51 protein-coding genes, 2 tRNA genes, 2 pseudogenes and 1 riboswitch (1 of these 56 cut by a window edge) are annotated in these 56,278 nt (G+C 72.6%); of the genes and pseudogenes, 23 read left to right on the plus strand and 32 right to left on the minus strand.

Going from position 1 to position 56,278, the window contains the following annotated elements:
- Positions 1–128: 128 nt before the first annotated feature.
- Complete coding sequence (locus tag ACGFZ2_RS25135; RefSeq protein WP_393259672.1) at positions 129–329, plus strand: hypothetical protein; 201 nt, start codon at positions 129–131, stop codon at positions 327–329.
- A 221-nt stretch (positions 330–550) separates the two neighbouring features.
- Here ACGFZ2_RS25135 and ACGFZ2_RS25140 read toward each other — a convergent pair whose 3' ends face one another.
- Positions 551–871, minus strand: coding sequence for a hypothetical protein (locus tag ACGFZ2_RS25140; RefSeq protein WP_393259670.1), 321 nt, complete (start codon positions 869–871; stop codon positions 551–553).
- Positions 872–1,166: 295 nt separating this feature from the next.
- On the opposite strand from ACGFZ2_RS25140, the gene ACGFZ2_RS25145 reads away from it, so the two are divergent.
- The 3 genes from ACGFZ2_RS25145 to ACGFZ2_RS25155 all read left to right on the plus strand — a co-directional run bounded on the left by ACGFZ2_RS25145 (position 1,167) and on the right by ACGFZ2_RS25155 (position 2,315).
- Positions 1,167–1,403, plus strand: coding sequence for a tyrosine-type recombinase/integrase (locus ACGFZ2_RS25145; protein WP_393260653.1), 237 nt, complete (start codon positions 1,167–1,169; stop codon positions 1,401–1,403).
- Positions 1,404–1,714: 311 nt separating this feature from the next.
- Positions 1,715–1,987, plus strand: a complete 273-nt coding sequence (locus tag ACGFZ2_RS25150; RefSeq protein ID WP_393259669.1) for a hypothetical protein — start codon at positions 1,715–1,717, stop codon at positions 1,985–1,987.
- Between the two features lie 10 nt (positions 1,988–1,997).
- Positions 1,998–2,315: an integrase gene (locus ACGFZ2_RS25155; protein ID WP_393457478.1), complete on the plus strand. Its 318-nt coding sequence runs from the start codon at positions 1,998–2,000 to the stop codon at positions 2,313–2,315.
- A 90-nt stretch (positions 2,316–2,405) separates the two neighbouring features.
- Here the strand turns inward: ACGFZ2_RS25155 and ACGFZ2_RS25160 are convergent.
- Positions 2,406–2,479 (minus strand) — tRNA-Gly (locus ACGFZ2_RS25160).
- A 400-nt stretch (positions 2,480–2,879) separates the two neighbouring features.
- Between ACGFZ2_RS25160 and ACGFZ2_RS25165 the strand changes: the two genes are divergently transcribed.
- The gene (locus ACGFZ2_RS25165) at positions 2,880–3,863 is read left to right on the plus strand and encodes a zinc metalloprotease (protein WP_393259666.1); all 984 of its coding nucleotides are present in this window, start codon (positions 2,880–2,882) and stop codon (positions 3,861–3,863) included.
- A gap of 117 nt (positions 3,864–3,980) precedes the next feature.
- On the opposite strand, the gene ACGFZ2_RS25170 is transcribed toward ACGFZ2_RS25165, so the two are convergent.
- Entirely contained in the window at positions 3,981–4,532 is a 552-nt protein-coding gene (locus ACGFZ2_RS25170; RefSeq protein WP_393259665.1) for a pyridoxamine 5'-phosphate oxidase family protein, read from the minus strand.
- Positions 4,533–4,610: 78 nt separating this feature from the next.
- Here ACGFZ2_RS25170 and dcd point away from each other — a divergent pair, with 78 nt between their 5' ends.
- Entirely contained in the window at positions 4,611–5,189 is a 579-nt protein-coding gene (gene dcd / locus ACGFZ2_RS25175) for a dCTP deaminase (protein ID WP_350683119.1), read from the plus strand.
- Positions 5,190–5,260: 71 nt separating this feature from the next.
- Here the strand turns inward: dcd and ACGFZ2_RS25180 are convergent, their stop codons facing one another.
- Positions 5,261–6,193: an NlpC/P60 family protein gene (locus tag ACGFZ2_RS25180; RefSeq protein ID WP_393457480.1), complete on the minus strand. Its 933-nt coding sequence runs from the start codon at positions 6,191–6,193 to the stop codon at positions 5,261–5,263.
- Positions 6,194–6,313: 120 nt separating this feature from the next.
- A riboswitch (cyclic di-AMP (ydaO/yuaA leader) is annotated at positions 6,314–6,450 on the minus strand.
- Between the two features lie 239 nt (positions 6,451–6,689).
- Between ACGFZ2_RS25180 and ACGFZ2_RS25185 the strand changes: the two genes are divergently transcribed.
- Positions 6,690–8,711: an N-acetylmuramoyl-L-alanine amidase gene (locus tag ACGFZ2_RS25185; RefSeq protein ID WP_393457483.1), complete on the plus strand. Its 2,022-nt coding sequence runs from the start codon at positions 6,690–6,692 to the stop codon at positions 8,709–8,711.
- Between the two features lie 97 nt (positions 8,712–8,808).
- Here the strand turns inward: ACGFZ2_RS25185 and ACGFZ2_RS25190 are convergent, their stop codons facing one another.
- The 5 genes from ACGFZ2_RS25190 to ACGFZ2_RS25210 all read right to left on the minus strand — a co-directional run bounded on the left by ACGFZ2_RS25190 (position 8,809) and on the right by ACGFZ2_RS25210 (position 15,242).
- Positions 8,809–9,822 (minus strand): NlpC/P60 family protein, encoded by a 1,014-nt coding sequence (locus ACGFZ2_RS25190; protein ID WP_393457486.1) that lies wholly within the window; start codon positions 9,820–9,822, stop codon positions 8,809–8,811.
- Positions 9,823–9,951: 129 nt separating this feature from the next.
- Positions 9,952–10,995 (minus strand): hemolysin family protein, encoded by a 1,044-nt coding sequence (locus ACGFZ2_RS25195; RefSeq protein WP_393457489.1) that lies wholly within the window; start codon positions 10,993–10,995, stop codon positions 9,952–9,954.
- Positions 10,988–12,319: a hemolysin family protein gene (locus ACGFZ2_RS25200; RefSeq protein WP_393457492.1), complete on the minus strand. Its 1,332-nt coding sequence runs from the start codon at positions 12,317–12,319 to the stop codon at positions 10,988–10,990. Before ACGFZ2_RS25200 ends, ACGFZ2_RS25195 begins: the two co-directional genes overlap by 8 nt.
- A gap of 138 nt (positions 12,320–12,457) precedes the next feature.
- A complete protein-coding gene (locus tag ACGFZ2_RS25205; RefSeq protein WP_393259657.1) occupies positions 12,458–14,656 on the minus strand; it encodes a (Fe-S)-binding protein in 2,199 nt (732 codons plus the stop codon).
- 322 nt (positions 14,657–14,978) lie between these two features.
- Positions 14,979–15,242, minus strand: a complete 264-nt coding sequence (locus ACGFZ2_RS25210; protein ID WP_350702307.1) for a cell division protein CrgA — start codon at positions 15,240–15,242, stop codon at positions 14,979–14,981.
- A gap of 228 nt (positions 15,243–15,470) precedes the next feature.
- Between ACGFZ2_RS25210 and ACGFZ2_RS25215 the strand changes: the two genes are divergently transcribed.
- From ACGFZ2_RS25215 to ACGFZ2_RS25230, 4 genes are read left to right on the plus strand one after another with little or no spacing between them, the layout of a single operon-like run.
- Entirely contained in the window at positions 15,471–16,277 is an 807-nt protein-coding gene (locus ACGFZ2_RS25215) for a DUF881 domain-containing protein (protein WP_393457495.1), read from the plus strand.
- A complete protein-coding gene (locus tag ACGFZ2_RS25220; RefSeq protein ID WP_393457498.1) occupies positions 16,274–18,127 on the plus strand; it encodes a class E sortase in 1,854 nt (617 codons plus the stop codon). The genes ACGFZ2_RS25215 and ACGFZ2_RS25220 overlap by 4 nt, the downstream gene beginning before the upstream one ends.
- Before the next feature lie 3 nt (positions 18,128–18,130).
- Positions 18,131–18,412: a hypothetical protein gene (locus ACGFZ2_RS25225; RefSeq protein WP_350702311.1), complete on the plus strand. Its 282-nt coding sequence runs from the start codon at positions 18,131–18,133 to the stop codon at positions 18,410–18,412.
- 8 nt (positions 18,413–18,420) lie between these two features.
- On the plus strand, positions 18,421–19,071 hold the full coding sequence (locus ACGFZ2_RS25230; protein WP_393457501.1) for an aminodeoxychorismate/anthranilate synthase component II: 651 nt from the start codon (positions 18,421–18,423) through the stop codon (positions 19,069–19,071).
- A gap of 58 nt (positions 19,072–19,129) precedes the next feature.
- On the opposite strand, the gene ACGFZ2_RS25235 is transcribed toward ACGFZ2_RS25230, so the two are convergent.
- From ACGFZ2_RS25235 to ACGFZ2_RS25270, 8 genes are all read right to left on the minus strand, one after another.
- Positions 19,130–19,825: a vancomycin high temperature exclusion protein gene (locus ACGFZ2_RS25235; protein ID WP_393457504.1), complete on the minus strand. Its 696-nt coding sequence runs from the start codon at positions 19,823–19,825 to the stop codon at positions 19,130–19,132.
- Positions 19,826–19,975: 150 nt separating this feature from the next.
- Positions 19,976–21,769 (minus strand): Stk1 family PASTA domain-containing Ser/Thr kinase, encoded by a 1,794-nt coding sequence (gene pknB, locus ACGFZ2_RS25240; RefSeq protein WP_393457507.1) that lies wholly within the window; start codon positions 21,767–21,769, stop codon positions 19,976–19,978.
- Positions 21,766–23,169 carry a protein kinase gene (locus ACGFZ2_RS25245; protein ID WP_393457510.1) on the minus strand — a complete coding sequence of 468 codons (1,404 nt, stop codon included), beginning with the start codon at positions 23,167–23,169 and terminating at the stop codon, positions 21,766–21,768. Before ACGFZ2_RS25245 ends, pknB begins: the two co-directional genes overlap by 4 nt.
- A gap of 1 nt (position 23,170) precedes the next feature.
- Positions 23,171–24,676 (minus strand): peptidoglycan D,D-transpeptidase FtsI family protein, encoded by a 1,506-nt coding sequence (locus ACGFZ2_RS25250; RefSeq protein WP_393457513.1) that lies wholly within the window; start codon positions 24,674–24,676, stop codon positions 23,171–23,173.
- Positions 24,673–26,109, minus strand: coding sequence for an FtsW/RodA/SpoVE family cell cycle protein (locus ACGFZ2_RS25255; RefSeq protein WP_393260650.1), 1,437 nt, complete (start codon positions 26,107–26,109; stop codon positions 24,673–24,675). Before ACGFZ2_RS25255 ends, ACGFZ2_RS25250 begins: the two co-directional genes overlap by 4 nt.
- An 84-nt stretch (positions 26,110–26,193) precedes the next feature.
- Positions 26,194–27,618 (minus strand): PP2C family protein-serine/threonine phosphatase, encoded by a 1,425-nt coding sequence (locus tag ACGFZ2_RS25260; RefSeq protein ID WP_393259642.1) that lies wholly within the window; start codon positions 27,616–27,618, stop codon positions 26,194–26,196.
- Positions 27,615–28,100: an FHA domain-containing protein gene (locus ACGFZ2_RS25265; RefSeq protein ID WP_111134465.1), complete on the minus strand. Its 486-nt coding sequence runs from the start codon at positions 28,098–28,100 to the stop codon at positions 27,615–27,617. The genes ACGFZ2_RS25260 and ACGFZ2_RS25265 overlap by 4 nt, the downstream gene beginning before the upstream one ends.
- Before the next feature lie 6 nt (positions 28,101–28,106).
- A complete protein-coding gene (locus tag ACGFZ2_RS25270; RefSeq protein WP_091100240.1) occupies positions 28,107–28,895 on the minus strand; it encodes a DUF3662 and FHA domain-containing protein in 789 nt (262 codons plus the stop codon).
- 226 nt (positions 28,896–29,121) lie between these two features.
- Between ACGFZ2_RS25270 and ACGFZ2_RS25275 the strand changes: the two genes are divergently transcribed.
- From ACGFZ2_RS25275 to ACGFZ2_RS25285, 3 genes are all read left to right on the plus strand, one after another.
- A tRNA-Leu gene (locus tag ACGFZ2_RS25275) sits at positions 29,122–29,204 on the plus strand.
- Positions 29,205–29,314: 110 nt separating this feature from the next.
- Positions 29,315–30,388: an NAD-dependent epimerase/dehydratase family protein gene (locus ACGFZ2_RS25280; RefSeq protein WP_393457516.1), complete on the plus strand. Its 1,074-nt coding sequence runs from the start codon at positions 29,315–29,317 to the stop codon at positions 30,386–30,388.
- Positions 30,385–31,191, plus strand: coding sequence for a WecB/TagA/CpsF family glycosyltransferase (locus ACGFZ2_RS25285; RefSeq protein WP_393259638.1), 807 nt, complete (start codon positions 30,385–30,387; stop codon positions 31,189–31,191). The genes ACGFZ2_RS25280 and ACGFZ2_RS25285 overlap by 4 nt, the downstream gene beginning before the upstream one ends.
- Before the next feature lie 78 nt (positions 31,192–31,269).
- Here ACGFZ2_RS25285 and ACGFZ2_RS25290 read toward each other — a convergent pair whose 3' ends face one another.
- Positions 31,270–33,129, minus strand: coding sequence for a S8 family serine peptidase (locus ACGFZ2_RS25290; RefSeq protein ID WP_393457519.1), 1,860 nt, complete (start codon positions 33,127–33,129; stop codon positions 31,270–31,272).
- A gap of 214 nt (positions 33,130–33,343) precedes the next feature.
- On the opposite strand from ACGFZ2_RS25290, the gene ACGFZ2_RS25295 reads away from it, so the two are divergent.
- Positions 33,344–33,943 (plus strand): hypothetical protein, encoded by a 600-nt coding sequence (locus ACGFZ2_RS25295; protein ID WP_393457522.1) that lies wholly within the window; start codon positions 33,344–33,346, stop codon positions 33,941–33,943.
- Here the strand turns inward: ACGFZ2_RS25295 and ACGFZ2_RS25300 are convergent.
- The 3 genes from ACGFZ2_RS25300 to ACGFZ2_RS25310 form a co-directional block, all read right to left on the minus strand.
- Positions 33,911–34,315 (minus strand): hypothetical protein, encoded by a 405-nt coding sequence (locus ACGFZ2_RS25300; RefSeq protein WP_393259633.1) that lies wholly within the window; start codon positions 34,313–34,315, stop codon positions 33,911–33,913. The genes ACGFZ2_RS25295 and ACGFZ2_RS25300 overlap by 33 nt on opposite strands.
- A gap of 196 nt (positions 34,316–34,511) precedes the next feature.
- A complete protein-coding gene (locus ACGFZ2_RS25305) occupies positions 34,512–34,733 on the minus strand; it encodes a DUF397 domain-containing protein (RefSeq protein WP_357700003.1) in 222 nt (73 codons plus the stop codon).
- Entirely contained in the window at positions 34,703–35,584 is an 882-nt protein-coding gene (locus ACGFZ2_RS25310; RefSeq protein ID WP_350702337.1) for a helix-turn-helix transcriptional regulator, read from the minus strand. Before ACGFZ2_RS25310 ends, ACGFZ2_RS25305 begins: the two co-directional genes overlap by 31 nt.
- Positions 35,585–36,216: 632 nt before the next feature.
- On the opposite strand from ACGFZ2_RS25310, the gene ACGFZ2_RS25315 reads away from it, so the two are divergent.
- Positions 36,217–36,504 (plus strand): hypothetical protein, encoded by a 288-nt coding sequence (locus tag ACGFZ2_RS25315; RefSeq protein WP_393457525.1) that lies wholly within the window; start codon positions 36,217–36,219, stop codon positions 36,502–36,504.
- A gap of 98 nt (positions 36,505–36,602) precedes the next feature.
- Positions 36,603–37,037 (plus strand): hypothetical protein, encoded by a 435-nt coding sequence (locus tag ACGFZ2_RS25320; RefSeq protein ID WP_393457528.1) that lies wholly within the window; start codon positions 36,603–36,605, stop codon positions 37,035–37,037.
- A gap of 72 nt (positions 37,038–37,109) precedes the next feature.
- Here ACGFZ2_RS25320 and ACGFZ2_RS25325 read toward each other — a convergent pair whose 3' ends face one another.
- Both ACGFZ2_RS25325 and ACGFZ2_RS25330 read right to left on the minus strand, forming a co-directional pair.
- Positions 37,110–37,916, minus strand: coding sequence for a PASTA domain-containing protein (locus tag ACGFZ2_RS25325; RefSeq protein ID WP_393457531.1), 807 nt, complete (start codon positions 37,914–37,916; stop codon positions 37,110–37,112).
- A 180-nt stretch (positions 37,917–38,096) separates the two neighbouring features.
- Positions 38,097–38,777: a PASTA domain-containing protein gene (locus ACGFZ2_RS25330; protein WP_393457534.1), complete on the minus strand. Its 681-nt coding sequence runs from the start codon at positions 38,775–38,777 to the stop codon at positions 38,097–38,099.
- A gap of 123 nt (positions 38,778–38,900) precedes the next feature.
- On the opposite strand from ACGFZ2_RS25330, the gene ACGFZ2_RS25335 reads away from it, so the two are divergent.
- Positions 38,901–40,160, plus strand: a complete 1,260-nt coding sequence (locus ACGFZ2_RS25335) for a hypothetical protein (protein ID WP_393457537.1) — start codon at positions 38,901–38,903, stop codon at positions 40,158–40,160.
- A gap of 69 nt (positions 40,161–40,229) precedes the next feature.
- Here ACGFZ2_RS25335 and ACGFZ2_RS25340 read toward each other — a convergent pair whose 3' ends face one another.
- Both ACGFZ2_RS25340 and ACGFZ2_RS25345 read right to left on the minus strand, forming a co-directional pair.
- Positions 40,230–41,708, minus strand: a complete 1,479-nt coding sequence (locus ACGFZ2_RS25340) for a glutamate--cysteine ligase (protein WP_393259623.1) — start codon at positions 41,706–41,708, stop codon at positions 40,230–40,232.
- 305 nt (positions 41,709–42,013) lie between these two features.
- Positions 42,014–42,595, minus strand: a complete 582-nt coding sequence (locus ACGFZ2_RS25345; protein ID WP_393259621.1) for a YceI family protein — start codon at positions 42,593–42,595, stop codon at positions 42,014–42,016.
- A gap of 102 nt (positions 42,596–42,697) precedes the next feature.
- Between ACGFZ2_RS25345 and ACGFZ2_RS25350 the strand changes: the two genes are divergently transcribed.
- Positions 42,698–43,207 (plus strand): MarR family winged helix-turn-helix transcriptional regulator, encoded by a 510-nt coding sequence (locus ACGFZ2_RS25350; protein ID WP_393259619.1) that lies wholly within the window; start codon positions 42,698–42,700, stop codon positions 43,205–43,207.
- Positions 43,208–43,835: 628 nt separating this feature from the next.
- Here the strand turns inward: ACGFZ2_RS25350 and ACGFZ2_RS25355 are convergent.
- From ACGFZ2_RS25355 to ACGFZ2_RS25370, 4 genes and pseudogenes are all read right to left on the minus strand, one after another.
- Positions 43,836–46,128: pseudogene (locus ACGFZ2_RS25355) on the minus strand (ATP-binding protein); the annotation flags it as partial.
- Positions 46,129–46,336: 208 nt separating this feature from the next.
- The gene (locus ACGFZ2_RS25360; RefSeq protein WP_393457540.1) at positions 46,337–47,491 is read right to left on the minus strand and encodes an acyl-CoA dehydrogenase family protein; all 1,155 of its coding nucleotides are present in this window, start codon (positions 47,489–47,491) and stop codon (positions 46,337–46,339) included.
- 100 nt (positions 47,492–47,591) lie between these two features.
- A complete protein-coding gene (locus ACGFZ2_RS25365; RefSeq protein WP_393457543.1) occupies positions 47,592–49,124 on the minus strand; it encodes an acyl-CoA carboxylase subunit beta in 1,533 nt (510 codons plus the stop codon).
- A gap of 233 nt (positions 49,125–49,357) precedes the next feature.
- The gene (locus tag ACGFZ2_RS25370; RefSeq protein WP_393457546.1) at positions 49,358–50,278 is read right to left on the minus strand and encodes a hydroxymethylglutaryl-CoA lyase; all 921 of its coding nucleotides are present in this window, start codon (positions 50,276–50,278) and stop codon (positions 49,358–49,360) included.
- 165 nt (positions 50,279–50,443) lie between these two features.
- Between ACGFZ2_RS25370 and ACGFZ2_RS25375 the strand changes: the two are divergent.
- The 4 genes and pseudogenes from ACGFZ2_RS25375 to ACGFZ2_RS25390 form a co-directional block, all read left to right on the plus strand.
- Positions 50,444–50,812 (plus strand): annotated as a pseudogene (locus ACGFZ2_RS25375) (ABC transporter permease); the annotation flags it as partial.
- 173 nt (positions 50,813–50,985) lie between these two features.
- Positions 50,986–51,918: a hypothetical protein gene (locus ACGFZ2_RS25380; protein WP_393457549.1), complete on the plus strand. Its 933-nt coding sequence runs from the start codon at positions 50,986–50,988 to the stop codon at positions 51,916–51,918.
- A 9-nt stretch (positions 51,919–51,927) separates the two neighbouring features.
- Positions 51,928–53,166, plus strand: coding sequence for a sensor histidine kinase (locus ACGFZ2_RS25385; RefSeq protein ID WP_393457552.1), 1,239 nt, complete (start codon positions 51,928–51,930; stop codon positions 53,164–53,166).
- Positions 53,163–53,825, plus strand: coding sequence for a response regulator (locus ACGFZ2_RS25390; protein WP_393259609.1), 663 nt, complete (start codon positions 53,163–53,165; stop codon positions 53,823–53,825). The genes ACGFZ2_RS25385 and ACGFZ2_RS25390 overlap by 4 nt, the downstream gene beginning before the upstream one ends.
- A gap of 25 nt (positions 53,826–53,850) precedes the next feature.
- On the opposite strand, the gene ACGFZ2_RS25395 is transcribed toward ACGFZ2_RS25390, so the two are convergent.
- From ACGFZ2_RS25395 to ACGFZ2_RS25405, 3 genes are all read right to left on the minus strand, one after another.
- Positions 53,851–55,218 (minus strand): acetyl/propionyl/methylcrotonyl-CoA carboxylase subunit alpha, encoded by a 1,368-nt coding sequence (locus ACGFZ2_RS25395; protein WP_393457555.1) that lies wholly within the window; start codon positions 55,216–55,218, stop codon positions 53,851–53,853.
- Positions 55,219–55,305: 87 nt separating this feature from the next.
- Positions 55,306–55,929: a TetR/AcrR family transcriptional regulator gene (locus ACGFZ2_RS25400; RefSeq protein WP_393259606.1), complete on the minus strand. Its 624-nt coding sequence runs from the start codon at positions 55,927–55,929 to the stop codon at positions 55,306–55,308.
- A 106-nt stretch (positions 55,930–56,035) separates the two neighbouring features.
- On the minus strand, positions 56,036–56,278 hold the final stretch of the coding sequence (locus tag ACGFZ2_RS25405) for a hypothetical protein (protein WP_393457558.1). The gene runs 2,625 nt beyond the window's last position; only the last 243 of its 2,868 coding nucleotides appear in the window; the start codon falls outside the window, past its right edge — the gene reads right to left on this strand; it ends in the stop codon at positions 56,036–56,038.

Raw genomic sequence — 56,278 nt, forward strand, 5'->3', positions numbered from 1 at the left:
CCGGCATCGCCAACCTCCACAACATCATCCTCGCCGGCTGACCGCCGACCCCGTCCCAGGCAACGCCTTCACCCGGTTACGAGACGTCCCTTAGCCGGAGCAACGTTCGGCCCGCCGCGCAGCCGGCGGTGCCTGATGACCTCGACGGCCAGCGCTACAGCAAGCGCCGCAAGCATCAAGATCCCTGTGAATACGTCAGCGGTGATGCTGGAAGGGCCGGGCAGCAGGCGGTCTACGCCTATTGCGCCGAAGACCACGGCTACACAGAGGTGCGTGGAAGCACGCAGCTTTGCGTCACCGACCTGCCGACCACGCCACTCGACCACTGATGACCTTCGCGCGAGAACCAGCAAAACTAGGAATACTCCGGCATTGAGCACCGCAACGACGCAATTGCCTACGCCGACAAGGATGTGCATGATTCTCATGAACGGAGCCTAACGGGAGTTGCAATAGGCCTGACCGGGTGAAACCTGCATGCCAATCTCGCCATCCCGCCTGCCGCCGACCCGCCCCCCTGGCACATCACCATGCGCGGCTAGTTGCTGGGTCACTCCCGCGATACGACGGACCAAGCCAGCGCAGCTACGGCAACCAGCATTGCTACCGCCGACAAGATGCCCGAGATCAGAAAGGGCATGGGTATGAGCGACGCGCCTTCCAGGATCAGCAGAATCGCGGCAACCAACATGACGCCGACACCAACGCGGACCTGTCGGGATTGCTGGCTCTCCGTCGGATGCGCGGGCCGAGCCCAGGTAACGGGGAACCGTCGCGACACGGCGAGACGGACGCCGAATACGAACAGGAGAAGGAAGAAGATCACGAGCACCAGGCGGAAGGCGACAAAAACGGAGTTCGCGTCTCTCATGCGGCCATCATTCCCTGGGGCGTCAAAGGTCTTTGCACGAGCCATCGCACGACGAGTTGCGGCGGCTGCCTGACCTGCGGAAATGCGGGTGCCTGGGGAGCCGGCCGCCTACCGGTCCGCCACGTCAAGCGGACCGTGACGCACGGACGCCGCCGGAACAGCCTGAGTCGGCTCTCGTGTCACGGACCGCGCCCCCGACGGACACCGCCACAGTGGCGCAGTTGACCCAACCTCGCCCCGGCACCGACCCGGCTCCCGGGGTCGGAGTTGGCCACCGGCGGTCACCCTCCCCGGCCTGCCCGGCTTCCACTTCCACGACCTGCGGCACACGGGTAACACCCTGGCGTCACGTACCGGAGCGAGCCTGGCCGACCTGATGGCCCGGATGGGCCACGCCTCGACCCGCGCCGCGATGATCTATCAGCACACCACCCGCGAGCGTGACGAGCACATCGCTGACGCGCTCAGCTCGCAGATCAAGCAGAGCAGGGATCGGGCACGTAGCGGGCACGGCCAGCGTAAGAAGTGGTAGCAATGATTGAGGCCCCAGTCAGGAAATCTGTTTTGACTGGGGCCTCATGCTGGAGTGGGTGACGGGAATCGAACCCGCACTGTCAGCTTGGGAATTGCCGATGTGGTGCTGGCTACCGGGTTGGCGGCCTGGTCCCGGGGGTCTCTCGTGGCCCCGACTGGCCCCGCCTGGCCCCGGTCAATGGCACGCTAATGGCATGGTGGGCTGCTTCCCTCGACCGATGCGCGCAGTCGAGGTGGTCGGCCTAGAACCGGTCTCGTGAATACCGACCGTGGCGCTCTCGATGGGGTGGCCGAGGAGAGGGAGCAGGCATGTCGACCGAACCGGAGCCGGGCCCCGCGCCCGAGCACGCGGGACCCCGCTATACCAACGATGATCCGATCATGATGACGGTCGACGGGCAGGAGTTTCGCATTCGTGAGCGTGCTGAGAAGCCTGTTGCATACGACTTCGACTGGCTCAGTGGGCCGCACAATTACGGCTTCACAGCTTCCGGCCCCGCAATGACCCTGCCTGAGATGGAGGAAACCATCCGCAACTTCCTCGCTGGGATCGACCCCGCCACCGGATACCTGAAGGAGTAACTGAGCGGGCATGATCGCTGCGGAACACGATCTGCGGCACACCGGAAACACTCTCGCCGCACGAACCGGGGCGAGCACCCGCGACCTGATGGCGCGGATGGGGCACGACTCATCCCAGGCCGCGTTGATCTACCAGCACGCCACGGCTGAGGCGGATCGGGCCATCGCCCAGGCGCTGCACGAGGCGATGCGAGTCGACCGGAAGAAGGCCAAGAAGTCGGCCGACGGCTCGGGCAAGGCCAAGGACACGACCGGCAAGAAGTCGGGCGGCAAGAAGGGCAAGAAGCGGTCGGCGAACCCGGACGGGGCCGGGGATGACCGGGGCTAATGGCACGTCAATGGCACACGACATGATCGTTTACCTTGGAACATCGAAGGCCCTGGCTGGGACTCGCGTCCTGGCCAGGGCCTTCGATCGTGGAGCGGGTGACGGGAATCGAACCCGCACTGTCAGCTTGGGAAGCTGATGTTCTGCCATTGAACTACACCCGCAGGCGGCACCACTGTACCTGAGACGTCCCGTCGGCGCACCCAGGTACCCCTCCGACGCCGCACCGTGTCGCCCGGCGGACTCCCGGGTGACTTGCGGCCACCACCCGGAAGCTGGCCCTGCCACGGCGGCCATGATCCGTTCTGTGCCGTGCCCGCACCGGCCGGCGGACCGGTACACCCGAAGATCGGCGCCACCGAGCATCGGGCAGCGCGAGTCGCTACCGAGAATCACCGTTTCATCGCCAATTGTCGATCACCGGTCGGCGTCGATCAGGAAAAAGTTTCACCCCTGCAACATATGGCCGTTCTCAAATCCGTCGATCGGTTGTAACGTCTGCCCAACGTTCTCAGCCACGGCGTGACATACCCCCTGTCGCGCCGGCCAGAAAGAGGTGGGCCCATGGGACTCCGTCCCAACCTGCTGACCCGGCGTACGGCCGGCGTCGCGTCGACGACCCTCGCGCTGCTGCTCAGCACCGCCGCCGTGGGCGTCGTACCGGCCGCGTCGGCCTTCTCCGCCGCCCCGAGCGAGGTCTGCGTCGAGCCGGCCGACGTCCACTCGGACTCCCGTATCAAGGCGGGCGGCGCGGCCAAGCACGAGCCGAACGAGCTGACCCTGGCGGAGACCCGCGAGCGCGAGGCCGACCTGGCCGCCGCCCTGCGCGAGCGCGCCCGGTTCCGCACCGGCGCCGGCGCCTCCATCACGGCCACCGTCACCGTCCCGGTCGTGGTGCACGTGATCCAGCGGGACGGCACCCGGGCCGGCGGCAACATCCCGGACTCGATGATCACCTCGCAGATCGACGTGCTGAACCAGTCCTACAGTGGGGCGACCGGTGGCGCGGCCACCGCGTTCAGCTTCCAGCTGCAGAAGATCAACCGGGTGACGAACCCCTCGTGGTACCCGATCGTGCAGGGCTCCTCGGCCGAGCGGCAGATGAAGACCTCGCTGCGCGAGGGCGGCAAGAACACCCTCAACGTCTACCTGGGCGAGCTGAGCAACGACCTGCTCGGCTGGGCGACCTTCCCGACCCGGAAGCTGAGCAGCATGGACGGCGTCGTCGTGCTGAGCGAGTCGCTGCCGGGCGGCACGGCCACCAACTACAACCAGGGCGACACCGGCACCCACGAGGTCGGCCACTGGCTGAACCTCTACCACACCTTCCAGGGCGGCTGCTCCGGCTCGGGTGACAGCGTCAGCGACACCGCACCCGAGGCATCCCCGGCGTTCCAGTGCCCGACCGGCCGGGACACCTGCACCGCCCCGGGCGTCGACCCGATCACCAACTTCATGGACTACACCTACGACTCCTGCATGCACCAGTTCACCGCCGGGCAGGCCAGCCGCATGCTGACCGCCTGGAACGCGTACCGCGCGGCGTAGTTCCCCCGCACGACCGGTGCCGGCTCCGCTCGACGGGGCCGGCGCCGTCGTCTTCGGGGCGGGGTGGGGGCGGTGCGGCGCCCCGGACGGGGACGGCCCGGGGCGCCGCACCGCGTCTCAGGCGGCCGGGCGGGCGGCGAGGCTGCCACCACTCCCGGACCGCGTCTCGGGCACCGCGGCGGTGCCGGCGGCGGCCGCACCGGGGTCGAGCCAGACCTGGACGGCGGGCCGGCCGTGCCCCTCGCCGGCGCCGCCCGCGACGCCCGGCTCCCGACGGGCGAGCATCGCCACGTCGACGGTGAACTCGAACAGCCGCCAGTCGACCTGCGGCGCGGCCCGGTGGCTGCGGGCCAGCCGGGCGACCCGGGCCGGGTCGGTGACCGGCCGGGCGTGGCCGGCGACGTAGGCCTCGTCGTCACTCTCCTCGGGCGGGAAGGAGTGCAGGGCGTAGCGGCCGTCGCGCTCCAGGTCGCGCCGCTTCGGCGAGTCGACCACGAAGCAGAAGAGCCCCTCGTCGGTGATCACTGGAGAGACGGGGTGGACCCGGGGCCCGCCGTCGGCGCGGACGGTGGCCAGGTAGCCGAAGCCCGGCCCGTACTGCTGCATGAGGGAGCGGATCCCGTCGGCGAGGCGGGGCTCGTCGGCGGCGAATTCGGACCAGGAAGCCATGCCGACATTCTATCGAACACGTGTACGAACAGGTAGTCCGACACGCAGGCCACGCACATCGCTCGCTAAGGTGGTGCGATGCTGCTCTCCGACCGCGACCTGGTCTCCGAGATCAAGGCGGGCACGCTCGCGCTGGAGCCGTTCGAGCCCACGCTGGTGCAACCGTCCAGCATCGACGTACGCCTGGACAAGCTCTTCCGGGTCTTCAACAACCACCTCTACACCCACATCGACCCGGCGATGCAGCAGGACGACCTGACGTCGATGGTCGAGGTGCCCGAGGGCGAGCCGTTCGTGCTGCACCCGGGCGAGTTCGTGCTCGCCTCGACGCTGGAGGTGATCTCCCTCGGCGACCAGCTCGCCGGGCGGCTGGAGGGCAAGTCGAGCCTGGGACGGCTCGGCCTGCTCACCCACTCCACCGCGGGCTTCATCGACCCGGGCTTCTCCGGCCACGTGACGCTGGAGCTGTCCAACGTGGCCAACCTGCCCATCACCCTCTGGCCGGGCATGAAGATCGGTCAGCTCTGCATCTTCCGGCTCTCGTCGCCGGCCGAGCACCCGTACGGCTCGGCCGTCTACGGCTCGCGCTACCAGGGGCAGCGCGGCCCGACCCCGAGCCGCTCCTGGCAGCACTGGCGCACCTGGCCGACCCGCTGACCCGACGGCCGCCTGTTAGGAAGGGGCCCTTCCTCTACCGAATGCGTTAGGAAGGGCCCCTTCCTTACACCTCAGCCGGGGCGGCCGTAACTGTGGATCGGGCCGTCGTCGACCTTCTTCATCTTGACCGGCACCCCGGCTCGGGAGGCGTGCACCACCCAGCCCCCGCCGACGTACATGCCGACGTGGTGCAGGTCGCTGTAGTAGAAGACCAGGTCTCCCGGGCGCAGCTCGCCCCGGGTGACGGTCGCGGTGACCCGGCGCTGCTGCGCGGCGTTGTGCGGGAGCGATACCCCGGCCTTCGCCCAGGCGGCGAGCATCAGGCCCGAGCAGTCGTACGCGTTCGGGCCCTCGGCGCCCCAGACGTAGGGCTTGCCGATCTGGGCGCAGGCGAACTTGACCGCGGTGCCGGCACCGCCACCCGGGTAGCTGGCCGGGCAGGGGGCGGGGCGCAGCGAACCGCCGCCGCCGCTGCCGTAGATCCGCAGCCGCCGCTTCTGCAGCCGGTCGATCTCGGCGTTGATCTGTTTCTTCTTCGCGGCGAGCTGGGCCTCCGTCCGGCCGAGTTGGACGACCATCTCGTCGAGCGGGGCCTTCTTCTCGGCCAGCCGGTCGCGCAGCTCGGCGACCTGCCGCACGTCCTGCTGCTGGTGCTGGGCGAACCGGTCGAGCAGTTCGAGCTGGCCGACCATCTGGTCGGGCGAGCGGCTGCCCAGCAGGGCGTTGACGGCGGAGACGTTCTCGCCCTTGTAGGCGCGGACGGCCAGCGCGCTGACCTCCTCCATCGCCTGCTCGACCTGCCGTTCCAAGGGCTCGATCTGCTTGGCGAGGGCGTCGGCCTGCCTGCGCTTGGCGGCCAGGTCCTGGCGGGTGGCGTTGTGCCGTTCGATGATCGGTTCGAGCTTGTTCCAGTCCTCGTCGATCTGGCGCTCGATCTCGGCGACCGTCGGTTCGGCGTGGGCCGCCGTGGCGCCGCCGGTCAGGACGACGGCGAACGCGGCCAAGGCGGCGAGGGCGGTGGTGCAGCGGTACCAGCGTGGGCGCGGCGCAGCCGTCGTCGGGCCGGCGGGTGCCGACCGTGCCGACGGTGGCCGCGGGGCATGGTGTGCCACCGGGCTCCGTACTCCTTCTTCCCGTACCGCCTACCGGGTTAGCTGACGGGTTCGGGCGGGAAGGGGACGCCCTACCGCAGGTGCTGCGGATTCACCCCGGGGTACCTGGGTCCCCGGCTCGCTCGGGAGCGACTCGGCGGTGTCGGACCGTTACCGCCCCGGATGGACGGACTGTCGCCGGCCGACGAATGACCAGAGTAGAGATGGTCGTTATCGATCCGCAACCCATCGCGCCGTGACACACCGTACTCATGCGGGCCGGTGGAGCGTGTCACTCGGGGCGACGAAATTTTCCTTCTTCGGTAAGTGACGCATGGAAAGGTATTGACCGGAGGTGGCGCCCGGGGCGAAGGTGGCCCCACATTCGCCCGTCCGACCTGGGGGTCTGATGCACCTGTCAGCGACATCGAGGAGCAGACGCGTCCTGCTGGCCGCCGCCGTGGCGGCCGCCCTGGCCGCGACGCCACTCACCGCCGCCGGAACCGCCGCCGCCGCGCCGACGACCGACCGGCAGCAGCAGTACGCCGCCGCGGCGGCGGAGTACGGCGTGCCGGAGAGCGTCCTGCTCGGAGTCTCCTACCTGCAGTCCCGCTGGGACACCAACGCCGGAACGCCGAGCACCAGCGGCGGCTTCGGACCGATGCACCTCACCGACGCGGAGTACGTCGCCGCCCTGCCCGGGGGCACCCACCACGACGACGGCACCGAGGACCCGCGGGGCGACGACTCCCGCCCGTCCCTGGCCGAGGCGCACGAGCCGCCGGACACCCCGCCGCCCGCCGAGGCCTCGCTGCGGACGCTCGACGCCGCCGCCGAGCTGACCGGCGCCAGCGAGGAGGCGCTGCGGACGGACGTCACGGCGAACATCCGGGGCGGCGCGGCGCTGCTGGCCGCGTACCAGAAGCAGATCGGCGCCCCGGTCGGCGCCGACACCGACCCGGCGGCCTGGTACGGCGCGGTGGCCCGCTACTCCGGCGCGGACAGCGCCGACGCCGCGGCGGCCTTCGCCAACGAGGTGTACGCCACCATCGGCGCCGGCGACAGCCGGCTGACCGACGACGGGCAGCGGGTCACCCTCGCCGCCCGCGCGGTGCAGCCGGAACGCTCCTGGCTCGACCGGCTGGGCCTGCGCAAGGTCGCCCGGCCCGACGGGCTGGAGTGCCCCGACACGATCTCCTGCGAGTGGATCCCGGCGCCCTACGTGCAGTACGGCCCGACCGTGGGTGACTACGGCAACCACGACCTCGCCGACCGGCCGGCCCAGCAGAAGATCGAGTACATCGTCATCCACGACACCGAGGGCTACTTCGGGCCCAGCGTCAACCTCGTCAAGGACCCGCGGCGGGTGGGCTGGCACTACACCCTGCGCTCGGTGGACGGCCACATCGCCCAGCACATCAAGACCAAGAACGTCGGCTGGCACGCCGGCAACTGGTACGTGAACGCCAAGTCCATCGGCCTGGAGCACGAGGGCTTCGCGGGGCACGGCACCTGGTACACCGAGGCGATGTACCGCACCTCCGCCAAGCTGGTCCGCCACCTGGCGCTGCGGTACAACATCCCGCTGGACCGGCAGCACATCGTCGGTCACGACAACGTCCCCGGCACCGTCGCCTCGACCGTGCGCGGCATGCACTGGGACCCGGGCCCGTACTGGGACTGGTCGCACTACTTCGACCTGCTCAAGGCGCCGTTCACGTCGACCGCCACGCCGCAGACGGGGCTCGTCACCATCGACCCCGACTTCGCCACCAACCAGCCGCAGTTCACCGGCTGCAACCGGCAGCCGCCGGGCGTGCCGAACCCGCCCCCGCCGGTGGCTCCCTGCCCGCTGCGCGGCTCGTCCGCGGTGATCCTGCACAGCGCGCCGAGCCACGACGCGCCGCTGGTCAACGACATCGCGCTGCGGCCCGACGGCACCCCGAACACCATGTACATCTCCGACCACGGCGCCCGGGCCTCCGCCGGGCAGACGTACGCCCTGGCCGAGGTGCGGGGGGACTGGACCGCGATCTGGTACCTCGGCCAGAAGGCGTGGTTCCACAACCCCGCCTCGAAGCCGACCGCGAAGTGGTCCGTGGGCTTCGTGGTGACCCCGAAGGCCGGCAAGGCCACCATCCCGGTCTACGGCCGGGCCTACCCGGAGCAGGCCGCCTACCCGGCCGGCGTGCCCTACCAGCCGATCTCCCCGCTCCAGTACACCCTCTCGGCCGGCCAGCGGTACGCCGTCGGCACGGTGCTCCCCGGCGAGTACTACCGGGCCGTCACGTTCGACGGGTCGTCGCCGGGTGACTGGACGGTGATCCGCGGCGAGAACAGGTACGTGCAGATCCAGTTCGGCCACCGGGTCATGTACGTCAACCTGGACGACGTGAACCTGCTGCCCTCCGCGCTGGACGCGCCCCGCTGACCCACCGCTCGCCCGGGCTGGCGCAGGCCGTCCCCGAGCACGACGAGGGCCCCCGGTCTACTCGACCGGGGGCCCTCTCCGTTCAGGTGGCGCGGGATCAGCCGGGTCTGCGGAAACCGGCCACCGGCATCGTGTTGATGCTGGAGACGTTGACCGGCTTGCCGGCCCGGGGCGCGTGCACCATCTTGTCGTTACCGAGGTAGAGGCCGACGTGGTGCAGGTCGCTGAAGAAGAACACCAGGTCACCCGGGCGCGCCTCGGAGCGCGGGATGGCCTTGCCCTCGTTCCACTGCGCGCCGGTGAAGTGTGTCAGGTGGATGCCCGCCGCCTTGTAGGCGTACTGGGTCAGACCCGAGCAGTCGAACGAGTTGGGGCCGGTGGCGCCCCAGACGTACGGGTCGCCGACCTGGGCGCAGGCGGTCTTGATGGCGGTCCGGGCCGCCTCGCTGACCACGCCGTTGATGGTCGGGCACTTCTCCGTCTTGACCGTGGTCACCGGCAGCGACGCCTCGAGCTTCTTGATGTCGGCGTCGATCTGCTTCTTCTTCGCCGCCAGGTCGTTCTGCTGCTTCGTCTGCGCGACGATCAGGGCGTCGAGCTTCTGCTTCTCCGCGTCGAACTTGTCGCGGACCTTGGTGACGCCCTCGAGCTGCTTGCGTTCCTGGGCGGCCAGCCGGTCCAGGAGGGTCAGTTGCTCGGTGAGCGTGTCCGGCTTGGCGCTGACCAGCAGCGCGCCGATCTCCTGCGACGGGCCGGAGATGTAGTAACGGGCGGCGAGGTCACCGACCCGGTCCATCGCCAGCTCGGTCTCCAGCGCCAACGGCTGGATCTTCTTCTCCAGGTCCGCCGACTTCTTGCGGTTGACCTTCAGCTGCGCCCGCACCTTGTTGTACTGCTCGATGGTGGGTTCGAGCTGCTCCCACTTCTTGTCGATCGCGGCCTCGATCTCGTCGACCGAGGGCTCGGCGTACGCGGGCGCGGCGAGCGCACCGACGCCGACGACCGCGGCGGCGAGGAGGGTGAGCAGACGGTGGGCGGCCCGGCGCAGGCCACCCGGACGAGCAGACCGTCCCGGTGCGTGACGATGAGGGGGCATGGTTGCCACCGGCACCGACTCCTTTTGCAACCCGACCGCCGGGCGCCTCGCACGAGGAAAGAGGGGCGAGACAGACGACCCACAGCGGCCGGTGCCCAACACTAGGGAAGGCGCCGAGCGGAATCAAGGCGACCATCGTTCACATCACGCCTGCGCGACCGTTTGCGTACCAAGGGTGTCGGCCCGACGACCGACGATGGCGGTCAGTACGTCGTCCAACGTCACCACGCCGAGCGGGCGGCGGCCGTCGCTGACCAGCACCATGTGCCGCCGCTCGCGGCGCATCGACAGCAGCAGGTCGGCGAGCGTACGGTCCGGCGGCACCACCGCCAGCGGCCGGTAGACCTCCGCCGGCACCGGGGCGCGCCGGCTCACCCCGGCGTACCCGAGGACATCCTTGACGTGTACGAAGCCGAGCACCCGGCGGGTGGACCGCTGCACCACGGGGAAGCGGGACCGGCCTGTCCGGGTGGCCAGCACCTCCAGCGAGGCGGGCGAGACGTCCTCGGCGACGGTGGTCACCGTCGACCAGGGTTGCAGGGCGTCGGCGGCGGTCCGGCTGTGCAGGGCCAACGCGCCGGTGATCCGGGCGTGCTCCTGGGCGTCGAGCAGCCCCTCCGTACGCGCCTGCGCCACCAGCCCGGCCAGCTCCTCCGCCGTGAAGACCGTCTTCACCGCCTCGGTGGCCTCGATCCGCCACAGCCCCAGCACCCGGCGGGCCGCCCACTTCATCGCCAGCAGCAGCGGCTTGGTGGCCAGGCAGAACGCCAGCATCGCCGGCCCCAGCCAGAGCGCCGACGGCTCCGGCCCGGCCAGCGTGATGTTCTTCGGCACCATCTCGCCGACCACCGTGTGCAGGAAGACCACCACGCCGAGGGCGAGCACGAAGGCCACCGGGTGGACCGCCCGGTCGGGCAGCCCGGCGGCGTGGAACGCCGGTTCCAGCAGGTGCGCCAGGGCCGGCTCGGCGATCGCGCCCAGCCCCAGCGAGCAGACGGTGATGCCGAGCTGCGCCCCGGCGATCATCAGCGGGATCTGGTTCATCGCCGACAGCGCCCAGCGGGCCCGCTTCGAGGTGGCCGCCAACGGCTCGACCACCGTGCGCCGGGACGCTATCAGCGCGAACTCACTGCCCACGAAGAACGCGTTGCCGAGCAGCAGCGTCACCGTGACCAGCAGCTCAGGCATCGTCGCCCGGCTCCTCGGGGCGAACAACCCGGACCTGCTCGATCCGGTGCCGTTCGACCTCGACGACGGTGAACTCGTAGCCGGAGTCCTCGACCGTCTCGCCGGCCACCGGGATGTGCCCCAGCCGGGCCATCAGGAACCCGGCGAGCGTCTCGTACGGCCCCTCGGAGAGCCGGAAACCGGTCTGCTCGGCCAGCTCGTCGGAGCGCAGCACCCCGTCGACGAGGACGGTCCGCTCCCCGCCCGGCACGGTCAGCTCGACCGGGCCGGCGTCGTCCACCGCGTCCGGGTCGAACTCGTCGGCGATCTCGCCGACCAGTTCCTCCACCAGGTCCTCGGTGGTGACCACCCCGTCGGTGCCGCCGTACTCGTCGACGACGATGGCGAGGTCGGCGCCGGCCACCCGGAGCGCGGCGAGCACCCCGTCGAGGTCCAGGCTCTCCGGGACGTACACCGGCTCGCGGGCCACCGACCCGACCGTGGTCGAGCCCCGCCTGGCCGGCGGCACACCCAGCGCGTCGGGCACCCCGGCGACGCCGGTCACGAGGTCGAGGGTCTCCTCGTACACCGGGAAGCGGGTGCGCCCGGTCTGCCGGGACAGCGCCAGCAGCTCGGCCACCGTGGCGGTGGCGCGTAGCGCGACGACGTCCACCCGCGGGGTCATCGCCTCGGCGGCCCGCTTGTCGCCGAAGCGGATGGTCCGGCGCAGCAGCATCGCGGTGTCCGGCGGCAGCGCGCCGGCCCGTGCCGAGATGGCTGCCAGCAGGCCCAGTTCCTCCGGCGAGCGGGCGCTGGCCAGCTCCTCCTGCGGCTCCACCCCCAGCACGCGGACCATGCGGTTCGCCGAGTCGTTGAGCGCCCTGATCAGCCAGCCGAAGGTGCGGGAGAACGTGCGCATCGGGCCGGCGGTGGCCAGCGCGGTGGGCATCGGCCGGGCCAGCGCGAGGTTCTTCGGGACCAGCTCGCCGAAGAGCATGGAGAGCAGGGTGGCCAGGGCCAGGGCGAGGAGCGGGGTGAACCGGTCGGCGGCGTCCCCGGCGACCGGCCGCAGCAGCGGGGTGAACAGCCGGGCCAGCGCCGGCTCGGCCAGGTAGCCGGTGAGCAGGGCGGTGAGGGTGATGCCGAGCTGTGCCCCGGAGAGCTGGAAGGAGAGCTCCCGCAGCGCCCGGCGTACGGTCGCGGCCCGACCCTCGCCCGAGGTCGCGCGGCGCTCGATCTCGGGCCGGTCCACGGTGACCAGGGCGAATTCGGCCGCGACGAAGAACGCGTTGCCGCCGGTCAGCAGCACGAACCCGACCAGGGGCAGCAGCGTGGTCAGCAGCATGGCATCGATGCTCGTCTCACCTCGGCGCGATTCTCGCACGTCGAGCGCCGGCTGGCCGAGATCGCCGCCGTCTCCTGAACGACGTCGGCGGCGGCACCGCGAGGTGCCACCGCCGACGGGCGTTCCAGGACGTACGCGTCAGCCGGCGACCGGCGCGGTCTCCCTGTCGCCCGGCGCCTGCTCGGGCTTCACCGAGCGGAGCAGCACGCTGGCCACGTCGACGACCTCGACCTGCTCGCCGGCGCCCTTGCCGTTCACCCCGTCGTTGAGCATCGTCGAGCAGAACGGGCAGCCGACCGCGACCGTCCGCGCCCCGGTGGACATGGCCTCCTCGACCCGGTCCACGTTGATCCGCTTGCCGATCTTCTCCTCCATCCACATCCGGGCGCCGCCGGCGCCGCAGCAGAAGGAGCGCTCGCTGTTGCGCGGCATCTCGGTGAGCTCCCCGGCGATGGCGGTGCCCAGCACCTCACGCGGCGGGGCGAACACCCGGTTGTGCCGGCCCAGGTAGCAGGGGTCGTGGTAGGTCACGCCGCCGTCGACCGGCTGCACCGGGGTGAGCTTGCCGGTGGCGACCAGGTGCGCCAGGAGCTGGGTGTGGTGGACCACCTCGAACTCGCCGCCGAGCTGGCCGTACTCGTTGCCCAGCGTGTTGAAGCAGTGCGGGCAGGTGGCGACGATCTTGCGCTTGCTCTTCTCCCGGCCCTCGAACGCCTCGTTGAGGGTCTCGACGTTCTGCTGGGCGAGCATCTGGAAGACGAACTCGTTGCCGATCCGGCGGGCCGGGTCGCCGGAGCACGTCTCGCCCTCGCCGAGGATCGCGAACGTGACGCCCGCCTCGTTGAGCAGCGTGGCGACCGCCCGGGTGGTCTTCTTGGCCCGGTCCTCGAACGCGCCGGCGCAGCCGACCCAGAAGAGGTACTCGAAGTCGTCGACCTCGCCGACCCGCGGCACCTCGAAGTCCAGGCCCTTGGTCCAGTCCTCGCGGGTGTTCTGCGGGGCGCCCCACGGGTTGCCCTTGTTCTCCAGGTTGCGCAGCATCACGCCGGCCTCCGACGGGAAGCTCGACTCGATGAGCACCTGGTAGCGGCGCATGTCAACGATGTGGTCGACGTGCTCGATGTCGACCGGGCACTGCTCGACGCAGGCGCCGCAGGTGGTGCAGGACCAGAGCACGTCCGGGTCGATGACGCCGCCTTCCTCGGCCGTGCCGATCAGCGGTTTGTCGCCCTCGGCCAGGGCGAGCACGTCGACGTGGGCGAGCTGCGCGGCGGTGGCCTTCTCCTCGCCGGTCAGGTCCTTGCCGCCGCCGGCCAGCAGGTACGGCGCCTTGGCGTACGCGTGGTCGCGCAGGCTCAGCACCAGCAGCTTCGGCGACAGCGGCTTGCCCGTGTTCCAGGCGGGGCACTGCGACTGGCAGCGGCCGCACTCGGTGCAGGTGCTGAAGTCCAGCAGGCCCTTCCAGCTGAACTGCTCGACCTGGGCGACGCCGAACTGGTCGGACTCCGGGTCGGCCTCCTCGAAGTCGAGCGGCTTCCCCTGGCTCGTCATCGGGCGCAGCGCGCCGAGGCCGGAACCGGCCGGCTTGGCCGGCTCGCGCTTGAAGAAGATGTTGGGGAACGCCAGGAAGCGGTGCCAGGCGACGCCCATGGTGACGTTCAGCGAGATGACGATCAGCCACGTCATCGAGATGACGATCTTGATGAGCGCCGCGACGCTGGCCCCGTCCTGCCAGTCGGGCAGCACGGCGCCGACAGCGTGGCTGACCGGGGTGGCCCAGAGCGAGTACTCGAAGTGGTCGGTGGCGACCTTGAAGCCGCGGATCACGAACCCGAAGATCAGGACCAGCAGCACGATCCACTCGACGAAGTAGCCCTGCCACATCGTCGAACCGGTGAACCGCGAGCGACCACCCGGACGGGTCGGACGGTTGCGCAGGCGGATCGCCATCAGCACCATGATGCCGACCACGCCCAGCACGCCGATGATCTCGGTGCCCAGGCCGAAGATCGTCCAGTGCCCGATGATCGGCAGACCACCGGTCGGGGTGACCACCTCGAAGTACGCCTCGAGCACCAGCAGCGACAGCACGATGAAGCCGACCATCACGAACCAGTGCGCGGCACCCACCACGCTCCACTTCAGCATGCGGGTGTGACCGAGGGTCTCCACCAGCATCTTCCGGGTGCGGGCGCCCTTGTCGCTGAACCGCTCCGGAGCGGGTTGCCCGAGCCGGATGACGGCCGTCATCTTCATGACCGCGCGTACCGCAAGCCACACCGCCACGGCGGTGATGGCGAACGCGAGGATCGTGGTGACGATCTGGACGCTGCCCATCGAGTTGGCCTCCCGGTCTGCTGCCTGTCGAGCGGCTCGGCGACCGGGGCCGGATCAGGGGGCGGTCGGCGAGCCGCCGCCACCGCACCCTCGACCGGACCGGTCGATGACCTCGCTCCGCTCGGTCATGCAGTGCAGCCTACGCGCAAGGTTACCCAGCGGTAACGTGAGTCATCTCGCACTCCGGCCGCGCCGCCCTGCGCACACCATAGGTGGCCCGACCCGAAACCGCCGGTCAGGGTCTCCGCCGAGTGACACACGTGCGGCGCCGCCCCAGGCGGCGCGGGTGGCCCGGCGCCAAGCGGTCGCCGGGCGGGGCCGCTCAGCGCCAGCGGGAGAGCAGAATCAGGGAGGCGACCATCGCGCCGAAGCCCACCGCGAGGTTCCAGTAACCCCACGACATGACCGGGTACTCCTGCTCGGAGAGGTAGTAGACCACCAGCCAGCCGATGCCGAAGACGATGAGGCTGACCGCCGAGATCGGCAGCCACACCGGGCTAGGCTTGCGCGTCGCCGCCGTCGCCGTCGGACGGACGTCCGTCGGCGGGGTGTACACCTTCTTCTTGCGGACCTGAGACTTGGGCACGACGCTCTCCAGAGGGGGTGACGACCTCGTCCGGCCTGACAACCGGGCGCGGGGGCGACGGTCCATGGCCAATAATGTTCGACAGCTAGCGTAGTCCCGAAGACCCGTCCAAGCCACGAATGGGGTCAGGCCGGTGCTCGGAGTGACCGAAAAAGGCGGGACTGTTCGGGTCGCCGCCCCGGCCCGCCGCCTCGCGGGCTGAACCAGACGACGGGGAAGGAACGCTCGGTGGAGTACACATCCGGCGCGGCATCCTGGCAGAAGGTGCTCCGGCGGGTGGTCGCCGGCCTCCTGCCACGGCGACCGCGGCAGCGCCGACCGGGCTGGTCGATCGGGGTGCCGCTGATCGCCGCCGCGGCCGGGCTGCTCTTCACCACCACGGCGACCACCGCCGGCGGCACCGCCCTACGCGAGGACCGGCGCCCCCAGCTCAACCAGCTCATCGAGGACCGCCGCGCGGAGGTGGCGGCCAGCGAGCAACGCGCCGCCACGCTGCGCGGGGAGGTCGAGGACCGCACCACGGCGTTGGCCAGCTCGGACGGCCCCATCAAGGAGCAGCAGGACCGGGCGGCCGCCAGCCGGGAGGCCGCCGGATTCACCGCGCTCAGCGGCCCCGGGGTGACGGTGGAACTCAACGACGCGCCCCGCCGCAACGACGGGACCCTGCCCGCCGGGGCCACCAACGACGACCTGGTCGTCCACCAGGGGGACGTGCAGGCCGTGGTGAACGCCCTCTGGGCGGGTGGTGCCGAGGCCATGTCCATCATGAACGTCCGCGTGCTGTCGACCAGCGCGGTACGCTGCGTCGGTAACACCCTGCTGCTGCACGGCCGGGTGTACTCCCCTCCATTCAAGATCGTAGCAATCGGCGATCCCGCTACCCTTCAGCGGGCCCTCGCCGAGTCCGAGGGAGTCCGGTTGTTCAGGGACCTGGTCGACGTCTACAAGCTCGGCTACAAGGAGTCCGTCTCCACCGTCGCCGTGCCGGCGTTCGAGGATTCGACAACGCTCCGGTCGGCGACGGTGCCACGGTGACCCGCGACGACTGGCCGGAGGAGCCCGACGGCCGGCACCGCGACCACGGTGACGGCCCGACGGAGTTCCTGCCCAAGGTCAATCGCCCCGCCCCGGCCGGAGCCTGGCCGGAGCCGGCGCTGCCGCCCCGCTCCCCGGCGTCGCGCCCGCACGGTCCCGGCCCGTCGGTCGGCGACGGCCGCCCGACCGGCGGCCAACCCGGCGAATGGGCGCGCGCCGTGTCCGACCCCGCCCGCCCCGCCGATTCCGCCCAGCCCGGCGACCAGGCGCGCCCGGGCGGCCCCGCGTGGGAGCCCGGTCGTCCCGCGAACCCCGGCCGGTTCGCCCCCGGCGCCGACCAGGCCCGCACCACCGTCAACCCGGCCCGGCCCGCCGATCCGGACCGCCTCGGGCCCGATCGCCCCGGCCCTGCCGGCTTCGGCCGCCCCGGCCCCACCGACCACGGCCGCCCCGGCCCTGCCGGCTTCGACCGCCCCGGCCCCACCGACTTCGGCCGCCCCGGCCCTGCCGACCCCGACCACGGCCGCCCCGGCCCTGCCGACCACGGCCGCCCCGGTCTCGGCGACTTCGGCCCACCCGCCGGCCGCTCAGACGTCGGCTCGCCGGCCCGTCCCGTGGACTTCGGCCCGCCCACCGGCACCGCCGGCCGGGGTGCCCCCGTCCCACCACCATGGTCGGGCGCCGGCCAGCTCCGGCCGGCCGCCCCGCCGCACCCGGCGCCGCCGGCCGGCCCCGTCGGGCAGCCGGACGCCACCCGGGCGGCCGGGCAGGGCGGCGAACGGTCGCTCCGTCCGCCCGTGGACCGCGCCGCCGCCCAGGGCGACCGGCCGGCCACCGACGGGCCGACCGCCTTCATCCCGAAGAGCGGCGCGGCCGTCGGGGGGCCGTCCACCCCGGCTTCGCCGACCGTCCCCGACCGCTCCGCCGACCCCGGAGCCACCGCCGTGATCCCGGCCGTCCCCGGGCGTACGCCGGCCGGCTCGGCGGCCCTGTTCGAGTCGACCGCCCTGATGGGAGCCGTGCCGCGCCCCCCGAAGACGGACGAACCCGACATCCCCGAGGCCGGCACGGAGCAGCCCCGGCCACGCCGGGGCGAACGGGTCGTCCAGCTCCGGCCGGAGCAGACCGGCGAGGGCTACAAGAGCGTCTACTCGGAGCTGACCCGGCCGTCGCTGGGCTCCCGGCTGCGCGCCGGCATCCGGATCACCGGCGAGGTGCTGATCACCTTCGGCATGGTGGTGCTGCTCTTCGCCGGCTACGAGGTGTGGGGCAAGTCGGCGATCGTCGACGCCCACCAGAACGACCTCAGCCAGCAGTTGGCGCAGGCGTGGGGGCCGGACGGCGACCCGACCGTGGCGCCGTCGGCCAGCGCGCCCACCAAGCCGAAGCCGCCGGTGCAGGGCAAGCCGATGGCGGGGCTCTACATCCCCAAGCTGGACAAGAACTGGGTCGTGGTCGAGGGCGTGACCCAGAAGGACATCCGGTACGCGCCCGGCCACTACCCGTCCAGCGCCCTGCCGGGCCAGGTGGGCAACTTCTCCGTCGCCGGGCATCGCAACCGCGCCACCTTCTGGCGACTTGACGAGCTGAACGACGGCGACGCCATCGTGGTGGAGAGCAAGACCGACTGGTACGTCTACAAGGTGAGCCAGAGCCGGATCGTCCGGCCCACCCAGGTCGAGGTGGTGGCGCCCGTGCCGGGCAAGCCCGGGGTGAAGCCGACCAAGTCGATGCTCACCCTGACCACGTGCAACCCGAAGTTCGACAACTACCAGCGCCTGATCATCCACGCCGAGTTGGCGCGTACCCAGCCGAAGTCGGCGGGTCGCCCGGCGGAACTGGGAGGCTAGGCGGTGTACGGCTGGATCTGGCGCAAGCTCCCCTTCGGTCTGCCCGGCAAGCTCGTCGGCAGCCTGCTGATCGCCAGCGCGATGGTGGCCCTGCTCTGGTACGTGGTCTTCCCCTGGGCCGAGCCCCTGCTGCCCTTCGACGACGTGCAGGTCACGCAGGAGTCCGGCGAACCCGGCGACGTCGGCGTGGTGCCCGGCGACGGGGAGGCGACGCCCGGCGACGGGCACGACCTGCCGTACGACACCGAACGGAACAACACCCCGCCCCCCTCCCCGGACGAGTGAGCCCCCTGATGCGTGTCCTGGTGATCGACAACTACGACTCGTTCGTGTTCAACATCGTGCAGTATCTTGGCCAGCTCGGCGTGGACTGCGAGGTCCGGCGCAACGACGAGATCGAGGTCGCCGAGGTGGGCAGGGCCGGCGCGGCAGGCGTCCTGTTGTCGCCCGGTCCGGGCAGCCCCGACCGGGCCGGCATCTGCCTCGACGTCATCCGCCGGTACGCGGGCGAGCTGCCGATCTTCGGCGTCTGCCTGGGGCACCAGGCGATCGGCGAGGCATTCGGCGCCACGGTGACCCGCGCCCCCGAGCTGCTGCACGGCAAGACCTCCGAGGTCCGCCACCAGGGCGTCGGAGTGCTCGCCGGTCTGCCGGACCCGTTCACCGCCACCCGCTACCACTCGCTCGCGGTGCTGCCCGAGACGCTGCCCGAGGAGCTGGAGGTCACCGGCTGGACCGGCTCCGGGGTGGTGATGGCGATGCGCCACCGGACGCTGCCGATCGAGGGCGTCCAGTTCCACCCCGAGTCCGTACTCACCGAGGGCGGGCACCTCATGTTGGCGAACTGGCTCGCCGCCTGCGGTCACCCCGAGGCGCTGGAGCGGGCCCCGGAGCTGGCCGCCGAGGTGGACGCGCGCCGCCGCGCCGCCTTCGCCGCCGGCTGAGCGGCAGGACTGCCCACGCCGAGCCCCCGACCCTCGACGGAACCCGCGAAAGGCGTGGTCAGCCCTTCAGCGCGTCCTGCACCGCCGGGTCGGTCGGTGAGCGGACCGCGGGCGGCCTGCGTCGCACCGCGTCCCATGCCGCCTTGCCGCTGGCGAAGTAGTCCCGGACCGCTTTCCCCACGAGCAGGGCGGGCCCGCAGCCGGGACAGCGAGCGGTCACTCCGTCGGCGTCGAGGCCGAGGTGTCGGCACAGCGTGACCGCCCGGGACAGGTGGTAGGACTGGGTCACGACCAGGGCCCGCTCGATCCCGTACACGTCGCGCGCCCGGGCACAGCTGTCGTACGTGTCCAGGCCGAACGGGTCGGCCACGACGCGACGCGGATCGACACCCAGCCGCTCGGTCAGGTAGGAGGTCATCACCGCCGGCTCGTCACCGGAGGTGCCACCCCCGTCGCCCGACACGAGGATCACCCGCGCCCGCCCGCTGTGCACCAGCTCGGCGGCGGTTTCGAGGCGGCCGGTGAGCCGGTCGCCCGGTTGGCGTCGATCCGCCGCCACCGCGGTGCCCAGGACGATCACGACGTCGGCGGCCGGCGCCCCGGCCTCGTCGTACACGTGGCCGCGGGCGGCGACGGTGGTCCACAGCCAGGGAAGACTGGCGAGCAGCAGCGCGGCCAGAGCGAGAACCGCCGCGCGGGTCAGGCGTCGCCGCCACCGGTTCGCCCGACCCGCCGGGCCCGTCGCCCCTCTCACGAGTGACGCCCGGCGGCAACCCTCGCATCCACCCCGTTCGTCCTCTCTGTGCACAGCACCGCCCGAACCGGGCGAGCATCCGCCCGGCCGACGGACCTGGCCGGCAAACGCCCGGCCTACGGATCCCGGCGGGGCGTCGCCCGCCGGAGGTCACTGCTCGGAGAGCCGGGCCGGTGGGGTGGTCGGGAACAGCGGGAAGCCGCCGCCACCGCCGGAGGGTGTGCCGCTGGGCGTGGGGCTCGGCGTGTCGGACGGCGTCGGCTCGGCCTGCGGCACGCTGACCACGATCGTCACCGTCTTGCCCTTCGCGAGGTTGCGCCCGGGTTGTGGGTCCTGCGAGAGGACGCGCCCGGCCTCGGCCGCCGGCACCTCCCGGCCCTGCTCGACGTCGACGTCGTAGCCGGCGGCCTTCAGCTCGTCCTTGGCATCCTTCTCGGTGGAGCCGACCACGTTCGGCACTCGGCCGACGTTGCCCTTGGAGACGGTGACGGTGACCGTGGTTCCCTCCGCCACCCGCGTGCCCGAGGTCGGCGACACCTCCAGGACGATGCCCTCCGGCTGCGCGCTGTCCTTCTCTTCCTTCTTGACCTTGAAGCCCTCGTTCTTCAGCCGCTCCTCCACGTTCTCGAAGGTGGAGCCGACGAGGGCGGGCGGGATGGCCTTCGTGGCGGGGCCGCCGCAGACCTGTACGACGACTTCCTGGTTGGGTTCCAGGGCCGAGTTGGCGGCCGGCGTCTGGTTGACCACCTGGCCCTTCTTGCAGTTGGCGTCGAAGTGCTGCTCGCCCTCCCTGGGCACCAGGTTGGCCTGCTGGATCCGGGTGAACGCCTCCTGCTGCGTCAGGCCGGTCACGGTGGGAACGGTGACCTTGTCGTCGCCCTGGTTCAGCAGGGCGGCGACGAGGGCGATCACCGCGAGCACGCCGACCGCGGCGAAGGTCGCGATGAGCCAGGACGACGCCCTACGCCGGCGGGGGTCGCCGACCCGGGCCGGGATCTGCCGGGTCTGCGGTGCGCCGGGCGCGGCCGGGTAGCCGGCACCGGCCGGGACGACCCGCGTCGTCTCGTCCTGCGGCAGCACGGGGGTGGCCAGCACCGGGCGGCCGGCGGCGGCGCGGAGCAGGTCGGCCCGCATCTCGCCGGCGCTCTGGTAGCGGTTGAGCGGGTTCTTCGACAGCGCCTTGAGCACGATCGCGTCGACGGCCGGGTTGACGTCCGGGTTGATGTCGCTCGGCGTCGGCGGGGCCTCCCGCACGTGCTGGTAGGCCACGCTGACCGGGCTGTCGCCGACGAACGGCGGGTGCCCGCAGACCAGTTCGAAGAGCACGCAGCCGGCGGCGTAGACGTCGGACCGGGCGTCGACCGCCTCGCCCCGCGCCTGCTCGGGCGACAGGTACTGTGCGGTGCCGATCACCGCGCTGGTCTGGGTCATCGTGGTGGCGCCGCTGGCCAGCGCCCGCGCGATGCCAAAGTCCATCACCTTGACCTGGCCGGTCTGGGTGAGCATCACGTTGCCGGGCTTGATGTCCCGGTGGATGATGCCGTGCCGGTGGCTGAACTCCAGCGCCGCGCACATGTCGGCGCAGATCTCCAGCGCCCGGCGCGGCTGGAGCCGCCCCTCGACGCCGAGGACCTCCTTGAGGGTCCGCCCGTTGACGAACTCCATCACGATGAACGGCAGCGTCTCGCCGGTCGGCGCGGTCTCCTCGCCGGTGTCGTAGACGGCCACGATCGCCGGGTGGTTGAGGGACGCCGCGTTCTGCGCCTCGCGGCGGAACCGCATCTGGAAGGTGGCGTCCCGGGCGAGGTCGGTCCGGAGCATCTTGATCGCGACGTCCCGACCGAGCCGGAGATCGCGACCGCGGTGCACCTCGGCCATGCCGCCGTAGCCGAGCAGCTCGCCGACCTGGTACCTGCCACCGAGCAGGCGGGCCTGCGCTGTCATCGCGTCTGTCGTCCTTCGCTCGTCGTCTCGTCGCCGCCCGGCCGGGGCAGTTCCTGTCGACGGTACGACGTCCGGGCCGGATCGTCGCGTCCGTCGGGCCGCAGCACGCCGAACGTCACCGTCTGCGGGGTGACCGCGCCGGACTGCTGCGACTTCTCCCGCAACGTGTAGGAAATCACGCCGGAGCAGACGAGGACCAGTACGGCCAGGAGGATGGCGAGTAACACCATCCCGGGCCGGGACCGTCGCCCGCCGGGCTGGGGTGCCAGCGGGGCGGCCTGCCCCGCGTACGCCATCGGGCGGGCCGGCGGCACGGTCGCCGCGCCGCGCGGGTAGCCGGGCGGGGCCACGGGTGGGCGGGGCACCGACGCGGCGGGCGCGACGGTCGTGGGGCGGTGCGGCACGACGGCCGGGCGGGGTGCCGCCACGGGCGGGCGCTGCGGCTGCGGGGCGGCGGTCGGCGGCCGGTGCGGGGCGACCCGCGGGTGCGCCGCCGGTGCCGGCACCTGGGCGCGGCCGGGCGGGGCGGCGGGCGACGCCGGGGCCGCGGAGATCGGCCGGCCACCGGCGCGGGCCTGCTGGGAGAGCTGGGCCTTCAACTGCCGGGCCACCCCGGCCAGCGCGGCGGCGCTGGGCCAGCGGGCCGCCGGGTCCTTCGCCAGGGCCCGCTCCACCACGGCCCGGACCTGCGGCGGGATGTCGGCGGGCAGCGGGCGGGGGGCCTCCCGGACGTGCCGCATGGCGATCTCGAGGGGATTGTCGCCCTCGAACGGCCGCCGGCCGGCCAGGCACTGGTACGCGACCACGCCGAGCGCGTAGACGTCGGACGCGGACGTGGCGACGCCGCCGGTGGCCTGCTCGGGGGAGATGTACGAGGCGGTGCCGAGCACCGAGCCGGCCGCGGTGAGCTGGGCGACCAGGTCCGACCGGGCGATGCCGAAGTCGGTGAGCACCAGGGTGCCGTTGGGCCGGACCAGCAGATTGCCCGGCTTCACGTCCCGGTGCACGATGCCCTTCACGTGCGCCGCGTGCAGTGCGTCGGCCGCCTGGGCGACCAGCGCCATCGTGCGGGCCGGGGTGAGCCGGCCCACCCGGGCCAGGGTGGCCGACAGCGCGTCGCCCTCGACGTACTCCATGACCAGGAAGGCGATCTGCTGGTCGTTGCCGAAGTCGTAGACGTCGACCACGCCGGGGTGGTTGATCGTCGCCATGGTGCGGGCCTCGCCGCGGAACCGCTCGGCGAAGTCGGGGTCGTCGAGCAGCGCGGGGAGCAGGCTCTTGACCGCGACCGTCCGGCCGAGCACCTGGTCGGTGCCGCGCCAGACGTCGCCCATGCCACCGCTGGCGATCCGCTCGTCGAGGCGGTAGCGGTTGCCGAGCTGCACCCCGGGGCTGAGCATGTCAGCGGCCTCCGGGATCGGCGATGGCGGCGCGCATGATCTGCCCGGCGATCCGGGCCGCCTCGGCGCTGCCGCCCGGGCCGGCCTGCTCCAGCATGACGCAGACCGCCGAGACCGGGTTCCCGTTCTTGTCGAGCGCGAAGCCGATGAACCAGCCGTGGTCCGGCCGGTCGGGCGCGGACTGCGCGGTGCCGGTCTTGCCGCCGACGGTGTAGCCGCTGATCCGCGCGCTCTCGCCGGTGCCGTTCTCGACGACGCTGACCATCATCTCCCGCAGGTCGCCAGCGACCTGGCCGCTGACCGGCTGGCGCAGCTCCCGGGGATTGGCGGTGTAGTAGCTGGTGGTGCGGTCCGGGCCGAGGAGCTGGCGGACAAGGTACGGGCGCATCTGGCTGCCGCCGTTCGCGACCGAGGCGGCGATCAGGGCGCCCTGCAGCGGGGTCATCCGGACGTCGCGCTGGCCGATGGAGGACTGGGCGAGCGCGGCGGGGTCGTCGCCGCCGTCGGCGTTCTCCATGCTGCCGGTGCGGCTGGCCGCCACCGGTTGGCCGCCCTCCCCGAGCTGGCCGACGGTGAGGTCCTCCTGCTCGAAGCCGAACTGCCGGGCCTTCTCTTTGATCTTGTCCGCGCCGAGCCGGACGCCGAGCTGCGCGAAGCCCGTGTTGCACGACTCGGTGACCGCGTTCATCAGGGTGACCTCGTCCTCCGGGCAGATCGACGCCGCCGCGTTGCGGATCGGCGTGCCCGAGGTCGGCGGGGTGTAGCTGGACCCGGCCGGGATCCTGGTGTCCTGCCCGATGCCGTTCTCCAGCGCCGCGGCGGCCACCACGATCTTGAAGGTGGAGCCCGGTGGCAGCACCTCGCCGATGGCCCGGTTCTTCAACGGGCCGTTCGGGTTCTGCTCCAGCGCGTTGTACGCGGCCGTCGCCTCGTTGGTGTTGTGACCGGTCAGCGGGTTCGGGTCGAAGCTGGGCATGGAGACCAGCGCCTGCACCGCCCCGGTACGCGGGTCGATGGCGATCGCCGCGCCCCTCGGGACGTCGTTGCGGTTGTTGCGCAACTGCTCGTACGCGACGTCCTGGGCGCGCTTGGAGAGGGTGAGCAGCACGTTGCCGCCGCCGGTCTTGTCGCCGGTGAACATGTCCTTGAACCGGTCGATGAAGAGCTGGTCGCTGGTGCCGGCCAGGAAGTCGTTCTCGAACTTCTCGATGCCGGTGTCGGCGAGGTTGACCGGCTTGTAGCCGAGCACGTGCGCGTACTTGGCGCCGCCCGGGTAGGTGCGCTGGTACTTCAGCTCGCCGCTGGTCTCCTTGCTGGTGGCGAGGGCCGTGCCGCCCGCCTCGATGTTGCCGCGCTTGCGCTCGTACTCGGCGACCTGGACCCGGCCGTTGTAGTCGCTGGTGCGGTATTCGTCGGCCTTGTAGGCCTGGATCCAGTTCAGGTTGGCGAAGAGCAACCCGAAGAGGACCATCACGACGACGCCCACGCGGCGCAGGGGTGCGTTCACGGCCTGATCACCTCCGTGGGGGCACCGTGCAGCTGCTCCGGCGGGCCGCCGGACGGTCGGGCCGCCTTGCCGCCCCCGCCGCCGACCGGCCGGCGGGCCCCGTCGGAGATCCGGAGCAACACCGCGATGAGCAGCCAGTTGGCCATCAGCGACGAGCCGCCGGCGGAGAGGAACGGGGTGGTCTGGCCGGTCAGCGGGATGAGCTTGCTGATCCCGCCGACGATCACGAAGACCTGGAGCCCGAGGGTGAACGCCAGGCCGCCGGCCAGCAGCTTGCCGAACGAGTCGCGGACCGCCAGCGCCGCCCGCAGCCCCCGCTCGACGATCAGCAGATAGACGACGAGCAGCGCGGAGAGGCCGAACAGCCCGATCTCCTCGCCGATGCCGGCGAAGATGAAGTCGTTCTGCACCTCGGGCAGTTTGCCCGGCTGACCGCCGCCCGGCCCGGCGCCGAACATGCCGCCGGTGCCGAGCGCGAGCAGGCCCTGCACCAGTTGGTAGCCGTCCTCGTAGGGATCGGCGAACGGGTCCAGCCAGATCTGCGCCCGCAGGTAGAAGTTCGCGAACGGCCCGCCGACGAGGTCGCCGAGGACGTACGCCAGATAGGCGCCGCCGAAGAAGAGCACCAGGCCGATGAGCAGCCAGCTGACCCGCTCGGTGGCGATGTAGAGCGTCACCACGAACATGCCGAAGTAGAGCAGCGAGGTGCCCAGGTCCTTCTCGAAGACGAGGACCAGGACGCTGACCAGCCAGACCGCGACCACCGGGCCGAGGTCGCGCCCGCGCGGGAAGTCGATGCCGAGGAAGCGGCGGCTCGCCAGCGACAGCACCTCGCGCTTGCGCACGAGGTAGTAGGCGAAGAAGACCAGCAGCGCCAGCTTGGCGAACTCACCGGGCTGGATCGAGAAGCTGTCGCCGAACTTGATCCACAGCTTCGCGCCGTTGATCTCGGAGAACCGGCTCGGCAGCACCGCCGGGATCATCACCAGCACGATGCCGGCCAGCCCCAGGGTGTACGCGTAGCGGGAGATCGAGCGGTGGTCGCGCATCACGACGAGCAGCCCCGCCGCGAGGATCACCGAGAGGAGCGTCCAGGCCAGTTGCCGGCCACCGTTGCCAGCGAAGACGGCCAGGTCCGCCCGCTCGGCGGGGGCGGCGCTGCCCAGGTCGAGCCGGCGCAGGAAGCCCACCCCGATGCCGTTGAGCAGGGCGACGGCCGGCAGCAGGGCCGGGTCGGCGAAGGGCGCCAGGAACCGGATCACCAGGTGCAGGCCGAGGAAGACCGCGGTGAGCGCGGCGGCCGGCAGCCAGAAGTCGGCGGTGACCGTGTCGAGCACGTTCGCCTCGACCATCGCCCCGTACGCGGCCACCAGCACCATGGCCAGCAGCAGGAGCGAGAGCTCCGCGTTACGCCGGGACCGGGCCAGGCGCACGCCGGGCTGCTCGCCCGTGGTGGCGGGCGAGGGTGCCGGGATGGCCGCTGCGGTCACGGATCGTCCTCCGATTCGAGCCGACGCTCACTCCGGCGACCGGCAGGCGGCCGGGTCGAGCGTCGGCGAGACGGCGTCGGAGGGCGTGGCTTCGGGCGTGGTGGTCGGCGCGGCCGGCGTCGCCGAACGGCTGCCGGCCGCCGGGCTCGTGCTGGCCGTCGGCGTCGGCGTCGCCGCACCGGCGGTCGGCGTCGGAGTGGTGATGGCCACCGCGCTCGGGCTGGGCGGGCAGATCGGCTTCAGGTTCGGGTTGGTCGGGCTGTCGCTGGTCAGCTCGGCCAGCCGACGCTCGGCGTCCGGCTCGCTCTTGGCCGGAATGCCCTGCTTCACCTGCTCCTGGGCGGCCAGGGTCAGGTCGTCCAGGTCGGCGGGGCTGGTGGAGTGCACGGTGGAGAGGTCCATCCCGGCGATCTCGCCCTGGATGCCCCGGAACACCGCGACCTGGCCCTCCTCCGTCGCCCCGACGTAGTACTGCCGCTGGGTGTAGCTCCAGCCGCCGAAGACGGCCCCGCCGAGGAGCACCAGCAGCGCCAGCGTCGCCGCGGCGGCGCGCACCGGGCGGCGCTTCGGGCGGTCCGGCTCGTCGTCGTCGCCGGCGGGCTCCTCGGGAGCGGGGGGCCGCGGGGCGTTGAGCGCCGACGCGCGGGCGGCGGGGGTGGAGACGTCGGCGGAGGTCGCCATGCCCCGGTCGCGGGCGGCGGCGCCGCCGACGATCGGGCTCGCCTCGACGATGTCCTGGTCGGTGGCGTCCGCGATGATCACCGTGATGTTGTCCGGCCCGCCGCCGCGCAGGGCGAGCTGCACCAACCGCTCCACACACTGCTGGGGGTCGGCGTACTCGCGCATCGTGTCGGCGATCGTGTCGGCGCTGACCACGCCCGAGAGGCCGTCGCTGCAGATCAGGTAGCGGTCACCCGGCAGCACCTGGCGGACGCTGTATTCCGGGTCGATGTCGCGGCCGTCCAGCGCCCTGGTGAGCAGCGACCGCTGCGGGTGGCTGCTCGCCTCCTCGGCGCTGATCCGGCCCTCGTCGACGAGCATCTGGACGTACGTGTCGTCCTTGGTGATCTGCGCGAACTCGCCGTTGCGCAGGAGGTAGGCCCGCGAGTCGCCGATGTGGACCATGCCCAGCTTGCTGCCGGAGAAGAGGGTGGCGGTGAGCGTGGTGCCCATCCCCTCCAGCTGGGGGTTGGCGTCCACGGTGTCGCGGAGCTGCTGGTTGGCGGTGCCCACGGCCGAACGCAGCGCGTCGACGAGGGCGTCACCCGGGACGTCCTCGTCGAGCGGCGCCATGGCACCGATGACGATGTTGCTGGCGACGTCACCGGCGGCCATGCCGCCCATGCCGTCGGCGACGGCGAGTAGCCGCGGTCCGGCGTAGACGGAATCCTGGTTACCGTCTCGGATCAGACCGCGGTCGCTGTGGGCCGCATAGCGCAGGGTCAGAGTCATGGCCGTAATTCGAGAGAAGTGCGGCCGATCCGGATCGGCACGCCGAGGGGGACGGGGGTTGGTCCGGTGACCTTAGCGCGATCCAGGTAGGTGCCGTTAGTCGAGCCGAGGTCCTCGACGAACCACTGCCCGTCGCGCGGCACCAGCCGGGCGTGCCGTGCCGAGGCGTAGTCGTCGGTGATGACGAGGGTGGAGTCCTCGGCCCGACCGATGGTGATCTGCGCTTCGCCGAGGGTGATCCGCGTCCCCGCCAGTTGACCGGCGGTGACCACGAGCTGGTGCGCCGCCCTGCCCCGCTTCGCCTTCGCCGGTTTCGCCGCCTGCCCGAGCGAGGCCCCGACCGCCCGCGGGGCGGCCACCAGCCGGCCCGACCGGGCCCCCGCGAACAGGTCCCGGCGGATCACGCCGACCACGGTGAACACGAAGATCCACAGCAGGATGAGGAACCCGAACCGGGCGACGGTGATGACGAGTTCCGGCAAGGCGGATCAGCCGTCCACGCGGAAGGTCAGCGTCGTGGTGCCGAGCTGGATCATGTCGCCGGGGTTGAGCGCGACGGCGGAGACCCGCTGGCCGTTGACCATCGTGCCGTTGGTCGACCCCAGGTCGGTCAGCACGACCTGGCCGCCGTCGAAGTCCAGCCGGGCGTGTCGCCGCGAGATGCCGACGTCGGGCAGGCGCAGGTTGGCCTGGTCGCCGCGGCCGATCACGGTCGAGCCCATCTGGAGGGGATAGGTGCGCCCGTCGCCGGAGACCAGCCGCACGTTGCGGCTGCCGCCGTGGCCGGGCGGGGGGCCGTAGCCGCCGCCCTGGTCGTACGCCGGGTAGGCGGGCGGGCCGGCGTCGTAGCCGGGCGCGGAGACCGGGGCGACCTCACCGCCGGTGTAGACCTCGGCGGTGACCCGGAACATGCCCGTGTCCAGCCCCTCGCCGCGTTCGATCTCGACGATCACGTCGCCGTAGACCGTCCAGGCCTGCTCGCCGATGAACTCCGCCTGCGACTGGGCCAGCTCCTGGGCCAGCGCGGCAGCGTACGGCGCCAGCCGACTGTGGTCGTAGGGCGAGAGATCGATCACGTAGCGGTTGGGCACCAACGTGCGCCCACCGGCCAGGATCGCCTTGTGCGCCTCGGCCTCCCGCTGCATGGCGTTGAGGATCTCCACGGGGTGGACCACCCCTTTGAAGACCTTGGCGAAGGCTCCCTCGACCAGGCCTTCCAGACGCTTCTCGAAGCGTTGCAGCACGCTCACCGGCTCCTCCTCGGGTCCCGAGGACATGATGGTATCCGGCCGGAGCGCCCGCAGCTCACACGCCGCTCGGCCGGCTGGCGGCGGCCCGTTCGATGGGGCCGTTGTCGTCGTGCTAGTCTTTCGTCCGCCGAGAACGGTACCGCCTCGACGGACGGTAACCGATCGACGCAATGATCACGGACAACGCAGGATGTCCGGGGCCCGCTGGAGACAGCAGGACCGGCACAGACTACAGTGTTCGAGGTCAGGCCACGGGGAAGTGGCGGAATGGCAGACGCGCACGGTTCAGGTCCGTGTGCCCGAAAGGGCGTGGGGGTTCAACTCCCCCCTTCCCCACCGATACGCGAGGGCTCCGCAGCGATGCGGGGCCCTCGCGGCGTATCGGGGCGTGCCGTACGTCACGCTATGCTCCGATGGATTCTGCCTCCGAGGACCAGGAGTGGCGTGTGAGTGTCGCATTCGTGACCGGGTCGGGCGGGCTGATCGGCTCCGAGGCGGTCCGGCACTTCGCCGGCCTCGGTCTCGACGTCGTCGGCATCGACAACGACATGCGGCAGGAGTTCTTCGGCGAGGAGGCTTCGACCGCCTGGAACGTGCGGCGCCTGACCGACGAGCTGGGGAGCGCGTACTCGCACCACAGCATCGACATCCGGGACCGGGCCGCGCTGGGCAAGCTCTTCAAGCGGTACGCGGGCGCCGTCGCCGTGGTGATCCACACCGCCGCCCAGCCGTCGCACGACTGGGCCGTGCGCGACCCGTTCACCGACTTCGACGTCAACGCCGCCGGCACGCTCAACGTCCTGCAGAACGTGCGCGAGCACTGCATCGGGGCGCCGGTGATCCACTGCTCCACCAACAAGGTCTACGGCGACCGGCCGAACAGCCTGCCCCTGGTCGAGCTGGAGACCCGGTGGGAGATCGAGCCGGGCCACCCGTACGAGCAGGGCATCCGCGAGGACATGTCCATCGACGGCTGCCTGCACTCGATCTTCGGCGCCTCGAAGGTCGCGGCCGACGTCATGGTGCAGGAGTACGGCCGCTACTTCGACATGCGGACGGCCTGCTTCCGGGGCGGGACGCTGACCGGGCCGGCGCACTCGGCCACCGAGCTGCACGGCTTCCTCGGGTACGTGATGCGCGCCAACATGGAGCGCCGGACGTACAAGATCTTCGGCTACCAGGGCAAGCAGGTGCGGGACGCGATCCACAGCTCGGACGTGGTCTCCGCGTTCGAGGCGTTCTTCCGCAACCCGCGTTCCGCGGCGGTCTACAACCTCGGCGGCGGCCGGCACTCCAACACCTCCAACCGTGAGGCGTTCGCGCTGGCCGAGCAGATCACCGGCCGGGAGATGGTCACCGAGTACGTCGAGGCCAACCGGATCGGCGACCACAAGTGGTGGATCGGCTCGAACGAGGCATTCCAGGCCGACTACCCGGAATGGAAGCAGGTCTACGACGTTCCCATGATCATGCGCGAGATCTACGAGGCCAACGTGGACAAGTGGGTGCCGGCAGCATGACCGCCAGGGGCAAGCGGAACGTCCTCGGCGTCCTGGTCGACGCCACCGACTACGCCGCGGCGACCGAGCAGGTGGTGGCGGCCGCGCAGGAGCGCCGCCCGCTGGCACTGACGGCGCTGGCCGTGCACGGGGTGATGACCGGGGTGCTGGATCCGGCGCACAACGCCCGGCTGAACTCCTTCGACGTGGTCACCCCCGACGGCCAGCCGGTGCGCTGGGCGCTCAACCTCCTGCACGGCGCCGGGCTCACCGACCGGGTCTACGGGCCCACGCTGACCCTGCACGTGCTGTCCCGGTTCGCCGACGAAGGCCTGCCGGTCTACCTCTACGGCTCGACGGAGGAGACCCTGGCGAAGCTGATCCCGGCGCTCGAGCGGATGTTCCCGGCACTCAAGATCGCCGGTGTGGAGCCGTCCAAGTTCCGGGCGGTGCAGCCGGGTGAGGACGTCGAGATCGCCGACCGGATCAAGGCCAGCGGGGCCCGGCTCGTCCTGGTCGGGCTGGGCTGCCCGCGCCAGGAGGTCTTCGCGTACGCCATGCGGCCGCTGCTGGACATGCCGCTGATGGCGGTCGGGGCGGCCTTCGACTACCACGCCGGGCTGCTGCGCCAGCCACCGCCGTGGATGCAGCGGGCCGGCCTGGAGTGGTTCTGGCGCCTCGGCCTGGAGCCGAAGCGGCTGTGGCGCCGGTACGTGATCCTCAACCCGGCCTACCTGGCCCGGCTCGCCGGGCAGAAGACCGGCCTGTGGAAGGCGGTCCCGCCGCCCCCGGCCGCCGACCGGCCGTCCACCTTCGCCGTCTGACCAGAGAACCGGCAGACGTTAGGAAGGGCCCCTTCCTATGCACCAGGCGATAGGAAGGGGCCCTTCCTTGCACTGCGCCTAGAGGGTCAGGGTCCAGGTGTTGAGGTAGCCGCTGTCGCCGGCGTAGACGTCCCGCACCCGCAGCTGCCAGGTGCCGTTCGCCGCCTCGCTCGACAGGTTCGCCGTGTAGGTGGTGTTGATGTTGGCCGCGCCGTCCCAGATGTTGCTGTTCTTCAGCCGGTAGGACGAGCCGTCCGGAGCGACCAGGTCGACGACGAGGTCACCGCGGTAGGTGTGCACGATGTTCACCGCGACGGTCGAGGCCGACGAGGCGTTGCGGGCGCACCCGGAGATCGGGATCGAGCTGCTCACCGTGACACCGGTGTCCGGGATCGCGACGTCGGTGCCGTTGGTGCCGGAGCAGCCGCCGCCGGTGCCGGTCACGGTCAGCGAGTAGGTGGCGCTCCTGCTGCCGGAGGCCGCCGTGCCCGTCACCGTCACGGTGTAGGTGCCGGGCGCCGTGCTCGCCGAGGTGCTGATGGTGAGCGTCGAGGAACCGCCCGAGGTGACGGTGGCCGGGCTGAACGAGGCGGTCGCCCCGGACGGCAGCCCGCTCGCGGAGAGGCTCACCGACTGGGCCGAGCCGTTGGTGGTGGCGGTGGCCACCGTGGCGGTCACCGAGCCGCCCGGCGCGGTCGAGCCGGAGGTCGGCGAGACCGAGACGGAGAAGTCGTTGGTCGGCGGGGTGTCGTCGTTGACGACGTAGAGCAGCTTGTTCGGCGAGCCGGTGCCCGGGTTGCCCACCACGTTGTTGGTGGCGTTGTTCACCAGGAAGTCGCGGACCTGCTGCGGCGTCCAGGACGGGTTGGCGCTGGCCACCAGGGCCGCCGCGCCGACCACGTGCGGCGTCGCCATCGAGGTGCCGCTGATCGTGTTGGTGGCGGAGTCGCCGGTGTGCCACGCCGAGGTGATCGACGAGCCGGGCGCGAAGATGTCCAGGCAGGTGCCGATGTTGGAGAACGAGGACCGGGCGTCCGTGTTGGTCGTCGAGCCGACGGTGATGCCCTCGGCGGTCCGGGCGGGCGAGGTGTTACAGGCGTTCCCACCCGAGTCGTTGCCGGCCGCCAGGCCGTAGCTCACGCCCGAGTTGATGGAGTTCCGCACGGCGGTGTCGAGCGTGCTGTTCGCGCCGCCGCCGAGGCTCATGTTGGCCACGGCCGGCTTGACCGCGTTCTGGGTCACCCAGTCGACACCGGCGATGACACCGGCGTTCGTGCCGCTGCCCTGGCAGTTGAGCACCCGGACGCCGACCAGCTGGACGCCCTTCGCCACACCGTACGCCGAGCCGCCGACGGTGCCGGCGACGTGCGTGCCGTGGCCGTTGCAGTCGTCGGCCGAGCCCCCGTCGACGGCGTCGTAGCCGGAGGTGGCCCGGCCGCCGAAGTCGCTGTGGCTGAACCGGATGCCGGTGTCGATGATGTAGGCGTGCACGTTGCTCGCCGTGTTCGGGTACGTGTAGGAACTGTCCAGCGGCAGTGCCCGCTGGTCGATCCGGTCCAGGCCCCAGGACGGCGGGTTGGTCTGGGTGCCGGCGATCGACACGGTGTGGTTCTGCTCGACGTACGCCACGGCGGGGTCCGCGGCGATCCGGGCGGCAGCCCCGGCGCCGACCCGGACCTCGAAGCCGCGCAGCGCGGCGCCGTAGGTGCGGGCCACCGTGCCGCCGTGCCGGCCGACCAGCCGTTGCGCGGTGTCACCGACGGTGGCGCGGGCGACCGCGGTGTCCTTGAAGACGACGATGTAGCTGTCGGCCACGGCGGTGGCACCGCCCGCGGCCCGGATCGTGCCGACGGGCTCGGCGGCCATGGCGGGCGTGGCGGTGGCCACCATGGCCATGGTGGCCACCCCGACGAGTAGGGACCTGCGTGGAAGACCCATCTTCTACCTCCCTCCGACCGGCACCCGATCATCGACGTCCGTGGCGATAATCGATGAGTGCCGATCGAGCTGAGGGTAGAGCGGTGTCATCGGGATACAAACATGTCGACTTCCCTATAACACCGGGAGGATGCCCCCTACGGGACGCCGTTACGGGAGGAACGGGGGCCGGCCCCGGATTCGCGCGCGTCGGGAACGGGCAATGCTCTCCGTCATGGAGAGTCACCTCACCGTACTGGCGCCGCTGGCCGCCGTCTGGCTCGCCGCCGGCTGGCTGGCGGACGGGATGCCCCGGCTGGACAGCGCCCGCGCCCTGCGCCGGCGTACCGGATGGGTGCTCGCCCTGACCCTGGCCGGCCTGGGCCTGACGGCCGCCGTGCTGGTTGCCGGGCTCTCCGGCGCCGGCGCGACCCCGGCGGACCGGGCCGCCGCCGGCCTCACCCTCGCCGCCGCGCCCGCGCTCGTCGTCGCGGCCTGCACCGTGCGCCGGGTGCGCCGGCTGCGGGCGGGCGCGGGGGCGTTCGCCGCGGCACCCGGGACCCCGGCCCCGCACGGCCTCCGGGCCGCTGCGGCGCACCCGCTGGTCGGGCTTCCGTTGCAGGTCACGGGCCTGGCGATCCTGCCCGCGGTGGCGGCGGCGAGCGCCCCGGAACCGCTGTTCGGGCCCGGGGCGACCGGGCCGGCGATCACCGTCGGGGTGCTGGCGGTCACCGCCATCGGCGTACGCCACGCGCTGCGGCACAGCCGCCTCGCCGAGCGGGCCGCGCCGCCCCGGCCGGCGTCACCGCGAGCGGCCGGGGCCCTGCACGTATAGCAGCTCCAGGATCGCCCGGGTCGCCTCGAACCAGCGGTCGAGCCACCCGGGCGGCGGGACGCTGCCCTTCGGCGGCAACTCCATCAGCAACCCGCGGAGCAGCGGGTGGTCGGCCAGCGACTCGGCCGGCTCCATCGACCAGCCGCCCGGCGGGAACGACGGCTCGGTCAACGGGTTCGGATCCAGCGACGGCAGGGAGAGCGGCCCCGCCTGCTCCGATGCGGCCGTCGTGGCCTCCCGGCCACCGACCTCCGTGTCGGTCGACACCACCTCGGTCAGGACGGTGTCCCGGCGCGCCCCGCGGTACTTGCCCCCGAAGCGCTCCGGCTTGCCCGGCCCGTTGGTGAGGTTGTCTGACCCGATCGTCGTCATCCGTCTCGCCTGCCTCGTTCGGTTGCGATTCGTGCGGCGGGTTGTCGACCAGCGCCGTATCGAGGGGTACAACGACACGGGCCCGATGTGGCGACGGGACGGCCGGGCTTCTTCGCGACCGGACCGGACGCGGGCACGGCGATGCCCCCGCCCGGCTGCCCGCCGGACGGGGACACCGCCTCACCTCCCGGTCGCGTCAGTCCCGGCCGAAGCCGCCGCCCCTGGCGCCGGCGACGAAGGCGTGCCAGTCGCCCGGGGCGAAGACCAGGGCCGGACCCGTCTTGTCCTTCGAGTCCCGCACGCCGACCGCCCCCGTCACGTAAGCCACCTCCACGCAGTTGTCACAGTTCGGCCCGCTCTTCGAGCTCTTGAACCACGCTGCCTGCGTCAGGTCCACGGGGAACCCCTTGGTCGCCATTTCCACAACGGCTCCTCTGCCAGTTTCGCGATGTGTGCGATGGACTCCTCCGGACGAATGGCCGCCGCTCGGACGTGATCGAAGATGAAGCTGTACTTCTGCAGTTCGTCGCTCTTCTCCAGGAAGAGCCCACCCGTGGCGTTCTCCGCGTACACGACATCCGGATCACCGGGCTCGGGGAAGCTGAGGATCGTGAAGGTCCCGTCCATGCCGGCGTGCGCCCCCACCTCGAACGGCAGGATCTGCAGCGTCACGTTCGGCAGTTCCGCCACCTCGACCAGCCGGTTGAGCTGGTCACGCATGACCGCGTCCCCACCCACCGGACGGCTCACCACCGCCTCATCGAGCACCACCCACAGATCGACCGGATCATCCTGTGTCAGCAACGACTGACGGCCGAGCCGGACACGGACACGTTGTGCGACCTGGTCAGGGGTGAAGTCCGGCCGCGCGGCGCGGATCATCGCGCTCGCGTACGCCTCGGTCTCCAGCAGGCCGGGCACCACCTGCTGCTCGTACGCGCGGATCGAGCTGGCCGCGGCCTCAAGGCCGACGTACGCGCCGACCAGCACCGTGCTGTACGGGTGCCACCAGCCCTTCTGCCGCGCCTCCCGGGCGATCTGCACCAACTCGTCGCTCTCGGCGCCCACCACCCCGTAGATCCGGAGCATGTCCCGCACGTCGCGCGGCGTCGCCGTGGTGTGACCGGTCTCGATCCGCGAGATCTTCGACGCCGAGCACTCCAGCTGCTCGGCGACGACCTCGATGGTGATCCCGGCCGCCTCCCGCTGCCGCCGCAGTTCCGCGCCGAGGCGGCGGCGCCGGATGGTCGGGCTGCGCCGCTCGCTCACGCCCTCACCACCCCGTCCGCTGGTCGGGACCACCGGCTGTCGGCCCTCACCGGCCCACCTCCGCGTCGCGCGCGCCGCTGCCGTCGCCCGCCGGGGGCGCGACCGTCGAACGGCGGGCGTCGTTCGCGGCAAGGGGGTGGTGCCGGTCATCGGCCGGCCGCGACGGGCGAAACCGGACCCCAGTGTGCCGCCGATACGTGAACGGCTACAAGCGCCGCTTGCGCGCGCCGCTCGCGTATCGGCAAAAGTCGACGTGCAACTTGCATGAAGCACGTCGCTGATGCACTCTGTGCGTATGGCACGGGTTACTCACCGTCTCCGTCCGCTCCCCCGCCGTGGTGAACCCACGGGCTCCGGGACGCGCGCCGGTGGGGCCGCCCGGCCTTCGACAACCAGACCTGCCCCGGGTTGATGACCCCGCCGCTGCACGCCAGTTGGCTGTGGCGGCGGGAGCGGTACCCGGTGCAGCCGGGTGATGGTCGGGTGGCGGTTCGCCACCAGCGGGTACGGCCCGACCACCACCGCCCGCACCACCGGTCCACGAAGGCACGACCCCCGTGGCCGGCCACCGAGACGTCCCCCGACCCGCTCCCGCCGGCCCGTCCGCCGGCCGACCCTTCCCAGGAGCCCATGTGCTTCCCCGCTCCGGTGACGTACTGCACGTGACTCGCGCGGCGAGTGTCCAGTTCCTCAGGCCCATCACGTTCCGGGTCATCCGGGTGCTCGACTGGCCGACCTACGACGGCTGGATCTGGCTCGACGGCTACGAGTTGAACGCCTCGGGGGACGCGGTCAACCGGCGGTCGATCTTCGTCCAGCGGGAGGGTCTGCGCCAACTGCAGGCGGCTCCTGAGCCCCGTACGCACGCCGTGCGGGCACCGCGCCAGCCCGTCGCCCGCACCCCGCTCCGGGTGGGCTGACCTCCGCGATCGGCAGCCGGGGGGCGTGCCCCGCCATAGAATGAGGTACGCCCACCCCGGCAGGTTCCACCCCGCGCGTCCAGGACCCCGAACCTGGGATGGCCATGGTCAATCAGTCCGCCGCGCGGCGGCACCACCGCTCCCGCATCGCCTACGCCTTCGGAATCCTGGCGCTGATCGGCGCCGCCACGACACTCGTGGTCGTGGTCCGCGACCCCGCCCTGTCGTCCACCACCCGGCTGACCGCCCCGGTCCCCGCACCGGAGATCACCGTGGCCGACGACGACCCGCCGGCCGGCGACGACGGGCAGGACGCCTTCGACGCCCCGTACTCCCCGGACGGAGCGGGCGCACTCGGCGCCGCCGACGAGCCCGGGACCGACGTGCCGGCCGGATCGTCGGACGGCACCGCCGAGGCCGCCCGGCATTCGCCGGACGACGTCCGCCGTTCCCTCTTCTGGTCCGGGGTCTTCGGTCTGGCCATCTCGCTGGCCGGGCTCGGCCTGGTCGGAACCAGACGCCGGATGTGGTAACCCGGCCGGCCGCCGCTCGTTCGTGCACCACCCGGAGCGGTGACGGTCCCGGGACGCCCGGTCAGCGGCGGCTCACCTGGTGGCGGTCGGCCCGGCCGTCGTCGGCGTGGGTTCGCCGCCGGTCGGCGACGCCGCGCCACGGGACACCACCAGGGTGACCTCCTCCCCGTCGGGGACGAGTTCCCCGGCCTCCGGTTCGGTGCGGATCACGGTGCCCTCGGGGCGGTCGGACTCCTGGTACTCCACCCGGTGACCCAGCCCGAGGTCGTCCAGGATCGCCTGCGCCGTCGCCAGCGGCAGGTTCACCACGGGCGGCATCGGCACCTGCGCCGGCGCCGAGGTGGTCGGCGGCGCGGAGGGCGAGGGGGTGGTCGGGACAGCCGAGGTCGGCGCGGGGGTCGTCGGCGACGCGCGGGTGACCGACGGGGAGGGCGACAGGCCCGGAACGGCCGGATCGTCGTCGTCCGCGGACTGGAGGGCCAGCCACAGCCCGACCCCGAGCAGGCCGAGCAGCAGCAGCACGACCACCCCCCACAGGATCGGCAGCCACCAGCGCCGCCCGCCGGGCTCCTCGGCGTACCACTCGGCGGCCTCCCGGGGATCCGCCGGCCGGGGCGGCGGCACCTCCGCGCGCCCGGACCAGGCCGCCGGGCCGGACCGCTCGGGCGGCATGGCGGCCGTACGGTCCAGCGGGGCGGCGCGGTCGACGGGCATCGACCGGGTGGCGTCGCCCCCGGCGGGCGGAGGGCCCTTCGGGCCGGGCAGCCGCTGGGTGCGGTCGGCCGGCTCCGTCCCGGCGGACGGGTCGCCGGACGGGGGCAGCGGGCGGGTTTGGTCGTCGTGTTCCCCGGCGGGCGGTTCCTGGCGTTCGTCGCTCATGCCGGCACTCCGCTTCGCTCCGTGCCGACACGAGGCACCACCGCACCGCGCCGATGACTCGCTCGCTGACGCTCGCTCATCGCACGTCCCTCTCCCGACCCGGGCGGGCTTCGTGGCCCCTGACCGCCAACCTAGCGGTCCAGACGGCCATCGGCCGGGATCAGCGTGCCGGACGCTCCGTCACGGCGTCGGGGTGGCGGAGCCCGAGCCCGCCGGTGCCGCACCGCACCAGACCGACACCTGGTCGTTCCACCTGCCCGTGCTGTCGCCGGGCGGGTCCTGACGGGTGACGGTACCGGTCCGACCCGAACCGTACTGCGGGTAGAAGCCCTCGTCGACGAGGTCGTCCCCCGCCTCGTCGCAGTCGTCGCCCACCACGTCCGGCACCGTCGCGGCCGGGGCCGGACCGCTCACGTAGAGCGTCACGGTGCGCCCCGGCCGCACCTGCGTCCCGACCGCCGGGGAGGCGCGCTCCACCGTCCGCCCCGCGCCGCCCAGGAAGACCAGTCGCCAGCCCAACCGCCGCTCACGCAACTCGTCGCGGGCCTCGGCGAAGTCCTCCCCGACCACCTCGGGGACCGTCAGGCCGGCGGGGCGGGCCGGCGCGCTCGTCCGCGCCGGCGACGACGTCGACCGCCCCGGCGTCGGGTGGGCGGCGCTCCGGGTGCCGGTGGGCGGAGCCGTCGCCGCCGCGTCCGGCAGGGTGGGTCGGTCGTTCTCGCCGGCTAGGAGCCAGCCACCCGTCGCGCCGACGGCGGCGAGCAGCACGACGGCCAGCCCGCCGCCGAGCAGCGTGGTCGTCCGGCCCGCCCCGGCGTCGTCCCGCGCGCCGGCGCCCCCGCCCGTGTACCCGTCCGTCATGCCGTCCACCGCCTCGATCACCGGCGACCGTACCCGCCCCCGCCAAGCCCGACGCGGTCGCGGTCACCCCGGCGGAACCGTGACGACTCGCCGCGCCGAGCACGGGACGTTACGCTCCCCGGCATGGCCAGACGGGGCTGGGGAGGATCGATCGCGATCGCGGTCGGCGTCGCTGCCGGCGCGAGCGCGGCCCAACTGGGCTTCGGCTACGGGCTGGGCATCATCAACTGGGCACCGGCGGACGCCAACGCCGGCGCGACCGCCTGGGTGGCCGGCCTGGTCTGGGCCACCTGGATCGCGGCCACCTCGGCGGTCTTCGGCGCGGTGTGCGCCCAGCGGCTGCGCGACCGCGCCCCGGTGCCCGGCGGCGCCCCCGACGACGCGACGGCGGTCGAGCCCGAAGCCGGGCCGGGCGACGGCCTTCTCCGGCACGTCGCGCTCGCCGTGGCCGGCGGGGTGGGGGCGCTGGTCACCGTGCTGCTGGTGGCCGTGCCGGCGCGGGCGGCCGTGGCGGCGGACACCGGCTCCCCCCGGAACGTCGCCGCCGCGTACGCGGCGGTCGGCGTCCTGGTCGGGGTGTCGACGGCCGTCTGGGCGCTGCGCTCGCGGGCCACCGCCAACAACGTGATCGCCACCGTGGGTTGGCTCTGGCTGCTCGCCGTGGTCGCCGTGGTCGACGGGGTGCTGGCCGGGCGCGGGCTGACCAGCGCCCAACTCGGCATCTGGCAGCTCAGCTCCGACGACGGACGGTTCTGGATCCGGGACTACTTCTACTGGCCCGGGGCGCTGCTGTCGCTCGGCTCAGCGCTGGTGATCGGGGCCCTGGCCGCTCGGGGCAGCGCCCGGCACCCCGACCGGCGGGTCGGGGCGGCCGCCTCGGGCGCGGCCGGTCCCCTGTTGGTCGCGATCGCGTACTTCCTGGCGGTGCCGAGGGTGACCGCGATCAGCCCGGAGCAGGTGTCGGCACACCTGACCGCCCCGTACGCGGTGATCGTCGGGGTCGGCGGTTCCGTCCTGGTCGCCGCCCTCGCCCAGCGGGCCGCCCGGCGGGCCGCTGGGCGCGACCCGGTGACGGTGCCCCGGCAGCGCACCGGCGAGCCGTCCGTCGTGCCCGGTCACCCGGTGTCGGAGGAGCACGGCACCCCGGCCCGTGCCGACACCGGCGCCCTTCGCCCGATGTCCGACGTCCCGGAGCGGGCCGGGGAACCGGCCACGCCGACCGGGGAAGCAGCCGCGCCGACCGGGGAAGCAGCCGCGCCGGCTTCCGGGGCGGACCCGGCGGCGCCGACGTCCGACGGGCAGCCCGCCGCGTCCCTGGACCCCGACCCGGAGGATCGCGGGCCCGACGGCCGCCGTCCCCGGTCCGGCCGCCGCACCCGCTGAGGGGACGCAGGCGGACCTCACGGGTGTCGGGCAGCGGCGCCACCACCGGGCCCCGCCCCGGCGGGTCGGTCAGTCGACCGGCCAGGTGTGCACGGGCTCGTTGCCGCGTTGCAGCTCGGCGTAGCGCTGCACCATGTGGTGCAGGGCGGCGTCCCGGTCCATGCCCCGGTGCCGCTCGGCCGCCCAGACCGCCTCGGTCTGCCAGACGGCGCCGTTGCGGCCCGTCCGGCAGCGCTGCTCGATGATGCCGAGCAGCCGGTCGCGTTCGGCCGACGCCACCCCGAACCGGTCCAGCCCGGCGGCGGCCTTGGGCAGCAGGACGTCCAGGACCAGCTTGGTCACCGGCACCTCGCCGAGGCGGGGCCAGTGCAGGACGGCGTCCATGCCGCGCCGGGCGGCGGCGTGGAAGTTCTCCTCCGCCGAGCTGAAGGTGAGCTGGCTCCAGATCGGCCGGTCCGCCTCGGCCAGCCCCCGGGCCAGGCCGAAGTAGAAGGCGGCGTTGGCCAGCATGTCGACCACGGTCGGGCCGGCCGGCAGCACCCGGTTCTCCACCCGCAGGTGCGGGCGGCCGTTCATGATGTCGTAGACCGGCCGGTTCCACCGGTAGACGGTGCCGTTGTGCAGGCGCAGCTCGCCCAGCTCCGGTACGCCGCCGCCGTGCAGCACCTCGACCGGGTCCTCGTCCTCGCAGATCGGCAGCAGCGGCGGGAAGTAGCGGACGTTCTCCTCGAACAGGTCGAAGATCGAGGTGATCCAGCGTTCCCCGAACCAGACCCGAGGGCGTACGCCCTGGGCCTTCAGCTCGTCCGGCCGGGTGTCGGTGGCCTGCTGGAACAGGGCGATCCGGGTCTCCGCCCAGAGCTGCCGGCCGTAGAGGAACGGCGAGTTCGCCCCGACGGCCACCTGCACCCCGGCGATGGCCTGCGAGGCGTTCCAGTAGTCGGCGAAGCTGTCCGGAGCGACCTGGAGGTGGAACTGGAGGCTGGTGCAGGCGGCCTCGGGGGCGATCGAGTCGGTGTGGGTCTGCAACCGCTCGACACCCCGGATGTCGAGTTCGATGTCCTCGCCGCGCGCGCCGACGATCTGGTCGTTGAGCACCCGGTAGCGCTCGTTGGTGGAGAGGTTGTCCACCACCAGGTGCCGCTCGGTGAGGGTGGGCAGGATGCCGACCAGGACGATCTTCGCGTCCGACCGGGTCGCCCGCTCGTCGGCCCGGGTGAGGCTGCCGCGCAGGTCCCGCTCGTAGTCGGCGAAGCCCGACCCCTCGATCAGCCGGGGTGGCGCGTTCAGCTCCAGGTTGAACTGCCCCAGCTCGGTCTGGAAGAGCGGGTCGGCGATGTCGGCGAGGATCTGGTCGTTGCGCATCGCCGGCTCGGCGGACGAGTCGACCAGGTTCAGCTCGATCTCCAGCCCGGTCATGGGGCGGTCGGCGTCGAAGCCGAAGTCGTCCAGCATCAGGGCGAAGACGTCCAGGCACCGCCGGACCTTCTGCCGGTAACGGACCCGGTCCTCCCGGGAGAAGGCGCCCTGCTCGACGTCCCTGCCCATGTTTCCTCCCGGCGCGAGGCGCAGTCGGGACCGCGCCCGGCCCGGAATGCGCGTGGTGAACCATCCACGGTAAGAGCGCCGACCTCGCCGGGACCAGAGGCGGAACCCGGCTGTCCAGCGGCCGGGACGGCCGCAGCCGGCCGGCCAGCACGCTCCCGGCGGCATCTCTACCCAGCCCGTACGGCCCGCTACGCGGACCGGGCCGCGAATGAGTCGTGACAAATCGCACCGGCCGTGCTCTTGCCCGTGGACACGCATCGGGCCCGCGCCGTGGTGCGGCGCGGGCCCGGATGCGGTACGGCGGATCAGGCCTGGCGGACGGCCTCGCCCTCGATCTCGATCTTGATCTTCTTGCCGACCAGCACGCCGCCGGTCTCCAGGGCGACGTTCCAGGTCAGGCCGAACTCCTCGCGGTCGATCTCGGCCGAGGCGGAGAAGCCGAAGATGTCCTGACCGAACGGGCTGCGGCCGACGCCCTCGAACTCGACCTCCAGGTCGACCGGGCGGGTGACGCCCTTGACCGTCAGCTCGCCCGAGAGGACGAACTCGTTGCCGTCGCGGGACTTGACGCCGGTGCTGCGGTACTCCAGGGTCGGGAATGCCTCGGCGTCCAGGAACTCCGGGCTGCGCAGGTGCGCGTCCCGGTCGGCCTGGTTGGTGTTGATGCTGGCGGCCTGGATGGTCGCGGACACCGAGGACTGCAGCGGGTCGTCGGCGACGGTGATGGTGGCGGAGGCGTCCGCGAATTCACCGCGTACCTTGCTGACCATCATGTGCCGGGCGACGAAGCCGACGCGCTTGTGCGCCGCGTCGAGCGCGTAGGTGCCGGCGCTGGGGATGGTGAGGCCGTCCCAGTCGCGGGTAACCGGTGCGGTGCTGCTGGTCATGAAGCTGCCCTCCGTGGAAGCTTGATTGAGTTGCTCAACGACTGTTGCAGCAACTATAGAGCCAACAACATTCCCTGTGTCAAGTACTGCTAGGATGAACAGGTGAACCAGAACGCGTTCGACGATCCCCGGATCACCGCCGTCGGCCTGCTCTACGAGGCGCACGCCGGCCTGTCGGCCCGGTTCGCCGCCCAGTTCGAGGAGCACGACCTCTCGCCCGTCGAGTTCGAGGTGCTGACCCGGCTCGCCCGCTCGCCGGGCAACCAACTGCGGATGACCGACCTGGCCGCGCAGACCTCCCTCTCCACGAGCGGGGTCACCCGGGTAGTCGACCGGATGGAGCGTGACGGCCTGCTCACCCGGCGCGCCTGCCCCTCCGACCGGCGCAGCTCGTACGCGGTGGTCACGGCCGCCGGCATGCAGCGGCTCGACGAGACCATGCCCGGGCACCTGCGGATCATCGAGCAGTGGTTCACCGGCCAGCTCGAGCCGGCGGCGCTGGACGCCCTGCTCGACGGCCTGCGCCGGGTGCGGGACGCCGTCCACCCGGGCGCCACCGCCGGGAGCAGCGAGTCGGCCCCGACCGCGGACGGCGCGACCGCCCCGGCCTGACCGGTCGATCAGGGCGCGACCGGGCACCGGCAGAAAGAGCGGCAGAAGTGCCGCGCCCGCGGGAGATAGTCGATCAAACCGGACGGAGTCGCGAGCGCGCGGTGGCTAGTCTTCGGGCAGTGGGGACGCACCGGGGGGTGACGGCGCGGGCGACGAGCGAGGGGTAGCAAGAGGGGCTTCGTCGCCCGCGCCACCCCGGCCCGCTCCGCGGGGCGCACCCGCTCCCGGCCACGGCGCGGCCAGCCGCGGCCGGTCTACGTGGTCGCGGGGCCGCCGCCGCGCCGGCCCGCCGTCAGCGCGTAGAGCAGTTCCTCCTCCTGCGGCAGCAGTCGGATGCCGCTGCGTCGGCAGGCCCGGTCCAGGCGGTCCAGCACGGTGGGGTCCGCCGTGCTCGCGGCCAGTCCCACCAACGCCTCCACCACGTCGCGCCGGTTCTGGCCCTCGGCGCCGGCCTCCGCGGCGGCGGCGAACCACTCCGCCGCCAGATCGCGGTCGCCCCGGCGCAGGGCCAGGTTCCCCTCGATCAACGCGCAGATCCCGTCCTCGGGGCGGGTCCCGCGCACCGGTGCCCAGCGGGCACCCCCGGGCCACCCGTCCTCCCCGAGACGCGGCGACGGCGGCACCGGGGTCGCGGTCGGGCGTAGCTCGGCCAGCACCTCGGCCGCCTCGGTGGGGCGCCCGTCCCGGGCCAGCGCCAGGCCCACGGTGCCGAGCACCCGGCGACGGTGGCCGGGGTCGCCGGGGTCGCCGAGGTCGGCCAGCGCCTCCAGCACCCGCCGGCCCTGGTCGACGGCGTCGGCGTACCGGCCCTCCAGGCGGGACACCTCGGCGAGGTTGGCCCGCGCGAGCACCCGCAGCCGCTGCTCCCCGCACTCCGCGGCCAGCCGGTCGACCGCAGCCAGCCGGCGGCGGGCTGCCGCGAGGTCGCCGACCCGGATGTCGTGCCAGGCGAGGTTGTTCTGCGCCACCGCCATGTCCCGGACCCGGCCGCCCCGGCCGGCCAGCGCGAGCACCGCCTCGGCCTGCTCCCGCGCCTCGTCGTGCCGGCCGAGGGCGACCAGCAGCGCGCAGAGCACGGCCCCCGCCTCCACCTCCCCGGTGACGTCGCCGGCGTCCCGGAACGCGGCCAGCGCCGCCAGCGCCGCCGGCACCTCCTCGGCCCCGGCGCCGTGCTCGGCGGCGAGCCGGGCCACCCCCAGCGACGCCCAGGCCCGCAGCACCGGGTCGGCGTCGGCGGTGCGCGGGTCCGCCAGCAGCCGGCGCAGCCACTGCCGGCCGGGGACGTCCCGCCCCCGGAAGCGCCACCACCGGGACAGCGCCGCCGCCAACCGCAGTGCCGTCAACGGGTCGTCGACGGCGGCGTGGGCCAGGGCGGAGCTGATGTCGCCGCTCACCTCGTCCAGCGGGTGCACCGCGGCCGGCAGGTCGGCACCCGCCAGCTCCGGCGCGGTCCGGGCCACCAGGCGGGCGACGACCCGGGCGTGCCGGCGCCGGATCGCGGTCAGCTCGCCGGCGCCGGTGGCCTGCTCGGCGGCGAAGTCCCGTACGGCGTCGAGCAGGCGGAACCGGAACGGCCCGGTGCCCCGGACGCTCAGCAGGCCGAGTTCCAGGAACCGGTCCAGCAGCGGGACCGGGTCCACCGCGACCGTGCCGTCCCGGTCGACGTCGTCGGCGAGCATCTCCTCGGCCAGCTCGACCGACCAGCGGTTGCCGAAGGCGGCGAGCCGGCGCAACGCGGCCCGCTCGGCGGGGGCGAGGAGGCGGTAGCTGGTGGCCACCGCGTCCCGCAGCGTCTCGGCCACCGCCGCCCGGGGCCCCTCCGGGTGGCTCGGCTCCGCCGTGTCCCAGCCCGGACGCTCGGCCGCCCCCGACGAGGTGGCCAGGTCGAGGACGCGGTCCCCGTACCGGTCGAGCAGTTCGTTGAGGTCGAGGATCCGGCCCCGGGCCGCCATCAGCTCGATGGCCAGCGGCAGGCCACCGAGGCGGCGTACCAGCGCTGCCAGGGCGGGCAGCTCGGTCGGGCCGGGCGGCTCCCGGCGCACCTGGGCGAGCCGGGCGGTGAACAGCGCCACCGCCGGGTAGTCGGCCAGCGCCGACGGGCCGGCCCGCTCGCTCCCCGGCGGGGGTACGTCGAGCGGGGAGACCGGCCACACCCGCTCCCCGGGCAGGCCCACCGGGTGTCGGCCGGTGACCAGCACCCGCAGCGACGGCACCGCGCCGGCGAGCCGGTGCACCGTCTCGGCGACGGCATCGGGCGCCCGCTCGGCCGCGTCCACGAGCAGCAGCGCCGGCCGGCCGTCGAGTCGGGCGGCCAGCTCGGGCATCCGGCCGACCCCGAAGACGGCCACGGAGGCGGCGAGCACGTCGGCGGCGTCGGAGCCCTCGCCGATGAGCACGCCGGCCGCCCCGCCGGGGTATTGGTCGACGACCGCGTGGGCCACCGACAGGGCGAGCGCGGTCTTGCCGACGCCGGCCAGCCCGACCAGGCTCACCAGCCGGGGACCGCGCCCGTCGGTGAGCAGCCCGACCAGCTCGGCGAGGTCGGTGTCCCGGCCGATCAGCGCGACCGGGAGCGGGAGCGCGACCGGCGTACCGACGTGGTGGTCGGCGTCGAGGCGAGCCGGCGGCGCGCCGACCAGGGCGACCGGCGGCGCGGCCGGCGCCTGCCCCCGGGCGGCGGCGAGGAACGCCGACCGGGCGGCACCGGTCAGCTCCAGCGCGCCGGCGAGCAGCTCGACGGTGGTGCGCTGCGGCCGGGACGACCGGCCCCGCTCCAGGTCACGGACGGTGCGGACACCGACGCCGGCCCGGGCCGCCAGCTCGGCCTGGGTGAGGCCGGCGGCGAGCCGGTGCCCGCGCAACAGCTCCGGGAAGCCGGTACGACCGCCCGGATGCCGCGAACGATCATGAACCGGAGTCATGGGCAGGAAGAGTACGGACGGGGTGCGACCGGCGGCAGCCGAGCGTCGCCCTGCCGACGCCGCGGTGCGGATATCCGACAGCGGGCCCGGCCGTGGGCCGGTCGACGGGGGCGCGGGGCCGGGGCCCGCCGTGGGCCGGTCGCCGGAAGCGCGGGGGCCGGGTCCGGCGGCGGGGGTCGACTGCCCGACGCCGCCGGACCCGGCGACGTCACATGCCCAGGTCGCGCGCAATGATCATGCGCTGCACCTCGGACGTACCCTCGCCGATCTCCAGGATCTTGGAGTCACGCCAGAAGCGCGCCACCGGGTACTCGTTCATGAAGCCGTAGCCGCCGTGGATCTGGGTCGCCTCCCGGGCGTTGTCGACGGCGACGGTGCTGGCGTGCAACTTGGCGATGGCGGCCTGCCGCTTGAACGGCTCGCCGGCGAGCATCCGGGCGGCGGCGTCGTAGTAGGCCAGCCGGGCCGTGTGCGCCTTCATCTCCATGTCGGCGATCTTGAACTGGATCGCCTGGTAGTTGCCGATCGGCTGGCCGAACGCCTCGCGCTCCTTCGCGTACCTGATCGACTCGTCGACGCAGCCCTGGGCGAGGCCCACGGCCAGGGCGGCGATGGCGATCCGGCCCTCGTCGAGGATGCGCAGGAACTGGGCGAAGCCCCGGCCACGCTCGCCGAGCAGGTTGGCCGCCGGCACCCGGCAGTCGTCGAAGGTCAGCTCGTGGGTGTCCGAGGCGGTCCAGCCGACCTTGGAGTAGCCCGGCGCGACGCTGAAGCCCGGGGTGCTGGCCGGCACGATGATGGTGGACAGTTCCTTGGCGCCGTCCGGGCGGATGCCGGTGACCGCGGTGACGGTGACCAGGGCGGTGATGTCGGTGCCCGAGTTGGTGATGAACGCCTTCGAGCCGTTGATCACCCACTCGCCCGTGGACTCGTCGAGCACCGCGCGGGTCTGCGTGCCGCCCGCGTCCGAGCCGAAGCCGGGCTCCGTGAGGCCGAAGCCGGCCAGTGCCTCGCCGCTGAGCAGCTTCGGCAGCCACTGCGCCTTCTGCTCCTCCGTGCCGAAGCGGTAGATCGGCATCGCGCCCAGCGACACCGCCGCCTCCAGGGTGATCGCCACGCTGGAGTCGACCCGGGCCAGCTCCTCCAGGGCGAGGCAGAGCGCGAAGTAGTCGCCGCCCATGCCGCCGTGCTCCTCGGCGAAGGGCAGCCCGAACAGGCCCATCTTGCCCATCTGCCGGATCACCTCGTACGGGAAGGTGTGCTTCTCGTAGTGCTCCGCGATGACCGGGGCCACCACCTCGCGCGCGAATTCCCGCACGCTCTCCCGCAGCGCCTCTTGCTCCTCGGTGAGCCGGAAGTCCATGGATTCCTCCTGTGTGACGGGCCGCCGGGCGCTCGTGACGCCGGGACGGGTCGCTGGTGCGGGTCGGGCCCGCGCCGGCCGGGTGGGGCCGGCGGCGGGATCAGACCGGGGTGACGCCGTGCCGGCGCCGGGAGAAGTGCCGCTCCTTCGTGCGGGCGGCGGCGAACCGGCGGGTCAGCTCGGCGCGCAGCTCGTGCGGCTCGACGATCGCGTCCACCACCAGCTCGCTGGCGAGCCGGACGACGTCGATGTCGCGCTCGTACTCCTCGCGCTTCGCGGCGACGAAGGCGGCCCGCTCGGCCTCGTCGGCGATCGCGGCGATCTTGTTGGCGTAGACCGCGTTGACCGCCGCCTCGGCGCCCATCACGGCGATCTTGGCGGTGGGCAGCGCGATCGTGGCGTCCGGCTCGAAGCCGGGCCCGGCCATCGCGTAGAGGCCGGCGCCGTACGCCTTGCGGACCACCACGCAGATCTTCGGCACGGTCGCCTCCGAGATCGCGGTGATCATCTTGGCGCCGTGCCGGATGATGCCCTGCTTCTCCACCGCACTGCCGACCATGAACCCGGGCACGTCGGAGAGGAAGAGCAGCGGCACGTTGAACGCGTCGCAGAGCTGCACGAACCGGGTCGCCTTGTCGGCCGAGTCGACGAAGAGCACCCCGCCCTTGAACATGGAGTTGTTGCCCACCACGCCGACGACCTCGCCGTTCAGCCGGCCGAAGCCAATGGTCAGCTCCTTGGCCCAGAGCGCCTGGATCTCGAAGAAGGAACCGTCGTCGAGCAGGCCCTTGACGTACCGCCGCATGTCGAACGCCTGCCGCTCGCTCGCCGGCACCAGCGCGGCGAGGTCGGCCTTCTCCGGCGCGGGCACGGCCTCGGCGACCGGCGGCGCCTGCGTCCAGTTGGCCGGGAGGTAGGACAGGTAGCGCTTCACCACGTCGAGCGCGTCGGCCTCGGTCTTGCAGAGGAAGTGCCCGACGCCCGACTCGGCGCAGTGCACCTTGGCCCCGCCCATCGCCTCCAGGGTGGTCTTCTCCCCGGTGACCATCTCGACCATCCGGTCGGAGCCGAGGTACATGCTGGCGTTGCCGTCGACCATCGCGACCACGTCGCAGAACGCCGGAATGTACGCACCGCCGGCCGCGCTCGGCCCGAACAGCGCGCAGACCTGCGGGATCGAGCCGGAGGCGCGGACCTGGTTCCAGAAGATCTTCCCGGCGCCGCGCCGGCCGGGGAACAGCTCGACCTGGTCGGTGATCCGGGCACCGGCCGAGTCGACCAGGTAGACCATCGGCACGCCGGTGGAGTAGGCCCGCTCGATGATCCGGATGATCTTCTCGACGGTCCGGGCGCCCCAGCTGCCGGCCTTGACCGTGGAGTCGTTCGCCATGAGGCAGACCTGGCGGCCGTCGATGGTGGCGGTGCCGGTGACCACGCCGTCGGCCGGCAGGCCCTCGGCCATCGCGTTGGCGTAGAGGCCGTCCTCGACGAACGAGCCCTCGTCCACCAGGAGGGCGACCCGCTCCCGGGCGAAGAGCTTGCCCTTGGCGGCGTTCGCCGCGTGGTACTTGTCCGCACCGCCGGCCCGGGCCCGCTTGCGCAGCTGCTCCAGAGCCTCACCGTCGAGCGTCACGCCGACCCCCTACCGCCGCCACCGTGGCCCGCCGCCTCGTGGGCAACCGAACCGACCTGAACGATCGTTAGGCTACCGCACCGCCCCACCCCCGACACCCCTCAACCCCCACCCCGGCCCCTCGCGCCGCGATCTTGCACTTTCGGCCCCGCGCTTGCGGCATTTACGGCTTACGCCCGGGCACAAAGTGCAAGATCGCGTGGCGGTGGGGGTGGGGGGAGGAGGGGTGGGGGTCAGGCGGGGTGGGGGGTCAGGCGGGTGCGGGGGCCGGCGCGGAGGACGCCGGAGGGGAGCTGACGGCCGACCAGGCGCTCGGCCAACTCCGCCACCTCGATCAGGGCGGCCAGGTCGATGCCGGTGTCGATGCCCATGTCGTGCAGCATGTGCACCGCCTCCTCGGTGGCCAGGTTGCCGCTGGCGCCCGGCGCGTACGGGCAGCCGCCGAGGCCGCCGACGCTCGCGTCGAACTCGGTCACGCCCAGCTCCAGCGCGGTGAGCACGTTCGCCAGCGCGGTGCCCCGGGTGTTGTGGAAGTGCAGCAGCACGGGGATGTGGGCGTTGCGGTCGCGTACGGCGGTCAGCAACTCCCGGACGCGGCGGGGCGTACCCATGCCGGTGGTGTCGCCGAACGCCACGCGGTCGGCGCCGTCGCGGACCACCCGGTCCACGATGGCGGCCACCCGGGCCGGGTCGGTGTCCCCCTCGTACGGGCAGCCGAAGCTGGTCGCGATGATCACCTCCGCCTGGGCGCCGGCGCCGTGCAGCAGGTCGATCAGCTCGGCGATGTCGTCCAACGACTCCTCCGTGGAGCGGTTGACGTTGCGCCGGTTGTGCGTGTCGCTGGCCGAGACCACCACCTCGATCTCGGTGAACCCGGCGGCGAGGGCGCGCTGCGCGCCCCGGGTGTTCGGCACCAGCGCGGAGTAGCGCACCCCGTCGGCCTTCGCGGCCCGCTGCCACACCTCGTCGGCGTCGGCCATCTGCGGGATCGCCTTCGGGTGCACGAACGAGACCGCCTCGATCCGCCGCACGCCCGTGCCCGAGAGGGCGTCGAGCAGCCGCACCTTGGCGTCGGTCGGGATCGGGTCCTCGTTCTGGAGCCCGTCGCGCGGCCCGACCTCCCGGATCGACACGAAGCCTGGCAGTTCCGTCATAAGGGGTCACCTCACTGTGACGTGGTGCGTGGGTCCTTCCAGCGTCCCACCCGCATACCGCCCCCCGCGAGGTGGCTCACCGCACGCGCCCGGGAACCGCCCCGATCGTCGGTCTACCGTCGTCGCCGACGGCCGTCGGAAATACTTCGGCCACCCGTGCAACCGGTCGGCCTCCCGCTGAGCACCTATCGGGTGACGGGAGCGGGATGCGCGACGAGGACGATGATCTCCGTCCGGCAACGCCGGGCGGAGGTGGGGCTACGGCGGGCACTGGGCGCCACCCGGGGCCAGATCCGCGTCCAGTTCCTCGCCGAGGCGCTGCTGCTCTCCGTCCTCGGTGGGATCGGAGGCACCCTGCTCGGGGCGGGAATCACCGCGCTGTACGCGTACAGCCGGCAGTGGCCCACGGTGGTGCCGGCCTGGGCGATGGCCGGCGGCCTGGGCGCGACGGTGCTGGTCGGTACCCTCGCGGGCCGCTACCCGGCGATCCGCGCCAGCCGGCTCCCACCCACCACGGCCCTGGCCGGTCCCTGACCGGGCCGGGCCGGCAGGAAACGCACACGAGGGCCTGTCAATATGCCCCGCGGCATATCCGTTCTGGCCTGCCGGCAGATGCCGCACCCCCGGCCCGCGGGCGATCGTCGAAGGCGACTGTTGTCGATGATCGAGGGGGATTCATGTCCACTGGTACGACAGGTTCGGTGTCCGTGAGGGCCCGCGCGGCGGAGCGCGGTTGGCTGGTCCCGGCCACCGTTGTCGCCTGCATCGCGGCCCTGGCGACCGCGGTCACGCAGTCGGCCCTGCCGGCAGGCGACGACTACACCAAGGGGTTCGCGCCCTGGTGGGTCTCGGCGATCAGCGCCGTGCTGGGTGCGTCGGTCGCGTCGGCCATGCAGCGGCCCGGCGCGGTCCGGCTGCCCCGGAGAGCGGTGCTGGTCGTCGCCTGGTCCGCCACGATCCTGCTGATCTGGTCCGCCGGCGGAATCGTCTTCGACATGCTGCGCACACTCGCCGTGCTCGGTGTGCCGGGCCTGCCACCGGTCGTTGACTGGGCCGGCTTCGCGGCCCGGGCTGCCGCGCTCGCGGCCACGGCCCTCCTGGCCGCCGCCACCCTTTCCCACGCACGGGCCACCGCTGCCGCTTGCGCCGGCTGTGGCCGCGGCACGACGCGCCCACCGGGCTCCTGGTCGGGCTACGCCGCCTGCCTTCTGGTCCTGCCGTATCCCGCGCTGAAGGTGTACTGGGCACTCGGCGGCCGGGTGGCCCGTGCGGCGATCGGTACGGAATCGGTCGAGGGATTCCCGATCGCCGAACTGGTCCTCTTCGGAGCGGCCGCGGTGCTCGGCCTCGCGCTGGTGCAGTCGTGGGGCCGGGTGTTTCCGCGGTGGATGCTGCTCGCAGGGGGCTGGACGGCGACGGGCGTACTGCTCAGCATGGGGGCACTGGCCGGGCTCGGCACCATCACGCAGGCACTCGGCCTGGTCGACGGTCCCGTACGCTTCGACGGCGCCGCGCGGATCGTGGCCCTCGTGTACGGGTCCTGGCTGCTGCTCGGCCTCGCGTTCGGTGCCGCAACGCTCGGATACCAGCGACGCACCCAGCCAAGCTGCGAGCGGTGCGTTCGCCTGTCGGCTGCCTAGGCTGGACACATGCCGCGCTGGAGGCAAGCCACCCGAACCGATCTCCTGCTGGCGATCACCGCAGGCGCCCCGGTCGCCGCGCTGTCGCTGTACATGGCCTTCGTGTCGATGCCGGTCGGTCGGGCCGCACCGCTGGGGTTGGGGGTGTTGATCGCGCATGCCGCGCTGGCGGCCCGGCGGACGGCGCCCCTGGCCTCGTACGGTGTGGTGTGCGTCGCGTTCGCGTTGCAGGCCGCCGCGAGCGGGCTCTTCCTGATCCTGCCCTCCGCACTGGTCTTTCCGGTCGCCGTCTACTCACTGGGTGTCCACGCGGCCCGGCGTGCCGCCGCGCCGGGGCTCGCCGTGGCGGCCGTCGCGGCCGTCCTGGCCGGCCTCCGGTTCGTCGCGGACCCCAGCGTGACGGCGGCCGGGCTCCGGCCGAATCCGATCCCGGTCTGCGGGCTGTTGCTCGCCACCGTCGTCGCGGCGTGGAGCTTCGGGCTGTACCGCCGCACCCAGCTCGCCTACCTCGCGCTACTCGAGGAACGCACCCGGCAGGCCGCGACCGAACAGGAAGAGCGCGCCCGCCGAGCGGTCCTCGACGAACGGACCCGGATCGCTCGGGACATGCACGACGTCATCGCGCACTCTCTCTCCGTCATCCTCAGTCAGGCCAAGGGTGGACAGTTTCTCGTTCGCACCGAGCCGGAGCGGGCAGCGGAGGTTCTGGCAACCATCGAGAACGTCGGTCGCCTCGCCCTGACGGACACGCGTGGCCTGCTCGGCATCCTCCGGTCCCCGGAGCCTGGCCGCGTTCCCGCCCAGGGTGACAGCGGAGAGAACGGGGCCCGCGAAACCCGCGAACCCCAGCCGGGCCTGCGGGACCTGCCCCAGCTGCTCGACCGGGTGCGGGCCGCCGGGCTGACGATCAGCCACCACGAAGAGGGCTCTGCCCGACGCGTCAGCCCCGGCGCCGAACTGGCGGTCTTCCGCACGGTGCAGGAGTCGCTGACCAATACCGCCAAGCACGCCGGGCCGGTCGCCCGGGCAGAGGTCCGGTTCAACTGGACCCGGGACAGCCTGGTCGTGACGGTCCGCGACCGGGGCGGCCGGGGCGGCCGAAGCGTCGACTCCCAGGGAACCGGCCTTGGTCTCGTCGGAATGCGGGAACGGATCACCGCGGTCGGGGGGTCGTTGTCGGCCGGACTCGACGGTGACGGCTTCCTGGTCACCGCCCGACTTCCCTACGACGTGGAGAAAGCCGCATGACGATCCGGGTGTTCCTCGTCGACGACCAGGATCTCGTCCGCGCGGGCGGCGCGATGGTCATTGACGCGCAGGACGACATGACCGTGGTCGGGCAGGCGGCCGACGGGGCGCAGGCCCTCCAACTGCTCGCGGTCACCACGGCAGACGTCGTGCTGATGGACGTCCGGATGCCCCGCGTCGACGGCGTGACAGCGACCCGCCGACTGCTCGCCGCCCCTGGACCGCAGCCCAAGGTCATCGTCCTGACCACGTTCGATCTCGATGAGTACGCCTTCGCGACGCTACGGGCCGGTGCGAGCGGATTCCTGATCAAGGACGCCCCGGCGGACGAGATGCTGACCGCCATCCGTGCGGTGCATCGCGGCGAGGCGGTCATCGCGCCGTCGACCACCCGCCGGCTGCTCGACCACGTCACCGCGCACCTGCCCGCTCCTGCGGGTGGACCGGATCCGACGGCCGTGCTCACCCCACGGGAACGCGAGGTGCTGCTCGAGGTGGCCCGAGGATCCTCGAACGCCGAGATCGCCGCCCGGCTGTTTCTCTCCGAGGGAACGGTGAAGATCCACGTGAGCCGGGTCCTGGCCAAACTCGGCCTGCGCGACCGGATACACCTGGTCATCTGGTCCTACGAGCAGCGCCTCGTCCGCCCCGCCGGCTGACTCCGCCCACGGGCGCCGGCTCCGGTCAGCGCATCCGGCCGACGATGCCGGTGTCGTAGTCGCCCGAGAGGAACTCCTCGTTCTCCAACAGCTCGGCGAAGAACGGAAGGTTGCACTTCGGGCCGGTCAGCTCGAAGCCGGCCACCGCGGCGCGGGCGCGGGCGATCGCCTCCGCGCGGTCCGTCCCGCTGACGATCAGCTTGGCCATCAGGCTGTCGTAGAACGGGGTGACCGTGTTGCCGGCCACGTAGCCCGAGTCGATGCGGACCCCGTCGCCGGTCGGCTCCGTCCACGCGGTGATCGTGCCCGGGCCGGGCAGGAAGCGCTTCGGGTCCTCGGCGTTGATCCGCAGTTCGATGGCGTGCCCGCGCGGGGCGAGCGCGTCCGGGTCGAAGGTCGGGGCCAGGCCGGCGGCCACCCGCAACTGCTCCTCGACCAGGTCGACGCCGTAGACCAGCTCGGTGACCGGGTGCTCGACCTGGAGCCGCGTGTTCATCTCCAGGAAGAAAAATGCTTCGGAGCCGGAGCCGTCACCCTTCGTGTCCCGCTCACGCGGGACCAGCAGGCACTCCACCGTGCCCGCGTTGCGGTAGCCGACCACCTCGCCGGCCCGCACGGCCGCGGCCAGGAAGCGCTCACGCAGCTCGGGCGAGACCGCCGGGGACGGCGACTCCTCGACCAGCTTCTGGTTGCGCCGCTGCACCGAACACTCCCGCTCGCCGAGCGCCACCACCCGGCCGTCGGCCAGGCCGAGGATCTGCACCTCGACGTGGCGCACCCGGGGGAAGTACCGCTCGATCAGCACCGAGCCGTCGCCGAACATCCGCTCGGCGAACGCGCGCACCTTGTCGTACTCGGTGCGCAGCGCCGCCTCGTCGTTCGCCACGCCCATGCCCATGCCGCCGCCGCCGGCCGCGGCCTTGACCATCACCGGGTAGCCGATCTCCGCCGCCGCGGCCACGGCCGCGTCCAGGTCGGCCGCCGGGTCGGTGGTGCCGGGCGCGACCGGCACCCCGGCCGCCGCCATCAGGTTCCGGGCGTTGATCTTGTCGCCCATCGCGGTGATCGCGTCCGCGCCGGGCCCGACCCAGATCAGCCCGCTCGATTCGACCGTACGGGCGAAGTCGGCGTTCTCCGACAGAAAGCCGTAGCCGGGGTGGATGGCCTGCGCGCCGGTCGACTTGGCGGCGGCGAGGATGGCCTCGACGTTGCGGTAGCTCTGGGCCGGGTTCGCCGGACCCACGCACACCGCCTCGTCGGCCTCGGTGACGAACGGCAGGCCGGCGTCGGCCTCCGAGTGCACCGCGATCGCGCGGATGCCGAGCCGCCTGGCGGTACGGATGATCCGGCGGGCGATCTCGCCACGGTTGGCGACCAGCAGCGACTCGATCATGTTTCCTCCCAGCGTCCGGGGTCGGGACGGGTGCCAGGTAACCACGGCCGCCCGGTTACTGACGAGTCGCCCCCGGGACGCCCGGGATCACCGTTCGAGGTGGGCCAGCAGGGCGGCCAGGGTGGCGGCGCGCAGCAGCTCGGCCCGGCGACGCCGGTCCACCTCGCCGCCGAGGAACGGCGTCGAGTTCATCAGGCCGAACGCGGCGTGGGCCAGTACCCGCGCCTCGCCGTCGGGCATGCCCGGGTGCAGGGCGGTCAGCACGGTCACCCACTGTTCGACGTAGAGCCGCTGGAGCCGGCGGATCCGGCGGCGGGGCTCGTCGGGGAGACGGTCCAGCTCGTGCAGGTGCAGGGCGATCACCGCCGGGTTGGCCAGCGCGAACTCGACGTGGAAGTCGATCAGCGACTCCAGCGCGCCGCGCGGGTCGTCGGGGTGGCCGGCGGACCGTTGCTGACCGCCGGCGAGCAGTTCCTCGCTGACCGGGATCAGCGCGGCGACCAGCATCGCCTCCTTGCCGGCGAAGTGGTGGTAGAGCGCCGGGCCGGTGACCCCCGCGGCCGCACCGATGTCGTCCATCGAGACGCCGTGGTAACCACGGGAGGCGAAGAGGCCGACCGCGATCTCCAGGATCTCGTCCTTGCGGGACCGACGCCGGCCCGACCCCGCGGTGCCGCTCGCCCTGCCCCGTGCCTGCTGCTCGACCGTCACCGGGCAAGCGTAGACCGAGTCGCGGGCGGCGTGGAGGCTCGGTTACCCACCGGTTGCTTCCGTCCGGGCCGGGCACCTGGGAAACCCGGCCCGGACGGCGCGACCGTCAGTGCTCGTGGTCGAGGTCGTACTCGGCCCGCAGGGCGGCGGCCTCGGCCGGGCGATCCAGCAGGTCCAGCGCCCGAGCCAGGAGCCAGGCAGCCTGCTGCACCGGGCGGGATCCGGCCGGCAGGCCGCCGAGCACCTCGCGCAGCAGCCGCTCCGCCTCGGCCGGCCGGTCCAGCCGCAGCAGCAGCTCGCCGGTGAAGACCTCCACCTGCGCGGCCTCGCCGAACGCCTCGATCGACCG

The sequence above is a fragment of the Micromonospora sp. NPDC048063 genome, assembly GCF_043202855.1.
Taxonomy (GTDB): Bacteria; Actinomycetota; Actinomycetes; order Mycobacteriales; family Micromonosporaceae; genus Micromonospora.

Coding starts and splice junctions, on each gene's coding strand:
- ACGFZ2_RS25290 (WP_393457519.1), bottom strand. CDS start 33,129: ATGGGTCTTCCACGCAGGTCCCTACTCGTCGGGGTGGCCACCATGGCC.
- ACGFZ2_RS25325 (WP_393457531.1), bottom strand. CDS start 37,916: ATGAGCGACGAACGCCAGGAACCGCCCGCCGGGGAACACGACGACCAA.
- ACGFZ2_RS25270 (WP_091100240.1), bottom strand. CDS start 28,895: ATGTCCTCGGGACCCGAGGAGGAGCCGGTGAGCGTGCTGCAACGCTTC.
- ACGFZ2_RS25335 (WP_393457537.1), top strand. CDS start 38,901: ATGGCCAGACGGGGCTGGGGAGGATCGATCGCGATCGCGGTCGGCGTC.
- ACGFZ2_RS25300 (WP_393259633.1), bottom strand. CDS start 34,315: ATGACGACGATCGGGTCAGACAACCTCACCAACGGGCCGGGCAAGCCG.
- ACGFZ2_RS25345 (WP_393259621.1), bottom strand. CDS start 42,595: ATGACCAGCAGCACCGCACCGGTTACCCGCGACTGGGACGGCCTCACC.
- ACGFZ2_RS25140 (WP_393259670.1), bottom strand. CDS start 871: ATGAGAGACGCGAACTCCGTTTTTGTCGCCTTCCGCCTGGTGCTCGTG.
- ACGFZ2_RS25205 (WP_393259657.1), bottom strand. CDS start 14,656: ATGGGCAGCGTCCAGATCGTCACCACGATCCTCGCGTTCGCCATCACC.
- ACGFZ2_RS25150 (WP_393259669.1), top strand. CDS start 1,715: ATGTCGACCGAACCGGAGCCGGGCCCCGCGCCCGAGCACGCGGGACCC.
- ACGFZ2_RS25330 (WP_393457534.1), bottom strand. CDS start 38,777: ATGACGGACGGGTACACGGGCGGGGGCGCCGGCGCGCGGGACGACGCC.
- ACGFZ2_RS25165 (WP_393259666.1), top strand. CDS start 2,880: ATGGGACTCCGTCCCAACCTGCTGACCCGGCGTACGGCCGGCGTCGCG.
- ACGFZ2_RS25340 (WP_393259623.1), bottom strand. CDS start 41,708: ATGGGCAGGGACGTCGAGCAGGGCGCCTTCTCCCGGGAGGACCGGGTC.
- ACGFZ2_RS25370 (WP_393457546.1), bottom strand. CDS start 50,278: ATGACGGAACTGCCAGGCTTCGTGTCGATCCGGGAGGTCGGGCCGCGC.
- ACGFZ2_RS25390 (WP_393259609.1), top strand. CDS start 53,163: ATGACGATCCGGGTGTTCCTCGTCGACGACCAGGATCTCGTCCGCGCG.
- ACGFZ2_RS25230 (WP_393457501.1), top strand. CDS start 18,421: ATGCGTGTCCTGGTGATCGACAACTACGACTCGTTCGTGTTCAACATC.
- ACGFZ2_RS25360 (WP_393457540.1), bottom strand. CDS start 47,491: ATGGACTTCCGGCTCACCGAGGAGCAAGAGGCGCTGCGGGAGAGCGTG.
- ACGFZ2_RS25305 (WP_357700003.1), bottom strand. CDS start 34,733: ATGGCGACCAAGGGGTTCCCCGTGGACCTGACGCAGGCAGCGTGGTTC.
- ACGFZ2_RS25295 (WP_393457522.1), top strand. CDS start 33,344: ATGGAGAGTCACCTCACCGTACTGGCGCCGCTGGCCGCCGTCTGGCTC.
- ACGFZ2_RS25395 (WP_393457555.1), bottom strand. CDS start 55,218: ATGATCGAGTCGCTGCTGGTCGCCAACCGTGGCGAGATCGCCCGCCGG.
- ACGFZ2_RS25260 (WP_393259642.1), bottom strand. CDS start 27,618: ATGACTCTGACCCTGCGCTATGCGGCCCACAGCGACCGCGGTCTGATC.
- ACGFZ2_RS25385 (WP_393457552.1), top strand. CDS start 51,928: ATGCCGCGCTGGAGGCAAGCCACCCGAACCGATCTCCTGCTGGCGATC.
- pknB (WP_393457507.1), bottom strand. CDS start 21,769: ATGACAGCGCAGGCCCGCCTGCTCGGTGGCAGGTACCAGGTCGGCGAG.
- ACGFZ2_RS25185 (WP_393457483.1), top strand. CDS start 6,690: ATGCACCTGTCAGCGACATCGAGGAGCAGACGCGTCCTGCTGGCCGCC.
- ACGFZ2_RS25155 (WP_393457478.1), top strand. CDS start 1,998: ATGATCGCTGCGGAACACGATCTGCGGCACACCGGAAACACTCTCGCC.
- ACGFZ2_RS25170 (WP_393259665.1), bottom strand. CDS start 4,532: ATGGCTTCCTGGTCCGAATTCGCCGCCGACGAGCCCCGCCTCGCCGAC.
- ACGFZ2_RS25285 (WP_393259638.1), top strand. CDS start 30,385: ATGACCGCCAGGGGCAAGCGGAACGTCCTCGGCGTCCTGGTCGACGCC.
- dcd (WP_350683119.1), top strand. CDS start 4,611: ATGCTGCTCTCCGACCGCGACCTGGTCTCCGAGATCAAGGCGGGCACG.
- ACGFZ2_RS25320 (WP_393457528.1), top strand. CDS start 36,603: ATGGCCATGGTCAATCAGTCCGCCGCGCGGCGGCACCACCGCTCCCGC.
- ACGFZ2_RS25245 (WP_393457510.1), bottom strand. CDS start 23,169: ATGCTCAGCCCCGGGGTGCAGCTCGGCAACCGCTACCGCCTCGACGAG.
- ACGFZ2_RS25200 (WP_393457492.1), bottom strand. CDS start 12,319: ATGCTGCTGACCACGCTGCTGCCCCTGGTCGGGTTCGTGCTGCTGACC.
- ACGFZ2_RS25195 (WP_393457489.1), bottom strand. CDS start 10,995: ATGCCTGAGCTGCTGGTCACGGTGACGCTGCTGCTCGGCAACGCGTTC.